We start from the raw sequence: 46,396 nt of genomic DNA on the forward strand, positions 1-46,396 counted from the left end.
GACGCGCTCACGGCCGCCGGCTTCGACGCGACGCTCGGGGAGTACCCCGGCGTCGGGCACACGGTGTCGGCGGAGATGCGGCGCGACGCGCTCGCGGTCATCGACGCGGCGATATCAAGGTAGCAGGAGACCGAGGAGGCTCGTCGCCGTCGCGCCGCCTACCGCCGCGCAGCCGCAGCCGCCATCGGTCCCCGAGCCGCCGTCGGCGTCCGAGTCCGAATCCGAGTCCGAGTCCGAATCCGAGTCCGAGTCGGTGTCGGAGTCCGCCCCGCCGTCCGCGCCGCCGTCCGCGTCCGCGTCGGTGTCCGCGTCGGTGTCCGCGGCGGCGAAGTCGAGGTCGAGCACGTACGCGCCGGAGTAGATCGTCGAGTCCGAGCCGACCCACGAGTCGACGGTCAGGTAGTACGTGCCCGCGGCGGCCACCGCGACCTCGAGATCGACGTGCGCGCGGCCGAGGCAGTCGTCGGCGTCGAGCGACCCGAGCAGCTGCAGATCGACGTCGGCGCCCGGCGCGTCGAGCACGGACGCGGTCACCGTGCCCGCGCAGGGGAGCTCCAGCTCGTAGACGTTCTCCGGCCCGCTCTCGTCGACGTCGGGCGCGGCGGAGTAGAAGTCGAACGCGTCGCTCGTCGCGTAGCGCGTGTTGCGCCAGTCGCGGAACGGCAGCGCGTCGACGACGATCGGATCGTCCGTCGTCCCGGCGGCGGTCCCGACCGTCGCGGTCTGGACGTAGTCGGTCCACGCGACGCGCGGCGTGTAGCTGCCGAAGGTGCTCCACGGGACGGCCCGGCCGCAGACGCCGTTGCAGGTCCCGCTCGACTCCGTGATCCAGGCGTCGCCGGACGGGTCCTTGCGGACCCACATGATGACGTGGCTGCCGGCGTCGTTGTAGACGTCCCCGGGCCACATGTCGCGGGCGTCGATCGCGTCGCTGATCTCGGGCAGCGTCGAGGTGCCGTACTTCCAGGGCGTCTCCCAGAGGACGCTCACGTAGCCCGAGCAGTCGACCCCGGTCGTGCACGCGAGCGATCCGTCCGCCGAGTGGGAGCCCGCGCCCAGGCCGTCGGCGATGTCGGCGTCGAACTCGTCGACCGTGGACCACCCGCCCCAGTCGTACGGCAGGCCGACGTAGGTGCCCGGGCACCAGTCGCTCTCGTAGCCCGACGGGCAGTCCGTGCCCCAGTGGTTCGTCTCCGTGCACGTCCACTCGTGATCCTCGTAGAGCGGCGCGTTCGCGAGCATCACGCTGCGCTCGACGGCGCCCGCGGGAGCGGCGATCGCGGCGGCGATCGCGACGGCGGCGACGGTCGACGTGCGCGCGCTCATGGCCGCACCTCGAGCCGCACGACGCGGACCGACTCGGCGCCGGCCGCGAGGAGGTAGAGCGCGCCGTCGGGCGTGAGGTAGAGCTCCGTCAACGGGGGCACGAGGGGCGGCGCCGGGAGCGCGGCCCGGGCCACGAGCGCGCCGCTCCGCTCGACGACGAGCAGCTCGCGATCGACCGCGGTCCGGCCGAGCTCGCAAAACCGCTCCATGACGACGAAGGCGCGGCCGAGGCGATCGACGCCCACGAGCCGCAACGACGCGAGCGGGCCGCCGGCCGAGAGGCCGACGCGCGTCTCGATCCCGCCGTCGACGAACACGATCTCGCCGCCCTCGCCGCTCGTCTTGACCGCGCGGGTGCCGGTCGGCACGCCGCCCGACCGCGCGACGGGCCGCGGCGGAAGGGTTCCCGCGACCGAGATCGCCGGGCGCCCGGAGGCGTCGACGCGGACGGCGAACAGCTTGTTTCGCACGGGATCGGACAGCAGGATCGTCCCGTCGCCCGACACCGCGATCGCGTTCGCCCCGAGCGCCGGGTGCTCGCTCCCCGCGGGGACGAACCCCAGCCCCTCCTCTCCCTCCGCGTAGGGGAGCTCGAGCTCGAGCGCCGTGACGAGCCGCGACGCCGCGGGCGCGCCCGGCGGCACGGCGACGTCGGCGGGTCGCGCCTCGGCAGCGGACAGCGCGTGCGGGACGAGGCACCCCGCCGCGAGGATCGACGCGATGGCCATGCTCCTCATCAGTGCGCGCCTCCGTTCGGAGCGGGCTTGCCCGCGCCGCCGTCGCCGCCGAAGTAGTCCAGCTTGCGCCGGTCCGTGGACGCGGCCCGGGCGCGCTTCCTGGCCCACTCGCGCAGCGCCTTGATCTCCGGCTCGAACGTGTCGTACAGCGTCACCATCTCGGCCGCCGCCGCCGCGAAGTCGCCGTCGGCCACGCCCTCGCCGCGGGCGAACGCGGCGTACATGCCGGCGATGACGACCTGCTCGAGCTCGCTGCCGGTGAACCTGTCCGTGCGGCGCACCAGGGCGTCGGCGTCGAACGCCGCCGGATCGAGCCCGCGGCGCGCCAGGTGCACGAGCAGGATCTCGTGGCGCTCGCGCGCGTTCGGCAAATCGACGAAGAAGATCTCGTCGAAGCGGCCCTTGCGCGGCAGCTCGGGCGGCAGATCGGCCACGCGGTTCGCGGTGGCGACGACGAAGACCTCCTTGGACTTCTCCTGCAGCCAGGTGACCATCCCGCCGAGGAGCCGCGCCGCCATCCCGCCGCCGTCGCGATCGAACCCCTTCTCGATCTCGTCGATCCAGAGCACGACCGGGGACATCGCCTCGGCGACCCGGATGGCGCCCCGGAGCGCCTCCTCCGGGCGCGGCTGGCCGAACACCGCCGAGAGGTCGAGCCGGACGAGCGGCAGCCGCCAGAAGCTCGCGACCGCCTTGGCCGTCAGCGACTTGCCGCAGCCCTGCACGCCCATCAGGAGGAGCCCGCGGGGCGCCGGCAGCCCGTACGCGCGAGCCCGCTCGGAGAACGCGTCGCGCCGCTCGGCGAGCCACGCCTTGAGCTGGTCGAGGCCGCCCACGTCGTCGAGGGAGTCCGGCGCCTCGATGTGCTCGAGGACGCGGCTCCTGTGCAGCGCCTTGCGCTTGTCCCGCTCGACGGACGCCCGCGCGCCGTCGGCGTCCTCGGGCCAGCCGATGAGCGCCTTCGCGAACGCCCGCCCGGCCTCTGCGAGCGCGAGCCCCTGCCCCACCCGGACGAGCGCGGCCGCGTCCTCCTCGGTGAGCAGCACGCCGTGCTCCTGGCAGACGCCGTCGAGCTCCTTCTCGAGCTCGGCGGGGCTCGGGAGCGGCAGCTCGACGACCGCGCTCGTGCGCTCGAGCTCCGGCGGCAGATCGACCCACGGCGCGATGACGACCGCCACGCCGCCGTCCCCGCCGCCCGCCGCCATGTCGGCGAGGCGCCGCAGGAGCGCCGGATCGTCGAGCCGCCTGTGGACGTCGTCGAACACCGTCACGACGGGGCGCCCGTCGTCCGGAGGGACGGCGTCGTCGCGGGCGTCCTTCCGCGGCGTCGAGACCCGCATCCCGACGCGCTCCGCCGCGACCCCGAGGAGCCGGAGCGCCCGCTCCTCCTCGTCGGTCACGATGAAGAGGTGCGGGTAGCGCGCCCTCAAGTGCAGCTCGACCTCCCGAACGAAGCTCTCTGCCGAATCGCCTTTCATGGCACCACCTTTCGGGGACATTCTACCAACTAGTCCCGCGGGGTTCACCCGCTACTTGTCGCGAATCCGCTTGACCTGCCGGGGCGTCTCGGCCAAGATTCCCGCCGCTCTCAGGGGCGCATCGCCCAGAGTCCAGGAGGACGGGATGGCTTCTCTCACCGGTAAATTGGAGCGGATTCGCAGGGCCAAGCGCACCAAGCAGGGCAAGAGCCGCAAGCAGGCGTCCGCCAAGGGCACGACGCCGCGGTTCCCGATCCACGTCGAGGACGCCAAGGACTGCGCCCTGCCGCAGCCCCCGCGCACGCAGAAGGACGCCTGATCCGCCGCGCCGGCCGCCTCATGCCTCGAACAACGCCCGCATCAACGCGTCGTGGAACCGCGGCCGGAACGCCTTGATCGCGTCGAGGCTCTCGCCCATGTGCACGCGGTTCGTGAGGAGCGCGATCGCGCACCCGGCGCCCGGATCGATCCAGAGCGAGCACCCGGTGAACCCGAGGTGGCCGAACGTGCCGCGCCCCATGCGCGCGCCGGCCGACGAGCCCTCCGCGAGCGCGAGGTCGAACCCGAGCCCCCTGCCCGACGGCCGCCGCCGCACCGCCGCCTCCGCCGTTTTGCGGGACAGCCACCCGCCCCGCCCCGCGAGGGCGTCCAGCCAGGCCGCGCCGAGCCGCGCCACGTCCGCCGCGGTGGAGAACAGCCCCGCGTGCCCGGCGGCGCCGCCCATGGCCCGCGCGTTGTCGTCGTGCACCTCACCGACGAGCTCCCGGCCCGGCCGCGGGCGGATCGCCGTGGCCGCGCAGCGCTCCGTCGGGTGGAACCGCGTGCGCAGCAGGCCGAGCGGCCCCGTCACCTCGGCCGCGACGACCTCCTCGAGCGGGGCCGCGGCCACGCGCTCGAGCCAGACGCCGAGGGCGATGAACCCGAGATCCGAGTAGCGCGCGACGCCGTCCGGGGCGGAGGCCGGCGGCGCGGCGGCGAGCGCGGCGAGCAGTCGCGCCTTGCCCGCCTTTGTGCCGCGGGAGCCGGGCTCGACCGATTCGTACAGCGGCGTCCACGGCACGAAGCCCGCCTCGTGCGCGAGCAGCTGCTCCAGCGTGGCGTGCGCCTGCGGCGTCCCCGAGAGCTCCTCCACCCGCCCGCCGAGCTCCGCGCCCATGGCGAGCACCCCGCGCTCGCAGAGGCGCAGCGCCGCGCCGGCCGTGAAGAGCTTCGTCAGCGACGCGACGTCGAACAGCGTGTCGTGCCCGATCTCGGCCCCCCCCGCCGCTCTCGTGGTTCCGGCGCACGCGAGCTCCCGTCGCCGCTCCGGCCCGACGCACCACGCCGCCTGCGCCCCGGAGAAGGCGCCCGACCGCACCCCCTCCCCGAGGATCCCCTCGATGATCCGCCTCGCGTCCCGCACGCCCCGAGCCTCCTCCGCCGCCGCTCCCCGCGCCGCGGCAGGATTCATGGTGGATCCCCCGCGCGCCGCGTGTCAAATGCGGAGGAGTCGGTTGACCCTTGCGCGAATCCCGGAACGCGTTACTAGAGTGGCGGAACCGGAGGGCCCGCGCGCGGCCCGCGAAAGGAACACAGATGAGCATCATCGAGACCTTCAAGAGTTTCACGTTGTTGGGGGCCGAGTGGGTGATGTGGGTGCTCGTCGCCCTGTCGGTCGTGTCGATCGCCATCATGATCGAGCGCGCCATGTACTTCCTCGGACAGCGCCCGAACGTCGCGGCGCTCATCACGGATCTGCGCGGGGCGCTCGCCGGCGGGGACCACGCGGCGGCGGCCAAGCGGCTCGAGGGCGCCAAGGGCGTGACGGTCGCCGTGGCCCGCGCCATGCTCGCGGACGCGGGGCTCGGCGCGGCGTCGGCCGGGGAGTCGGGCGCGAGCGCCGCGACGCGGGAGAAGCTCAAGCTCGAGAGGAACCTGACCTACCTCGGCACGGTCGGTAACAACGCGCCGTTCATCGGGCTGTTCGGCACCGTCATCGGCATCATCCAGGCGTTCCACGACCTCTCCCTGAACACCAAGGGCGGCGCCGCGACCGTCATGTCCGGCATCTCGGAGGCGCTCGTCGCGACCGCGATGGGCCTGCTCGTCGCCATCCCGGCCGTGATCGCGTTCAACATCTTCCAGCGCCGCATCCGCGCCATCATGGGCGACGCGGAGAGCCTGCAGCACTCCCTGCTCGCCGCGCTCTCCGGAACGGCGGACGACGCCTCGAAGAAGGGATAAAGACGATGGCGATCACCGGGAAGAACGACAACGACGGGGAGATCATCTCCGACATCAACGTCACGCCGTTCGTCGACGTGTCGCTCGTGCTGCTGATCATCTTCATGGTCACCGCGACCTACATCATCGCGCAGTCGATCCCCGTGGATCTGCCGGAGGCGGCCACCGGGGAGAACGTCGTGACGACGCTCGCCATCACGATGACGGAGAACGGGGACATCTACCTGGACGGCGTCAGGACCGACGCGGCGGCGCTCTCGCGCACGGTCGCGCAGGCGCACTCCCAGAACGAGGATCTCCGCGTCGTCATCGCCGCCGACAAGAAGGTCTCGCACGGCGCGGTCGTGTCGATCATCGACCTCGTGCGCAAGCTCGGCGTGAGCAAGTTCGCCATCAACATCGACTCCAAAGCGAAGGGCGACTGAGCCGGAGATGACGCTGCGCAGCGAAAGCCGCCACACCCTCGCGCTGATCCTGTCCGGCGGCGTGCACGCGCTCCTGGTCGCGCTCCTCCTGTTCCTCCCGACGCAGCTGGCCGAGGAGTGGGACATCGTCGACATGACGATCTCCGAGAAGGCGAAGCCCCCGCCGCCGCCCCCGCCGCCGCCGGAGGAGGAGCCGGTGCCGGAGACCGAGCCGGAGCAGGTCAAGGTGAAGCCGAAGGCCAAGCCCGAGGAGCCGCCGCCGCCCCCGCCGGAGGAGGAGCCGCCGAAGCCCGAGACCGCGCCGCCCGTGTTCGATCTCGGCGACAACACGTTCGCCGAGGACGGCTCCGGCGCGAGCTGGGCGCTCGGGCGGTCCGAGGGCAACACGAAGTTCGGCGCCCTGGCCAAGCCCGGGCAGAAGCCGGCGCGCGACACGAGCCCTTCACTTCCGAGCGGCGACGGCAAAGGGTTCAAGCCGGTGCCGGCGAAGGATCTCTCGCGCCGCCCCGAGCCGCGCGAGGGCGACATCCGGATCCCGCCCTACCCGACCGAGGCCAAGCGCGAGGGGATCGAGGGGCGCGTCATCCTGCAGGTCTTCATCGGCAAGGACGGGGCGGTGAAGAACGTCCGCGTGATCAAGGACCCGGGCGGCGGGCTCGGCGCGGTCGCGAAGGCCGCGATGCTCGACGAGCGCTGGAAGCCCGCGCTGGACAAGAAGGGCGACGCGGTCGACACCGTCATCACCTACGCGTACGTGTTCGTGCTGGACGGGTGAATCACTCCACCGTGAAGCAGGCGGTGCCGCTCCCCGCCTCACTCCAACGCGTCGAGCAGCATCTCGATCGGCGGATCGTCCCGCCGCGTGCGGGCCGCCTCCTCGACGATGCGCCGCGCCTCGGCGTCGCGCCCCGCGCCGTGCAGCACGAGCGCGCGCGCCACGGCGGCGTCGTAGGACGCGTCCAGCGCCGCGAGCGCGTCGATCGCGGCCAACCGCTGGCCGACGTCCGCGCCGAACGCGGCGGTGAAGTCGAGCTCCGCGCGCCGCTCGGCGGGCGCGAGCGTCCCCTCGACCGGGATCCCCACCGCGCCGCACCAGCGCTTGCGGAAGAGCACCTCGGGCAGGTGCCGGGCGCCCCGGAAGTCCCCGCGCGGATCGATCAGGCCGCGCTCCGCGGCGCGGAAGACGAACGTGCCGCCCGCCTCGACGACGCGCGCGAGCTCCGGCCCGTCTCCCGACAGCACGGCGGCCGTCCCGGCGCGCCGGGCCGCCTCGAGCATCGGCACGAGCGCCTTCCCGAAGTCCGCCGCGAGCTTCTCGCCGAGCAGGAGGTAGCGCCCCCTATCCGCCGCCGCCGCCGCGGCCGCCGCCTTGCGGAACCCGTCGTACAGCGCCCGGCTCCGCTCCTCGGGCTCCTCGTCGCGCAGGGCCGCCACCTCGGCCGCGTGCAACGCCTGCAGGTCGGAGACGAGCCGCACCTCGTCGCCGCGCGGGGCCACGCCCCCCGTCCGCTCGGCGAGCGCCGCGAGCGCCCCGTCGACCTCTGCGTCCCGGAACGCCGCCCGCGGCATCTCGGGCAGGGGCGCCTCGCCGCAGCGAACGGCGAGGAAGATTGCGCCCCCGATCCCGAGGAGGGCGACGGCGAAGATCACCCTGGATTTCCCAGAAACGGCGCGGCTCGCAGCCATTCTTTCCCCCGTCGGGCTTGCCTTTTCCCAATCGGGAGTCATGCTACACTATCCTCGCTCGAGTTCGAGCGATTTCGTGGCGGCGCGGACCCGATGGAACACAAGAGACAATACCAACGCGTGGATTTTCGTGCGGACGTGGAGATCGCCTTCGGCGAGAAGGCGCAGCCGGGCCGGACCGTGAACATCAGCCAGGGCGGCGTGTTCCTCGAGACGCGCCCCGTCCCGACGCTCGACGACAAGGTGGTGCTCCGGATCAGTCTTCCGGGCGTCGCCGCGAGGTCGGAGATCCCGTGCATCGTCCGCTGGAGCAAGGAGCCCGACGGCGTCGGCCTGCAGTTCGAGAACCTGCGCGCCATCGAGGTCTGGGCGCTCAACAAGCTGCTCAAGTCGATCCAGCCGAAATCGTAGTCAGGGGCGTATGGCCATACGCCCCTACGACGTGCCCGCCCTTCCTCACGCGAGCAGCCAGTCCAGGTTGGCCTTCTCCCACGCCAGCGCCTCGTCGTAGCGCTCGAAGCCGCGCTCGAGCGCCCGGAACCGCCGCGTGTGGAACCGGCGGCGGCCGTTCCCGTCCTCGCAGGGGAGCACGTGGTGCAGCATCTCGTGGTACACGATCCAGTCGAGGACGAAGTCCGGCACGCGCGCGGAGTCGAGCACCTTCGAGACGCGGATCGTCCGGTCCTCGAAGCTGTAGGTCGCGAGCGCCCGACTCCGCGAGCGCGTGCGCCTATGCCGCCGCGATCCGGAGCCCCGCGCCGCGCCCCAGCGGATCGTCACGTCGCCGATCCCGCCGAAGTACCGCTCCCGCACGCGCCCGAGCACGGGCTCGAGGTCGTGCACCTCCCCCGCCGCGCTCCCGTGCGCCCGCCGCGTCCTTGCCGCGCCGCCGATCTCCCCGCGGTGCCGCCGGATGAACCCGTCGAGGACGCGCGAGGCCGCGGGATCACGCGCGGCGACGAACCGCGCCAGCGCGTGCAGCTCGATCGACCCCGCGTGGCGGAACAGCCGGTGCAGCCGCACGACGAGCCGCCCCCGGGCGCTCTTGTAGGAGATCATGGTGTGCCGGTTCTCGTGGAACACGACGTCGACGGGCTGCGGCAGCGCCATGGAGAGGAACCCGCGGATGCGGTGCGCGTGGGAGTCGAGGAGATCCGGGAGATCCGCGGCGGGCGCCGGCACGGGCGCCGGCCCTTTGAGGTCGAGCTCGAGCTGCCGCGCGTCCCCCGCCGTCCTCATGAGCCGACCGTACGGGTGACCTGAACGCATGTCAAGACGCGCCGGCAAACTGGATCGCCCCGCCGGGTTCCGGCTAGAATGGCAGGTCGTGAGGGCAAGAACACTAGCTCTGCTCGCCGTCCTCGTCGCCGCGGCCCCCGACGCCTCCGCGGACATCTACTCGTTCACGGACAAGGACGGCACCGTGCACTTCACGAACCTGCGGCCGGGCGGCAGGGACAAGGGGAAGTACAAGATCTACATGCGGACGCCGGAGCAGCGCATGGCGCGCCCCGGTGTCGTCCCGGTCGGCGCCAGATCCAAGGACCCGGCGCGCTACTCGCGGTACGACACGTCGATCGTCGAGGCCGCGCGCACGCACTCGATCCCCGAGGCGTTCGTCCGCGCCGTCATCCGCGTCGAGTCCGATTACAACCCCGACGTCGTGTCGGTCGCCGGCGCGCAGGGGCTCATGCAGCTCATGCCCGGCACGGCCAAGCGCATGGGCTGCGCGAACAGCTTCGATCCGCACTCGAACATCATGGGCGGCACGCGCTACCTGCGCTACCTCGCCAACATGTTCGGCGGCGACATGGTGCTCACGATCGCGGGGTACCACGCCGGAGAGGGCGCGGTGCTCAAGTACGGCGGCGTGCCGCCCTACACGATGACGCACTCGTACATCAAGCGCGTCCTCGCCCGTTACTACGAGTACAAGAAAAAAATACAGTGATTTGCATGCTCTCGGACGTGAAAAAATTATTGCGTTTTGCCGCAAACGTTGTAGATTTCCTCAACCGTTGTTCGGCAGAGGGATCAGGTGCCGCGGATTAAGCGAAGAAGTGAATAACCCGCGCCCCTGAACGTCGGACGAACACAAGAAATGTTATTAGGGGATTCCCTAAGACAACTCACAGAAGGAGAGAGAGATGAAGAAGGTATTTGCTATCCTGCTCGTGTCCGTGTTCGCGTTCGCGATGGTTGCCTGCGGTGACGACGATGACGCCGGTGGCGGCCCCTGTGATGATTATGCCGACATGGTCCAGGACGACATCGATACCGTTTGCGGCGATTTCCCGGACTGCTCCATCTGTGAGCCGGTGGAAGAGGGCGAGGGCGAGGGCGAGGTCGACGAGGATGCTTGCCAGGAAGCGATCGACATCTACGACTCCGCCGCCATGATCGACACCTTCACCCTTCTCTGCGAGATGGAGGCGGGTGAGTAATTCTCCCTTCCTGGCCTCGGGCCAGTTTCCTCCCCTAGATCGCCCACACCGACGAAGAAGCAGCTCCGTTCGAACGGACGGGAAGACAGTGCCTCTGCGAGCTCCGTTGGCGCTCGTCACTGCGCTCTGGGCGGCAGCGTTCGGCTGCGGCGACCGGACGGACGTGCCTTCGATCGGCGACGGCAAGATCCCGTTCGACGAGGACGCGGATCCGCCGGTGTGCCAGGACGAGGAGATCACCCAGGTCGTCGACGTCCACGAGCACATCATGGGAGCCGAAGGCCTCGACGTGCTGTTGGCGGTGCTGGGCGAGGTCGGAATCGACAGGACCGTGGCGTTCGCGATGCTGGACACCCGGTACGAGGACAGCCTCCTCCTCATCGAGGAGGCGACGAGCAACGGGATGCTGATCCCGTTCACGACGGTCGACGTGCGCGATCCCGCCGCCCTGCTCTTTCTCGAGGAATCCCTGGACGCCGGCGCCGTGGGGCTGAAGCTGTTCAGCGGGCACGGCGAGTACCACGGGGACACGCCGCTCGACTCTCCATTGGCCGAGCCGATCTACGACTACCTCGAAGCCACTGGCACGCCCCTTTTAATGCACGTGAACGGCGGCCTCTACCTGGATGAGCTCGAGCGGGTCCTCGACGCCCACCCGGATCTCGTGATGATCTGCCCGCACCTCTGCCTGCTGTCGAAGGACCCCGGTCGGCTGGCCCAGCTGCTCGACACACACCCCAACCTGTCTGTGGATCTCAGCTTCGGCAATCCCATGGCGGAGCTCCAGGGCTTCACAACCCTCAGCGAAAACATCGATCTGTGGAGGCGCTTCGTCCGGGTCTACGTCGATCGCGTCAATCTGGGCTCCGATACCGTCTTCATGGGCGAGGCCGTGAACGCGAACAGCCTGAGCGACGTGCGGTCCTACCTGGATTTCGTGCGACACGAGAGGTTCTTTTACGAAGGCGAGGAGTACAACGGTCTCGGCGCCGACGCCTGCACGCAGAAGCACATCCTACAGCACAACCCGGAACGTTTCGTCGCCGGCCTGCCGCCGCAGCGCGCGCCGTGATCCCGCAAGGGATCGCGCGATGGGCAGGATCGATCATCCTTCCGGTTTCGGGCGGGGTCGGCGGCGTCGACCGGGTTGACTCGCGCCGCGGATTTCCGTACGGTTTTTCAGCGCAAAGTGCGCAGCCTTGGGAGGAAACCGTGTCCAGATTCCGGCTATTCGCGTCTCTGTTCGCCGCCTCCCTGCTCACCTTCGCCGTAGTCGCCTGCGAAGACGAGGGTGCGACCTGCACCAGCCAAGACCAGGACGACTGCACGGCCACGTACTACACCTGCTTGGAGGGGCTCGATCACTTGTCTTCGAGCTACCCTGACGAGTTGCAGGCATGCCTCGACGAGTTCTGCGTATGCTGGGAAGAGGCAGGCTGCGACACCGGCAACGTCGGCTGCAGCGGGTAGGCCGACCAGCTTTTCGCCAACGGAAAGGAAACCATGCGCAGCGGCAGCACCCTCCGCGTGATCACGGCGATCCTGCTCGTCGGGCTCGTCTCGGTCCCGTGCTGTGACACCAGCGACAACGCAGCCTGCAACGAGTCCGACGCCCGGGCCTGCGAGGACGAGCACACCACGTGTACCGACGAGTGCGAGACCGACGCGGGCGTCGACACGGAGTGCCTCGTGGACTGCAAGACCGCCTGGTGCGACTGCCTCGACTCCCGCGGCTGCGACGCGTACCTCGTGGATCTCGGCTGCTAGAAAGACAGCGGGGTCTTCGGCCGCTCCTACGAGGGCGCGACCTCCAGCATCCAGAAGGAGGACGACTGCGCCGCCGCCATCGTGCCCTTCGGATTGACGCCGTTGCCGATTCTTCGTATCGTGTTTTTTCGAAGACCCAACATATGGAGGACAACATGTTGAGAATCACGGTTCGCAACGTTCTCATGATGGTCGCGACCCTGCTCGCCGGCGTGCTCGCCGCCGGCTCGTGCGACAGCGGCGACGGCAGCCCGAGCGTGGCCAGCGTGTGCAGCGCGTCGTGCGAGCAGTTCGAGGACTGCGCAGAGGACTATTTCGACGAGGTGTACGATTCCATGGGCGACTGTGAGGACGATTGCGAGGACTACGTCGATGAGTATGTCGACGAATACGACGACTGCGAGAACGAGTATCTGAGCTACCTGGAGTGCACGACAGGGCTCTCCTGCAACGATTTCGAGGACGACGATTTCGACGACTGCGACGACCAAGCGGACGACCTCGAGGATTGCCTCGACGACAACTACGGTGACGACAACAATTTCGACAACGTCGGGGCCTGCCAGGACGCCGAGGATGCCATCAACGCCCTCCCGTGCCTCGATACCCCCGTGGATTATTCGTGCGACAACTACGATGGCATGGACTGCGACTACACCGACTACTTCGACTGCTTGTCCGACGTGTACTACTGCGACGGCGACACCCTCTCTTACGACGCCGATCAGTTGCAGGAGTGCACGGACATCGCGGACGAGATCTCCAGCAGCTGCTGATCCGCCTCGCGAACGTCCCGTGCACGTCGCGCTCCATTCGGCGCTGTCTCCCCTTGCCACGGCGATTGCCCGTGCATAGAAAGTAGGTTACGCAAACGGGGTGGACCCGAGACAAGGAGCGAGCGAACATGAAGAAGTACGAGTGCACGGCGTGCGGCTACATCTACGATCCCGAGAAGGGGCACGAGGCGTCGGGCGTGGCGAAAGGGACCGCGTGGGAGGACGTGCCCGAGGACTGGGTCTGCCCCCTGTGCGGCGTGGGCAAGGACGGCTTCGAGCCGGTCGGCTGAGCCGGGCGCACCGAGGAGGTCACGAATGATAAAGAAGAAGGTCGCGGACAAGATCAACGCGCAGATCAACGCCGAGCTCTACTCGGCCTACCTGTACTACTCGATGGCCGCCTACTTCGAGTCGCTGAGCCTCAAGGGGTTCTCGCACTGGATGTACGCCCAGGCGATCGAGGAGACGAACCACGCGAACATCTTCGCGAGCTACCTGAGCGAGCGGGGCGGCCGCGTGCTCCTCGGGGCGATCGGCGCGCCCGAGACCGAGTGGAAGTCCCCCCTCGCGTGCTTCGAGGCGGTGTACAAGCACGAGCAGCACGTCACGGATCTCATCAACAAGCTGATGGCGCTCTCGACCGCCGAGCAGGACTACGCGACGGCGCAGAAGCTCCAGTGGTTCATCTCGGAGCAGGTCGAGGAGGAGGCGAGCGCGGACGAGGTCGTGCAGAAGCTCAAGCTCGTCGACAAGACCGAGGGCGGGCTCTTCATGCTGGACCTCGAGCTGGCCAAGCGGCCGTTCATGCTGCCCGCGCAGCTCGCCGGCGCCGGCACGATCGGAGGTGTCGCCTGATGCCGAGCGGCTTCCGCGCGGTCGAGATCACCGACCGCGTCTTCTGGGTCGGCGCCGTCGACTTCGGCCTGCGGAACTTCCACGGCTACCTCACGTCGCGCGGGACCACGTACAACGCGTTCCTCGTGCTCGCCGACAAGCCGACGCTGATCGACACCGTGAAGGCGCCGTTCGGCGAGGAGATGATGGCGCGCATCGCGTCGGTCATCGAGCCGTCGAAGATCGAGCACATCGTCTCGAACCACTCGGAGATGGATCACTCGGGGTTCCTGCCCGAGGCGATCGCGCGGCTCAAGCCGTCGAAGCTCTTCGCCTCCGCGCAGGGCTGCGACGCGCTCGAGCGGCACTTCCACTTCGGCCGGCCGATCGAGGCCGTGAAGACCGGCGACTCGCTCGACATCGGCGGCGCGACGCTCAAGTTCGTCGAGTCGCGCATGCTCCACTGGCCGGACAGCATGCTCACGTACCTCGCCGAGGGCGGCGTGCTGTTCTCGAACGACGCGTTCGGCATGCACCTCGCGAGCAGCGAAAGGTTCGCGGACGAGCTCCCGCGCGACCTCCTGCGCGCCGAGGCGGCGAAGTACTACGCGAACATCCTGCTCCCGCTGTCGCCCATCCTCACGGCGTTCCTCGGCAAGCTCCCGGGCTTCGGGCTCGACATCCGGACGATCGCGCCGGATCACGGCCCGATCTGGCGCGAGGACGCCGGCTGGATCGTCGAGCGCTACGCGGAGTGGGCCGCGCAGAAGCCCACGCGGAAGGCGGTCGTCGTCTACGACACCATGTGGGGATCCACCGCGAAGATGGCGCGCGCGATAGGCGACGGGCTCGCGGCCGGGGGCGCGACCGCGATCCTCATGCCGCTCGACGCGGCGCACCGATCGGACGTGGCGACCGAGCTGCTCGGCGCCGGCGCGCTGCTCGTCGGCTCGCCCACGATGAACAACCAGATCTTCCCGACCGTCGCGGACACCATGACCTACCTCGAGGGGCTGAGGCCCAAGAACCTCGTCGGCGCGTCGTTCGGCTCGTTCGGGTGGAGCGGCGAGGCGACGGCCCACCTCGACGAGCGGCTCGCGCGGATGAAGATCGAGCTCGTCGCCGAGGGGCTCAAGGTGAAGTACGTCCCGGACGGCGAGCAGCTCGAGGCGTGCCGGAACCTCGGCCTCGCCGTGGCGGAGAAGCTGCCGCACGCGGAGTAGCCGCAACCCCTGGGAAAGCCCTCCGCCGGAATTCGGGGACGAGACTGTCCCGGTCCGCTCGCCGGCCGTCATGTCTCTTCCACCTCCTGGTTTCATCGCTCCTTCCTGTACGCCAGTCTCGCCCGCGTCATCCGCTCTCGCAGACCGCCGTCCTCTACGAAGTCCGCTTGAAGCCGCTGGATCTGCCTCCAAAGCAGAGCATGCGTGATTTTCACGAGGCCGATGATCGCGTTGACGGAGATCGCCGGATCCGGATGCTCGACGGCGCGCCGGAGGGTCTCGTAACCGGCTCCTGGTGAACGCACGAGCTGCGCCAGCCGTAGAGCATACGGGTGATCCCTGGTCCATTCTGGGATCCCGCGGACGCGAAGGATGTCGCGATAGTCCTCCAGCAGCTCCGCGAGGCTCGCCCGCGCGACGTTGGTGAGCTTGATCTCCATCTCTTTCGATGTGCCGGACGCGGCGCTGGCCTCGGCGATGTTCTGTTTCCCCGAGCGCGCAGCCTGCACCATCTGATCGACCGTCCGGTCGCGCTGCCTGTAGTAACGCGCGCAGAATCGGATCGTCGCGTCGTAGACGATTTCGGCCCTCCGATAGGAGAGCAATCCGCGGTACCCACCGTGCGGAGGAATGAAGCCACGCCCGCGAGCATCCGCGAACGTTTCTCTCCTCTTCCTGTCGTCCCTTCTGGCCCTTTCGTCCCTTTCACTCATGCCTCCTCTATCGGTCGTTTTTCGGAAATGTTGCCGATTTTCTGCGAAAAGCGACGAAAGCGACCCAAGGGACGGCAGGGAGGACGCGCCAGGCTTCGGACGAGTGAGGGGGCCTACGGCTCCACGTGGAGATCGCAGGTGATGGCGTAGTGGTCGATCCGCTCGTCCGCGCCGAGGTCGTCGAGCCCCGAGTACCAATAGTCGAGGCGCTCGGTCGTCGGCTCGCCGCCGTCGTCGTGCACGAGGCACTCGCCGTCGATGCCGTCCGAGACGACGACGTGATCGATGGCGATCGGCAGCCCGACGTCGTCGAGCCACGTCCACGCCACCGAGGTCGTCGAGTAACGGTCGCCGACGCCGTCCCGCGGATCGACGTCCGCGAAGCCGCACCCGTCGCAGCCGACGAACTCGTAGAAGACGTCGTCCGCGTCCGCCGAGCTGAACATCGTGCGCGCCCAGTAGACCTCGAGCCCGAGGTTCCAGTCGCCGGCGGCGATCGCGCGGTCGGCGCCCGAGACGAGCGGATCCTCCCAGCCGACGACGTACCCCTCGAAGACCTGGAGCAGCTGCTCGGTCCGGCACGCGTCGCCGGAGATCGCGGCCGAGACCTGCGCCATCGGGTGCAGGTGCACGACGCGCAGCGGGCCGGCGTCCGTGTGCACCGTGACCGCGGAGACCGTGGACTCGGCGTCGCACAGGTCGTCCGTGCACTCGTCCTCCGCCCAGACGCACGGCGGCAGCGGGAGCTCCGGGGTCTCGGCGCCCGACTCGGCGTACTCGCCCGGCGCGAGCCCGTCGATCGTCCCGAAGTCGGTGCGGACGCCGACGCACTCGACGTGATCGCGCGCGTCGCAGACGATGCTGTAGTCCGGCCCGAGCAGGCGCTCCGCGGGCCGCGGGCGGGTGTCCCACTCGTAGCAGGTCTTCGAGGGATCCGTCTCCACGAACGCCTCGCAGGTCTTCGCGGACAGCACCTCCTGCAGGAAGACGATGTCCGGCGCGAGCCACTGGATCTCGCCCGCCATGTAGTCCTCGTAGTCCTGGGACTGCATGCGCAGCGGGTAGTACGGATCCGCGGAGTCCGGGTTGCCGACGTTGTAGGTCATCGCCGTGAAGTCCACCGCGACGAACCCGGTGTCGGTTTCGGACTCGGACTCGGACTCGGTCTCTGTGTCGGTGTCGGAGTCCGTGTCCGCGTCGGAGTCGGTGTCCGTGTCGGAATCGACGTCCGTGTCGGAGTCGGAGTCCGCGTCCGCATCGCCGTCCCCGGCGTCCGGCGAACCGCCCCCGCCCTCGTCCGTGCAGGCTGTGGCCAGGAACAGGGACAGCGGGATCATGAAGATCGGTTTCACGAAGCAGTAGTTTACGCGAAACCCCGCGCCTCGCAAAGGAATCGGCCGCTACCCGACACGGACTACGTCAGAATAGCTGAACCGGCCCGACGTCCGCGGGTGTCTCGTCGTCGCCGATGTCGCCCGTTTCACCGTAGCCCAGATAGTCGCCCGCGCTGCCCCAGCAAATCACGTCGCCGCTCTCCAGAAGGGCGCAGATGTGAGAGTAGCCGTTGTCCACGAGAACGGCGGGGCCGCCCAGTTCGATGTTCCCCACGTCCGCGGGGACGTTGGTCATGCCGACGCTGTCGGTGTTGCCGTAGCCGAGGGGCACGCCGCCGCCTGAGCCCCAACATTTCACGCCGCCGCCTTCCAGGAGGGCACATGTATTGAATTGGCCCGCCGAAAGTTGAGTCACCGAAGCGCCGACATCCACGGTGCCGACCGAAGCCGGCGTCTCGTCGTCGCCTATCTTTTCGGTGTTGCCGTAGCCGAGTTGGCCAACGTCGTTGCCCCCCCAGCACGCGATGTCGCCGGTGTCGAGCAGCGCGCACGTGTGGTAGTAGCCGCACGCGACTCGGGTCGCCGAACCGTCGATGTCCACAGGACCCTTCGTCAGTGGGTCCCAGACGTCATCAGTGTCGCCGTAACCGAGCGCGCCCGAGGCGGCGCCGGTGCCCCAACAGTACACGTCCCCACTCTCGAGCACCGCGCAGGTGTGGGCCGCCCCTGTGCACAGTTGCGCCGCAGGTCCGCCGAGGTCAACGATGTGATCGTCAGTCTCCCCGGCTGCGCAGTAGCCGAAGCACCGCACACCGCCGTCCACAAGGATGGCGCAGGTGAAGTTGCCCTCTGCGGCACTAATCTGTTTCACCGCCCCGCCGCCGAAATCGATGGGGGCGTGGTCTGCGGGGACGTCGATCTCGCCGATGGTAATGCAGCTTTCGGAATCCACTCCGAGCTGTCCGTAGATGTTGTACCCCCAGCATTTCGCGCCGCCGTTCACGAACCGCGCGCATGTGTGATAGCCGCCCGCCTCGAGATCACCCACCTCTTCGCCGACGCGCACGAACGGCAAAGTCGAAGGCAACGACGTGTCCGCACCGGGGTCGTCGTCGAGGTCGAAACCGTAACCGAGATCGCCGAACTGATCGTAACCCCAGCACTTGACGTAACCGCCTTCGATCACCGCACACGTATGGTGACCTCCGGCAGAGATCCAAATCGCCTCGTCCCCAGGTGGTCCGGAGTCGAACTCCGTGTCGGTGTCGGTGCCAGCATCTGGGTCCGCATCCGAGTCCGTGTCTGTGTCAGCGTCTGTGTCCGTGCCGGAATCCGGACCTGCATCGAGATCAGGTCCCGTGTCGTCACCGGCGCAGCCCAAAGCCGCGCCCCCCACCGCCAACGAAACGACCAGCGTCGTCGCGTAGTACTTGTTGATCACCACGGGATCACTTCTTTCCCGGTGTACACTCCGTACGGCGTCTGTTCGGTTCCGTTCCACACCGAGATCGTGTGCCACAGCACGACGCCGCCGTCAGGGCCGTTGCCTGGGTAAGTGTCGTCGCTGAACGCGTCGATGATGTACGGGCCGTACCCGAATGTCAGAGTGGGATCTGGATCGAGCGCGGCGAAGTCGCCACCCCAAGGCGCGGAGAGCGGTGCCTTCCACGCGAATACGTTGCCTTCGTTGTTGTTGAGCAGAACGACCTGCGGAGCAACGGTGGGGTCATCGGATCGGATCAGTCTCGCTGACAACTCCCCGAACACCTTCTTGACATCCCAGTCCGTGGTTGTCAGGTTGCTGTCGATCGGCCAGCATCCATGGGTTTTCGAGATCGGAGTATGGTCGGGTCGCCGCCATGTGTCGCAAGGGGGTTCACCGGTCAGCGAGGCGGCATCCTCCTCTTCGAGCGACCATCCGTCGCCGGTCCAGTAGTTCACTATCGGCTTGTCAGTATCTGGATTGACATGGCCGAAATCCCCAGCCGCGATGAACGCTAGGAAGAGCCCGCTTTTCCGGTACGGCCTGCCTGAACCGTACAGCAGCAGTCCGCCACCGGAATCGTAGAACTCGCACATCTCTGAGGCGTAGAAACCATCCGGGCAAATCGACTCGAAGTCGGATGCGGTCACGTTCACCGCAGTAACCTGAATGAACCGCGCGGGAAAGCCGGTGGCGGGATACGCGGGATATGGGTATGGGAAATAGAGAGGACTCGACGGGTCACCGACCGCAGGCGCATTGTCCGGAGGAGAACTGTCGGTGGAAAACGGCACCACCTCACCGGAGATAGTCGTGTAGCAGGAGTAGAACGTTGTTCCATCGAACGAGCACCCGACCCAAGAGGTCGGACGCCTCTGCGGATCGGTGCTGTCGATGTCTACGGAGGGGAACTGCTGACCAGGATGAATCGCCGTACCGTACCAAACCACCGCCATGGGCACCGGTAGATAGATCTCTATTCCCCAACCAACTACTTTCTTCTTCCAGCCCATCGCCGTCGCCGCGCCGGTCGGCACGGTGAAGGCCGGCTCCCAGTCCTGCCCGCCCCAGTACCCCAGGAGTTGGGAGGAGTAATACTTGTGGACTCCGGGAATGGTGATCGGCTTCCACCGTTGCGCGCTGTCTACGAATACCGGCGACGCGCTGACGCCGTTCTGGGGAACGGCGTCCGTGGAAACGACGATCATGTCGTCACATCGCGCGAGATCTCCCGTGTCCCCACATTCTGAATCAGACCACATCCGAATTGTGTTGTTCGGATCACTGTCTCGTTTCGAGTATGCGTCCCATGTGTCACCCAGGTAGTAGTAGTCGCGTCCGTTCAGCTTCACGTTAATGCCGAGCCCGAGGTCGGTACCATCGCAAGAGTCAGGCCACTGGAATGGGTGCAGAACAATTTCATAAGGGAAAGTGCTTTCCCAGTACTGCCCCATGAACCAATACTCGTGTTCCTCGTCGTAGGGGGGATCGTCCGGCAGATGTCCAGGATGCAGGCTCACGTCCCCATGAGGCCGCTGAGGGGGTACGTAAAGAGTATGGAAAGACGGGAGCTGCGCTGATATCCCGAAGGGATTCCCGATCTCCATCGTCATGTAATCCCAGAACTCACCCAGGCGCCACTGGGTTGTGATCAGCCAAGCTTCCTTTTCCGCCTCCTCGAAGGTCCATGAACCCGGCTGCTGCCGGAGGTCCTCTTGTACTTCTTCTACGAACGTGTACAGCCCCGAGTAAATGAACGCATCCGTCACCTCGTCCAGAGTCGCGTATGGCCGCGGCGCCGGCACGATCTGCTGCACCAGGATGTCGAACATCTTCCAGGCGTCGACCGTGTAGCTCGCCGTGTCGGAGATGCCGGTCACGCCGATCTTGTGTTCATAGTCCACGAACAGCGACACCCCGGACATGCAGCCCGTGCTCTGGTACAACGGCACGACGTTCGACTTCGCGTGCGCCGGATTGACGCCGAATACCAATGAAGCTGTCTGATGCACGAGCGCCTCGGTACCGACCCGGCTCGTGAACGCCGTGTGCCCGTCCACCAGCGATGTGACCGTGTCCCCGTCCGAGAGGCGGGCGAGCGGCGACGTCGTGAGCCCGAGCCGATACGCGTACAGGAACGTCCACGACTCCACCACCAGCACCGGCTTGCCCGATGCCTTGATCGCGTTGAGCCCCGCCGCCGAGACGAGCGGTGCGGACTCGGTGAGCACGATCAGGTCGTAGGCGGCGAAGCTCGTCGTGCTCTTGACCTTGTAGTCCTTGATCCGCGTCACGTTGTACCCGAGGTCGAGGAAGTGGTTCTCGATGTCATCCTCTTGAGAGCACCACCCGTTCGCCACGAATAGTACGTTCAGCGGCGTGGGCGGATCGGCCGCCGCCGCGAGCGGAGTGACGAGCGCCCCGAGAAGGACGAACACGGCGATGGCGCGGACGCAACGGGCCTTCGGCACGACCTCGTACGACACGGCGGGCTCCTTTCGTGGCAGGCTACTTATTGTGTGCCGATGGTACCACTTTCGGACGGTGCCGAGGTGCGCTCTCTTCGCAACGGCATGTTGGCTCGACGCGAAACCTGGCCGAGAGGTTGACGTTCACAGCCCGACGAGCGAGATCCCATACGCGCCGCACAGCTCGACGACGCGGGGGCGCGAGAGGACGAGCGAGCGGCCGGCCTCGATCCCGATCGCGGCGAGGCGGACCGCCGCGGCGATCCGGATCGTCGACGGGCCGATGGCCGGGAGATCGAACCGCTCGTCCTGTCCCGGGACCGCGACCTTCGCGAGCACGGCGCCAGGTCCCGGCGCAGCCGCGAGCAGCGCGTCCGTGCCGCGGCGGTCCTCGGTCCCGCTCACGCGGCCGCGGAAGGCGACGACGGCCTGCCCCCGGCCCCTCGCCCCGACGCGCCGCGCGTGGTCCCGGGCGACGAGCAGATCGGCTCGCGCGCTCCCTGCGAGCGGCGGCCCGGCGAGGTGCCCGGCTTCCGGGATCGCGTCGCCGAGGACCGGCCGCGGGTCGCCGATGCGGACGCCGCGAGCCTCGAAGCGGCTCGCGACGGCCCGCAACAGCCGATCGTCGCGGCCGAAGAGCGCGGCGGGGAGGAGCGCGAGCGCCCCGAGATCCGGCCGCGCGAAGAGGAGCGCGCCCCTCCGCTCGACGCCGCCCGCCATGTACGCGACGCCCGCGCCGCACGAAAGGAAGTACCGGGCGATGGACGAGAGCGCCCCGAGCGGGAACGTCCGGACGGACGCCGCCCCCTCGAACCGGCCCGGATCCGCCTGCCCGGCGAGGCACGCGATCGCCGTCCCCTCGCCCCGGGCGCAAAGCGCGTCGTGCAGCGCGATCGGGTAGTCACCCCGACCGGCGACGATCCCGATCATCGGAGGACGCCGCGGTGCGCGCCGCGCAGGAACCCCGCGAGGCGCCGCGCCTCCTCCGTGATCTCCGGATCGGCCTCGAGCGCCTCGGCGATCTCCTCGAGCGGCGTGCCCCTCCGCTTGAGCATCCTGAAGGCGCGCTTGATCTGCTCCTTGGCCTCGGCGGAGATCCCGCGCCGCCGCATGCCGACCCTGTTGATCCCGCGGAGGATCGCGCGATCGCCCGCCGCGATGCAGAACGGCGGGACGTCGCGCTCGATCATCGCGCCGGCCGCGAGCATCGCGGACTCCCCGATCCGGACGAACGGGCCCACGCCCACGAAGCCGCCGAACACCGCGTGATCGCCGACCGTCGCGTGCCCGGCGAGCGTCGCCTGGTTCGCCATCACGACGCGGTCGCCGAGGCGGCAGTCGTGGGCCACGTGGCTGCCGGCCATGAGGAGGCAGTCGTCCCCGATCTCCGTCACGCCGCCGCCGTGCGCCGTCCCGCGGCTCACGGTCACGTGCTCGCGGAAGACGTTCCGGTTCCCTATCTCGAGCCGCGTCGGCTCGCCGCGGTGCCGCAGATCCTGCGGCGCGCCGCCGAGCACCGCGAACGAGAACAGCTCGTTGCCGTCGCCCAGCGTCGCCGGCCCGAGGACGACGGCGTGCGCGTGGACGACGTTCCCGGCGCCCATCACGACGTCCCTGCCGATCACCGCGAACGGACCTATCGAACAGCCGGGGCCGAGGCGCGCGCCCGGGTCGATCGCCGCGCGCGGATCGATGCGGCCGACGACGGCTTCCGCCGCGCCGCGGGACGCCCCGTTCTCCGCGCAGCCGCCCATCTCGGTCTAGAGGATGTCGTCGCGGGCGTGCGTCGACAGGACGAGGCCGGTCTCGGCGACGATGAAGTCGTCGACGAACGCCTTCACATCGAAGCGCCACACGTTGCTGCGGCGCTGGCTCAGCACGGCCTCGATCTCGAGGACGTCGCCGGGCACGACCACGCGCCGGAACTTGGTCTTGTTGAGGCCGACGAGCAGCACGACGTCCGTCGCGGGATCGAACTTGTCCGTCGCGTACACGGGCACCGTGCACGCCTGCGCCATCGCCTCGATGATGTCCCCCGCCGGGAACACCGGGAGGCCGGGGTAGTGCCCGAGGATCGACGGATCGGTCTGCGTGACGCACTTGCGCGCGAGCACCCGCTGCCCGGGGCTCACCTCCAGCACGCGGTCGATGAGCACGGCCGGCGGCTTGTGCGGGAGTATCCGGATGATGTTGTGGCTGTCGAGCACGAACGGGCGTTCAGTCATGTCTCCTCCGTTGCCTCGCCGCTCGGGCGATCGCGCGCAACCATCGCACACGCGGCATCGCGGGCGTCCCGGCGACGGTCCCGCCGTCTTCGATATCGCCCGTCACGCCGCTCTGCCCGGCGACGCGCGCGCCGGCGCCGACGCTCCTGTGATCCGCGACGCCGACCTGTCCGCCGAGCATAGCCCCATCGCCGACCCGTGTCGACCCGGCGAGGCCGCACTGGGCCGCGAGGAGCGCCCCGCGGCCGACCTCGGCGTTGTGGCCTACCTGCACGAGGTTGTCGATCTTGGCGCCCTCCCGGACGAGCGTGCAGCCGAGCGTGCCGCGGTCCACGCAGGCGCACGCGCCGATGTCGACGAAGTCCTCGATCACGACCTTCCCGACGTGCCGGATCCGGATCGGCACGGGCGACGCCGGCGCGAAGCCGAACCCCTCGTGGCCTATCACCGCGTTCGGGCCGATCCGCACGAAGCGGCCGATGGCGGCGCAGCCGCAGACGACCGCCCCCGGCCCGATCCAGGTGCCCTCCCCCACCTCGGCGCCGGCCTCGATCACGGCGTTGGCGCCGACGCGCACGGTCGGGTGGAGCCTCGCCAGCGGATCGACGGCCGCCGACGGGTGGATCGCACCCGCGCCCTTTTCCTCGGGGTGGAAGAGATCGATGAGCCGCGCGAGGCCGACGAGCGGGTCGGCGTGCGCGATCGCGGACGGGACGCCCCGCTCCAGCGCGAGCGCCGCGAGATCTGGGGTCGCGAGCACCGCGCCGGGGACCGGATCCGCGAGGAGGCCGGCCATGCTCTTGCGGAGCAAGGGCGAGATGGCGTTCGCCGCCCGCGCCTCGAGCGCCGCGAGCCCTTCGATGACGCGCCCGGCCTCGCCTTGGGCGGTCCCGCCGACCGATTCGGCGAGGCGTGCGACGGTGTACGACGGCATGGGCGGGAGAGTAGCGGAAATCGCGCGATGGCGGAAGGCGGACTCCAATGCGATCAAGCAGGGTTCTCGCTCAACCAGCGCCGGAGCGCCTCGCGATTCGACATGTCGAGGCCCGCGGGCAACCCGCCGTCGACCGTCACCCACCGGATACCCCGCCTCGGCGGCGGTACGCTGTCGGCCGTCTCGCCGAGCCGTTCGCGCAGGCTCTCCTCGATCAGCGCCCCCAACGTCGTGTTCCGCGCCGCCGCCAGCCGCTTCGCTTTGCGGGCCAGCACGTCCGGAATATCGATCGTGGTCCTCATGATGAAAGAGTTGCCGACTCTCGGACGCACGTCAAGGGGGCATCCGAAAATCTACGCCGTTCGATGAGATCGCGTTTCCTGAGAGTCGAAGATCACTACTCGCACTCGGTGTGCCAGATCGAACCGTCGGAGAACGCGGCCCAGAGATCGTCGGTCGACGTGCCCGACCTCTCCTTGGGCGGTCCCGCCGATCAGCTCGGCGAGGCGCGCGACGGTGTACGACGGCATGGGCGGGAGAGTAACGGAAATCGGGGGTCCGCGGAATTCGAAATACTCTCGCCCCGCCGGTCGTCAATCACTCCGTGGCCCCCCCCGTAAAACGCATCTTGCCGCTCGCCGTGCTCGCCGCAACGGTTTCGTCGATCGCCCTGGCCGAGCCGACCGCCGTTCGCGACACGGGCATCTGGCCCGAGCTCGACGACCGCGTCGTCATCGATCTCCCGCAATGGGCGAAGGCCGCCTTTGCCGTGTCGCCGGGCCGCGATCGGGATCGGGACGGCATCCCGGACGCGCTCGACGTGCTCCGCGGCGCCAAGAAGACGCTGCTCAACGCCGCGCGCTACGACACCGCCTACTACGCCATCCCCTACCCGAACGGCGACGTGCCGCGCGACGTCGAAGCTTGCTCGGACGTCGTGATCCGGGCGCTGCGCAACGCCGGGATCGACCTGCAGAAGGAGATCGCGGAGGACATCCGGCGGCGCCCCAAGGCCTACCCCAACGTGACGGCGCAGAAGATCAGCATCGACCACAGGCGCGTGCGCAACCAGGTCGTCTGGTTCGCGCGCTTCCTCACGCGGCTCGGCACGGACGCCGACTCCGCGCACCCCGAGGCGTGGCTGCCGGGCGACATCGCGCTCTTCGACACGCTCTCGAAGCCCGGCCCGGATCACATCGGCGTCGTCTCCGACGCCATCGGCCCGTCCGGCCTGCCGCTCGTGATCAACAACTGGACGTTCGGATCGACGACCGCCGAGATGGATCTCCTCGCGTTCGTGCCGGTGACGCACCACTTCCGGATGCCGTGAATCGAGGAAGCGATCGATCGGAAGTCGTTTGCCTGGTGAGCCGAGCCTCGGTCCGCAACACTCGCCAAGAAAATTTCTATCGCTGCCTACTGACCGGGGGGGTCGAGCCCCGCGGCAACGATGCGCCGTCCGCTGACGCGTCTCGGCGCACGGCCTTCGGCCAAGACAAGAGAGGTTCGGCTTTGCCCGAAGGGCGTCCTCCTGAGGAGGATCGTTGCCGCGTGGGCGCGGCTGACAGCGAGGCCGACGTTCATTTGATCTGGCCCAAAATTGGGCCTTGGAGATACCAGTTTGTCAACCGCGCGACGAAGAGCGCCTTCTGGTGCAGACCGCCCTGCCGACTGTCCTGAGCGCTTTTTCGTGGGGCGCGGGCGCGGGGCTCAGCCCTTGTGCTTCTTGTTGTACTCGGCGATGAGCTTGTCGGTGAGGTCGAGGTGCGCCGGCGCCCAGACCACCGCTCCGCCCGAGGCGTCGTAGATCATCGTGTAGCCGCCGGCCTGCCCCATCGCCTTGAGGATCGTCTGCATCTTGACGAGGATGCCCTGCGTCGCCTCGGCCTCCTTCTGGCCCAGATCCTGTTGGAACTCGTAGTACATCTTCTGGAGCTCGGTGACCGCCGCGTAGTACTCCTCGGCCTTCTTCTGCAGCGCGTCCTTGCTCAGGATGTTCTGCTGCTTCTCGATCGTCTCCTTCATCTTCATGATCTCTTTTTCCTTGGAGTCGATCTGCTTCTGCATCTTGTCCTTCTGGCCTTGCAGCTTCTTCATCGCCTTCTTGCCCTCGTTCGTCTCGTTGAGGGCGCGGCGGACGTCGACGAAGGCGATCTTCACGTCTTCGGCCTTCGCCTCCGCGGTGATCGCGGACGCGGCGACGAGCAGCATCAGGGCCCACCCCATCTTGGTCGTTCTCATCTCGATGTACTCCGTTCACCGGGCTTGCATACCGGTGTGGCGTTCGTTCTCACCCGCTTGGACATGTCATTCATCCCGAATATTTACGCCGTTCTCCGGGTGTCCCAACCCAAACGCGCGGCGCCCCGATGTATTCCGAAACCCCGCGTAAGCCCTCATATCAGAAGAAGTTCCCGAAAGTGAATTCAAACATGAAGTTGTCCTCCCCCGGGTAGGTCGTCGTCGGCCAGCCCCACTCGAAGCGCAGCGGGCCCATCGGCGAGAACCAGCGGAAGCCGAACCCGGTCGAGGTGCGCAGGTACAAGGGGTTCCGGTTGCAGGGATCGTTGAACTTGTTGATCCCCCGGCCGCCGCCGGCCTGGCACCACGAGTCCTCGAAGTTGAACGAGTTGCCCGCGTCGAAGAAGACGACGCCCTTGATGCCGACGACCTCGACGATCGGGAACTCGATCTCGGTGTTGAACGTCATCCGCATGTTGCCGCCGATGTTGATGCCGGTCGAGACCGGCTCGGCGTTGGGGTTGAAGCTCGACGGCATCGAGAGCCGCGGCCCGAGCGAGTACGGGTAGAACCCGCGGACGTCCATGATGCCGCCGGAGCGGTACCGCTGGGCGATCGCGAGCCCCTCCTCGTTGTTCGAGTGGATGAAGCCCCAGGTGCCGTTGATCCGGAAGACGAGCTTCCAGAACAGCGGGAAGTACCACCGGCTCGACACGGTGTAGCGGGTGAAGTCGAACGCGGAGCCTATGTACTTCGAGGCCCACTCCACGGTCGCGGAGTTGTAGGAGCCGTCGGTCGGGAACAGGCGGTTGTTGCGCCTGTCGTACGCCAGCGTGAGCCGCACGCTCGAGCTCAACCCTTCCTGGAACAGGTACGCGAGCGGCAGCTCGTTGAAGTCCGAGGAGAGCCGCTGGCCGCCGATGAGGAGCCCGGTGTCGGTGCCGGTGTTGATCTTGTCGTACTCGAGCGCGTACGCGAGGTACAGCTTGAGGTCGCGCAGCACGAGCGAGTGCCCGAACGTGACGTCGCCGCCCGTGGACTCCTTGCTGTAGTCGATCATCGCGGTCACCATGTTGAACACGGTGAAGGCGAAGGTCCACTCGCTGTCGAGGAAGTACGGCTCCCAGAAGCTGAACATGAACACCTGGCGCATGCTCGACATCTGGGCCTGGAGGGAGACGGTCTGGCCCTGCCCGAGGAAGTTCTGCTCGGTGACCTGCGCCTGGGCGATGAAGTTCTCGACCGTGGAGAAGCCCATGCCGACCTGGAACTGGCCGGTGTGCTTCTCGGCCACCTGGACCGTCACGATCACCTTGTCCTTGGCGCTGCCCCGGCCGTGCGTGACCTCGACCGACTCGAAGTATCCGAGCTGGGTGATCCGCGCCTTCGAGATGTCGATGCCGGTCTGGCTGAACTTGTCGCCCTCGTGGATCGGCATCTCGCGCCGGATCACGCGATCGCGCGTCTTCGGGTTGCCGCGGATCTCGATCCGCTCGAAGTACACCATCGGGCCGCGGCTGACCTCGAGGACGAGATCGACGATCTGCGTGTCCTTCTGGCCGAGCGTCTTCAGATCGACGTTCGCGTACGCGTAGCCGTGATCCTGGTAGTGGCGCGTGATCCGGTTCACGTCGTCCATCACGGCGGTGCGGGAGAACCAGTCGCCGCGGCGCGTCCGCACCATCGATCGCACCTTGCGGCGCCCGTCGAGCAGCTCCACCTCGTTGCCCGCCGGATCGCGCTCCACCACCCGGATGCGCCCGACCTTGTACTTCGGGCCCTCGACGACCGGGATCGACACGAAGATGTAGCGCCGGTCCGCGGAGAGCTCGACGCGCGGCGTCCCGACCTGCACGTCGATGTAGCCGTTGTCCCAGTACAGCGCCTGGACCATCGTGACGTCGGCGTCGAAGAGCTCGCGCTTGAACTTGCCCGAGTCGGTGAGGATGGAGAACGGACCGGCCGTCCGCGTCCGCATGTACCTCTGGATCTCGGCGTCCGTCAGCGCGTGGTTGCCGACGATCGTGATCTTCCGGACCTCGACCGCCGAGTGCTCGTCGATCACGAACGTGACGTCGTAGTTGTTCTCGCCCGGGGCCTCGTCGAGCCGGTACGTGACCTCGGCGAGGAAGAAGCCCTTCTCGGAGTACAGGTCCCGGATCTTCTGGACGTTCGCGTGGAGCGTCGGGACGTCGAGCGGCCCGTTGGTCTCGATGTCCACGACCTCCTTGATGTCGTCCTCGTCGATCTCGTCGTTGCCCTCGAACTTGACCTCGGCGACCGCCGCCTTCTCCGCGACGTGGTACGTGACGACGACGCCGCCCGCCTCCGCGGCGACGGTCACGTTGACGTCGCTGAACAGCCCGAGCTGGTGGAGCGACTTGATATCGCGCCCCACGCGCGCGACCTCGAACCGCATGCCCTGCCGCGTCCCGATGTTCGCGCGGATGTCGTCGGCGCCGGACCGCTTGTTGCCGGTGACGTCGACGCGGACGACGATCGCCCCGATCAGCTCCTCGGGCACCCCGAGCGACGGCGCCCCGTCTCCCTCTGCCTCCCCCTCGGCCTCCTCCTCGGCGAAGGCGCTCTCGCCGCCGCCCAGGATCGAAGGCGGCCGGAGCCCGCCGCCCGCTTGGGCGCCCGCCACGCACGGCGCGGCGGCAACCCACGCGAACGCGACGATCCATGTTATCCGACGAAGCATCTCGTGACGATTCTCGACTCTCTCGTCGACCCGGAAACGTATCGCGGGACTCCCGAAAACGTTGCGGTTATGTACGTCGAGATACGATCTCAAGTCAACTCGAGGCGTTCAAGAAGCGCCCGCCGCGCGGGCCAACCCCTCGCGCAGGAAGTCCACGCCCGCCTGGACCCCCACGGCCAGCACCGCGACGGCCGCGATCTGGACGCAGATCGCCCTGAAGACGGGCGCGTCGGCCTCGATCGCCGAGCTCGGCGCGAGCCGGACGGCGACGGCGGCGGCGGCGTCCGCGGCGAGCCCGGCGGCGAAGGCGGGAGCCGCGATCATCACGGCCCCCGCGAACGCCCCGGAGAAGAGCGCGACCATGCCGTCGAACCCGGCGCCGTCCCAGGCGCCGAGCGCGCAGGTCCCGAACGAGGCGTCCAGGGCGAGGATCAGGGCGCGGTGACCGCCCGAAAGGAGGAACGCGCCGACGCCGCCCATGGAGAACAGCGGGCCGAACGGGGAGCCAGACGACGGCCGCCCCCCCGCCGTGTCCGCCGCGACCCCCACGAGCCTCCCGGCGGAGTCGAAGACGGAGAAGACGACGCGCGCGGTCAGCCCGAGCACCGCGCCGGCGGCCGCCTCGCGGAGCGCGAGCGCGGCGAAGACGAGCGGCTCCGCCCCCGCGCGCTGCGGCGCCCCCGTCCAGAGCGCGAACGACAGCGCCGCGGCCAGCGGGAGCGCCACCCAGAAGGGCAGCGGACGGCCCGCGAGGATCGGCACCAGGAGCAGGACCGCGGCGACGCGAAACCAGGTGAGGAACAGGCCCGTCCCCGCCGCGTCGAGCGCCGCGTCCACGCTCACCTCGCCAGCTCGTGGATCAGCGCGAACGTCTGCGCCGCAAACTGCTTCACCTCGCCGGCGATCCACGGGCCGGCCGCGACGGCGCAGGCCAGCACGGCGAGGATCCTGGAAACCTGCGTGATCGCGGGCTCAGACAGGCGTGTCAGGCTCTGGAGCGCGCCGGACAGGATCGACGCGAGCAGCGCGGCGCCGAGGAGCGGCAGCGACACCGCGACCGCGAGCACGAGGCCCTGGCGCGCGACGTCATACAGATCGGCCGGGATCATGGGGCTCACTTCGCCGTGAACAGGAACGGGAACTCGGCGACGGACTCGCCGGAGCTCGCGGGGAAGATCCACTTCCTCGCCGACCTCTCGATGCAGCTCTTGAGGCCGGGGTACGCCGCGCCCGGGCCGCCGACCACGGCGCTCTTCACCATGCCGGAGCCGCCCACCGTGAGCTTCACGAGCACCTTGATGTCGCGATCGTCGGGCGTCTCCCCCTTCTTCATCGACTGCTCGTAGCAGGTCTGCAGGCTGCCCTTGTTCTTTCCCACGGCGCTCGAGAAGTCCTTGTCCGACAGCGCCTTGCCGCCGCCGGAGCCGGTGTCGCCGGCCGACGAACCGCCGCCGACGAGGGTCGGGTCCGCGCCGGTGCCACCCATGCCGAGCTGCTCGAGGAGGCGCCGCTTCTTCTCCTCCGGGGTCTCGCCGGCGCCGGTCTTGTCCGGACCCTTCGACTTGGCGGTCTTCCCGCCCTTCTTGTCCCCGTCGCCCGCCTCGACGTCGGAGGAGCCAAGCGCGATCGGGTCGTTGTCGCGATCCCGGTAGACGATCTTCTCCTTCTCGACCTCGACGACGCGTTCGACGACGCGCTCGACCACCTGGCGCTCGGCCGAGCCGTCGCTGAAGAACATGATGAATACGAGCACCGCGACGGCCACGCCGAAGAAGCCGATCGCCGCGACCTTCACCCATCGATCGCCTCCGGTCGGACGCGGCGGCGTGATCGACTGGATCGACGAGAGGGCGCTCTCCATGCCGCCGAAGAAATCGTCCTCGATGTTCTCCTTCGGCTTCGGGGGGGCCGGGAGCTGCGCGATCCCGCCGCCGACCGGCGCCGGCGCGGGCGCGGGAGCCGGCATGGAGGCCTTCCGTTCCGGTTCCGGTTCGGGTGCGCGATCCGTCGGCACGCCGAGGCTGCGGCCGCGCAGGGGTGACTCGACGGGCGCCTTCGCGGCCGGCCCCTGGTCGGCGAACAGCCCGAGCTTTGGCGCGGGCTTCTCGGCCGCGGCCGCCTCCGCAGGTCCGCCGAGGGAGGCCTCGATGTCGAGCCGCGCGAGCAGGCCGATGAGATCCTTGCACTGGCGCAGGCGGATCCAGTCCGCCATCCCCTCCTTCCACACGAGGGAGTCGTCGTTGACCTTCCGCGCCTTCTGGTGCTTGTGCACGGCGCGCGCGGAGACGGGCCCGACCGGCGTGTTGTCGATGGCGACGAACCAGATCGGGAGCGCGGACTCGTCGACGTCCATCTTCGCGGCGGACTTCTTCACCGCCTGGAAGAGACCGGGGGTTCCCGCCGCCTTCGGCCCGCCGCCGGGCTTCCCGCCCGCGCCCTTGAACGACGCGGCGAACCTGTCCTCGAGCCCGGTGCGCGGCTTCGGGCTCGGGGGCGGCGCCGGGGGGCGGGGCCTGGGCGCGCCGGCCGGCGCAGGGCTCTTCGGCTGGACGCCCGCCTCGCGCACCTCGATGATGTTCTTGCACTTGACGCAGCGGATCTTCAGGACCTTGCCGCGCACCTTCTCGTCCGCGATCGTGTACTTCGACTGGCATTGCTCGCAGACGAATTTCATGCAGCACTCAAGGGGTCACAGCATTTCCACGAGATGCCGTTTGATGCCGTCGCGCGTCTCGTCGTCCTCGCAGTGGTGGAGGGCGCGCTCCCAGGTCTCGATCGCCTTGAACTTGAACCCCGCCTTCTGGTAGAGCAGCGCCAGGTTCTTCAGCGCCGGGAAGTACTCCGGCGCGAGCTCCAGCGTGCTCTCCAGCTCGCGGATCGCCTGGTAGACGAGCGACTTCTTCCCGAGGAGCAGGCCGAGGTTGTAGTGCAGCTTGTAGGCGAGCGGATCGATCATGATGCCGCCGCGGAGGAGCTCGATGGCGCGATCGATGTTCCCGCTCTTGTAGACGTCGACGCTCTGCTGGAGCACCCGCTCCGCCTGCTGCGACAGATCCTCCTTCGGGCCCTCGACCGCGTTCTCCCGCGCCCTGAAATGGCCTTCGACCTTCTCGATGAACTCGCCCAGCTTGAACGGCTTCTCGATGAAGTCGTCGACCCCGTACGAGTCCTTGAGATCCTGCGCGTAGCGCCAACCGCGGTAGATCGCCGAGATCATGATGACCGGGATGTGGCCGTACTTCTTGCTGCCCTTGATCTTCTTGCAGATGTCGAAGCCGTGCACCTCCGGGAGCATGGCGTCCAGGATGATCATGTCCGGGAGCTCGGTCTGGACCTTGTGGATCGCCTCCAGCCCGCGTCCCGCGGTGACGACCGCGTAGCCCTTCTCCACGAGGACGCGTGAGATGAGGAGGCGGATGTCGTCCTCGTCGTCGACCACGAGGATCTTCTTCTTCGTCGACGGCGCCGCGGCGGGCTCGCGCGGCGTCATCGCCTCCGCGACCGCTGCCGGCGGGGGAGCCTGCGCGGCGGGCGGGTCCGCGGGCTGCCCGAAGCTGCTGTCGAACTCGACATCGATCTCCATCCCCAGGGCGGCCTCGCCGTCTCCGTCTTCCGCGGCGATCACGCCGCTCGTCTCGGTGTTCGCGAGCCCCCTCGGCGGCACGCCCTGCACCGCGTCCAGGGGGCCCGACGGCGCGGCAGCGGCACCGACCCGCCTGCCGCGGTAGATGGTCTCGCCCGAGGCCTTCGCGTCGTAGCAGGCCTCGATCACCGCGACGAGCTGCGCGTGGAGCGCGACGTGCGGGAACACCCGCTTCCCGGTCACGAACTCGACCTCGTCGACAACGCGCTGCTCGTCCGGGTTCGCCATGGCGAGGTTGATGCTCTCGCCGCCGACGAACACCGGCAGGATGGCGTGCTGCTGCGCGATCTCGCGCGGGACGAAATCGAGGTTGCTCAACGAGAACTCGACCTCGTCGAGGTTGATCGCCGGCACCCCCATCTGCTCGCTCAGGGCGCGCAGCAGCCGCACCTCGTCGCTCAGGCCGCGCTTGAGCACCCTCGACGCGAGCCGCTCGGTGTCTGACGGGTTGTCCTGCTGCTCGTGCAGCAGGCTGTCGAGATCGGTCGAGCTGACCACCTTGCGTTTGAGCAGGATCTTGCCGAGCTGAGTCTTGTTGCCGCCGTCGTTCATTGTCCGACAATCATCCGCGGGGCTTGGGCCCGTCACGGCCATCCCGAATAGTAAACGAGACAAAATATCATCTGGACCCCCTGGTCAGCAATACTTTGTCTGACCTGTGGCGCGGTGATTTTTCAAACTCACTGGATGACCGCGGCAGGGCGTGCAGACGGCGCGGAGGGGCTAACGCGACCGCGCCTCGGAGTTCAGGAGGAGAGCCAGCGCATCGACGTACGCCGCGAATCGCCGCCTCCTGGCCGCCGACTGGAAGTCGAACTGGACGCCCATCCCCGGCTCCCCGCCGTCGCACCGGCTCCACGCGACCCGGCCGGACAGGCGCTCCGGCGGATCGTCCGGGCGCACGAACAGGTCCAGATCGATGAACGCGCCCTGCGCCAGCGGCGCGGGGGTGCACACGAACACGCCGCCGTGGCTGATGTCCCGCACCAACGCCTCGAGGCGGGCGTCGCCGAAAAGGACGTCCGCCCGCAGCTGCGTCGGGATGCGGCGGCCCGGCTTGCGCAGATCGGAGAGATACCCTCGGCAGAAGTCGAGCAGGAACTCGACGCGGCTCCGCTGCTCGGTACCGAAGGCCACGCCGACCCCCGGCAGCATCACGGAGCGCCACGGCACCGGCGTGCGCCGCCACGCGACGTACCCGCCGAGGCTCAGCCCGCCGGGGATCTCGGGAAACTGAAAGCAGAGCGAGACGCGCTGGTCGATCTCGAGGAGCTCCGCGGTGGGGACGAACGCGCCGCCGCCCGGCAGGTCGCCGAGGTAGCGCTCAAGGAACTCCTCGCGGCGCGCATGGTAGACGGTGAGTGAGCGGCTTTCCCGATCCACAGAGAGGATGTATCCGCGGTCCTACATGCCCGTCAAGATGAGAAAACCGTCGGAGACGCGCTCGAGCTCGAGCCGGTTGTCCGCCGTGCGGTTCGACCACTTCGTCTTTTCCCCGACCTGATACTGGAAAGCCATGTTGAACGTGTATTCGACGTAGACGACGCCGACCATCTCGTAAACGTCGCGATACTTGATCTCGTACCGCATCGTCTGGACGTCCTTGAACTTCTCCGTGAGCACCTGCTCCAGCCCCGCGCGATCAACGTCGTCGTCGGCCGAGGGCGTCCCGCTGTTGTCGAAGTAGCGCTGGGAGGCGAGCGACAGGAGGAGCCCCACGTTGCGATCCTCGACGGCGTGCCGGTAGCGCTCGCAGAACGCGATGATGGCCCGGTTCTCGTCGTTGTCGGGAATCTCGGTGTTCGGGATGACCTTGTCGTGGCAGCCAGCCGCGAAAGCGGCCCAGCACACGAACCAGACGATGAGCTTCTTCTCCAAGGGGGCACCTCTCACTGCACGATCCGCGGCGGATCCGCCCGCCCTGCGCGCAGAACGGCTCGAACGGCGCATATTATTCCCCGCCTCTGAGCGCCTTCAAGAAAAAATCTCCCGCGCCGTCACTTGGCGGTCGCGCGCACGAACACCGTCTCCGAGCTCGCGACGTCCGCATCGCGCCGCGCGATGAACACGATCTCGTTCGCGCCCTCGGCGAGCGGCAGGTCCAGAGAGAAATCGAGCCGCGCCTCGGGGCGGCCGCCGCGCGCCGGGACATAGGCCGCCTTCTTGTCGCCGTTCTTGCCGCTGATGAAGACGATGAGATCGCGCACGCCCTCCGCGCACTGCGCCGATCCCTCGAACCTCGCGCTCAATCCCCGCACCGTGCGGACGCTCCCTCCCTTGATCTCTATCACGGGGGGACGCACGACGGCGCGCTCGAAGGCCGCCGCCCCGTCGCCACCCGGCCGCGTGTCGGACTCCGCGATCCACGCGTGCTGATCCTTCGCGAGGACGACGCGGAAGTAGCTCCCGAACCGCGCGTCGACCGGGAACGTCGCGCCGGGCTGCGCCTGCCCCACGCGCCCGCCGTCGGCGGAGGCGACCTGGAGGAGCGCCGCCGGCTGCGGGCCCTTGACCGTGATCGTGCCGGCCGCCTTCGAGGGGCTCGGGCTCGCCGCGGCGACGGGGATGACGATCGTGCGCTCGAGGACGGAGCGCGTCCTCTGGAACCGGCCGGAGATCCACTCCTCGACGACGAGCCGGAGCTCCGCGCGCCCCGGGGGATAGTCGGACCCGATCCGCAGGCGCATCTCCCCCGAGGTCGTCTTGCCTGGGGCGAGCCTTCCAACGGGCACGTGCCCCTTGACGACGTCCACGCCGGGTCCACCCGACAGCTGCGCGTCGGCCTCGAAAGTCGACGCGTCGCCGGAGTTCGTGAGCCAGAACCTTATGGCGAGCTCCTCGCCCGGCTCGGCGAACCCGTTGCCGTTGCCGAGGTCCTCGACGTGCCAAGCGTAGTCGAGGCGCGCGCGCGGCGTGGCGGGGAGGGCCGCGTCGAAGGCAGCCTCGGAGGGCAGCGGGCCGGCCGCGGCCTCGAAGCGCACCGTGACCGGATCGATCCGCCCGGAGAGGACCGGCGGGAGCTCGACGACGGCGTCCCGCTTGCGCGTCGCGCCGGGGGCGACCTTGCCGAAAACGATCTCCACGTCATCGAAAATCGGGTCGTCGCTCGCCGTCACCGCGCGCAGCCGGTAGATGGGCGCGGCGCCGTCGTTCTTGACCGAGGCGGAGATCCGGATCTTCCCTCCCGGGACGATCTTCCCGACGAGCCGCGCGCTCGAGACGACGTCGTTCGACTTCGCGGCCGGGCTCGCGTCCGAGGGCGGCGCCGACCAGTCGATCCCGTTCTTGCGCAGCGCCTGCTCGACCGCGGCGACCTCCGCGGCCTCGTCCTCTCCGAGCAGCCGGCGCGCGCTCATGATGAGCTCCCCCGTGGTGGGGCCGCTCGTGGCCAGGATGATGCGCCGCGCGATCTCCGTCTCGCGGCGGGCCTTGTAGGGCAACCGGTCCGGATCCGCGTCGTAGCAGCGATCGAACACGGCGAGATCCGCGCGTCGCTCCGCGGGCGGGATGAGGAGCGGCGCCGTGACCAACCCGGGCCGATCGCTGCGATCGAGATCCGTCGGCCGCGCGAGGTGCGCGTCGAGATCCCGCTCGGAGATCGACGGCCCCTTCATGTCGAGGTTCATCTCCTCGCGATCGATGGTGACCGGGGCGTATCGGACGTCTGGCGCCACGCCGACGCCCTGGATGGAGATGTCGCCCGGCGTGAGGTACTGCGCGACGGTGATCCGCAGCGCGCCCTCGCCCGGGAGCGGCGCGATGGTCTGCACCGAGCCCTTGCCGAAGGTGGTCTCGCCTATCAACAGCGCGCGCCCGTGGTTGCGGAGCGCGCCGGCGATCACCTCCGCGGCGGACGCGGCGAACGAGTTGACGAGGATGACGAGCGGGTACGGCGGCTCGGTGCCCTTGGCGGTCGCGTCGCGCACCTCGCGATCGTCGTAGTGCCGGCCCGCCGTCGTCACGATCGTGCCGCTCGTGAGGAAGAGATCGGCGATCTCCCCCGCCGCGTCGAGGCTGCCACCCGGGTTGTCGCGGACGTCGAGCACGAGCCCCTTCATCATTCCGCCGTCGCGCAGCGCCTGGACGGCGGCGGCCACCTCCGCGGCGCTGTCCTGCTGGAACTCGGTCAAGGAGACGTACCCGACGCCGCCTTCGAGCATCTTCCACTTCACGCTCTCTATCGCGATGGTGCCGCGCGCCACCTCCATGGACACGAGCTGGCCGTCGGGCCGCTTCACCTGGATCTTGACCTTCGTGCCGTGCGCGCCGCGCAGCCTGTCTGCGGCCTCGTCCGTCGTGATGTTGACCGTCGAGTCGCCCCCGATGCGGACGATCTTGTCGCCGGCGCGGAGCCCCGCCTTCTTCGCGGGCGTGTCGTCGAACACCTCGACCACCGTGAGATCGCCGTCGCACGGGGGCCGCCTGTCGGTCGTGATGCGGATGCCGATCCCCTCGAACTCGCCCTCGAGACGCATCCGGAGCTCCTGCCACTCCTTCGGCATCATCGCGCCGGAGTGCGGATCGAGCACCGAGAGCATCCCGTTCACTGCCGCGTACTCGATCTCGCGGAGGTCGCGCCGCTCGTCCCTCGGCAGCTTCTCGGCGAGGAAACCGAACGCCCCGTGCATGGCGCGCGACAAACCCCAAGGGGCGGCTATCGACGCGAGGTCGATCTCGTGCCTCGCGGCGAGCACGGAGACGACCGCCTTCTTGCCGCCGCCGTCGTAATCGACCTTCACCTCCGCGACCGAGCGCTCGAGCGCGTCGAGGGCGCCGCGGAGCATGGTCACGGGCTCGGCGCGATCCGGATCGTAATACTGCTCCATAATTGAAAGAACGACGCGATCGAACACCACGCCGCGCGCGAGATCGTGCGCGGCGTCGCCGCCATCGGCCGGCGGTTCGGCGCCTCCGACGGGCGCCGCGGCCAACGCGATTGCGGCGAGCGCGCAGATGCGAAGCGGGCTCATCTTCATCCCGTAACAGCTCCCTCTCGTGGCGGCCGCCGGGGGGCCCGGCCGGCGGAGGTCGAGCATGGGCCGAAGGCGGCTTGACGTCAACTCACGGACGCGGCTAGCCTTCTCAAGGCCCGCGAGGATGGCGGAACTGGTAGACGCGCTGGATTTAGGTTCCAGTACCTTTCGGTGTGGGGGTTCGAGTCCCCCTCCTCGCACGAAGCACGAGATGCGGAACAGGCTCCTTCCCACACGACAAGATCCCCTTCACTTGCCATCCGTCGGTTCTTTCAATAGATTGGGGCCAAAAGAGGAATGATATTTCGAAAAGGGGAGGTGTGGCATGAAGTTCAGACTCGTGGTCCTGGCCGTCGTCGCGGCGCTCTCGGCCGTCGCCTTCGCGTGCGGCGGTCCAGAAAAGAGCCGTACGGAACGCGCGATAGAGAGCATGCCCGACGACGTGGATCCGGTGTCGGCCGCGGTCGGCGACGTGAACCCCGTCCCGGTGGAGGACGAGACCGCCGAGAAGCCCTCCGAGGCGCCCGTCGCGCCGGAGCCCGAGAGCGCGGGCGACGTCATCGAGGGGACCCAGGGCGCCTTCATCGCCACGATCAAGGTGCTCGGCAAGGAGGAGCCGGGGACCTACCGCGTGCTCACGGCGACCTCGGATCCGGTGGTCGTGAAGGAGGAGCTCAAGACCGGTGAGGAGGTTCGGCTCGATCCCGGCACGTACGATTTCGAGTTCACGACCCCGGCCGTGGTCGGCGGCAAGAAGTTCACGCTGACCGGCGTCGAGATCCCGATGGGCCGCCTCGTCAAGCGCGAGGTGAAGGTCCAGGCCGGGCGCCTGACGCTCGTCACGGGCGGCAAGTGCGTCAAGTCGGCGATCCGCATCAAGGAGAAGGGCAGCGAGAACTGGCTGCCGGGCAAGTTCTTCACCTGCCAGGAGCTCGTCCTCCCGGCGGGCTACTACGACGCCGAGCGCGGCTCCACCCCGATCAGCGGCATCCAGGTCTACGACGGCGGCATCCAGCAGGTCCTCATCCGCCCCAAATGAGGTGACCCCTCGCTCAGCCGGCGAGCTCGACGTTCTGCCGCGGGATCCTCGCGACGTCGCCGCCGTCGAGCAGGATCTCGAAGACGAGCACCGATGAGCCGGTCTCGATCCGCTCCGGCGCCGGCGGGAGCGCGGTGATGGCGCCGGTCGCGCCGAAAAGTCGGCCGCGCACGATCCGGGCGCGCGATCCGATCGAGGCCTCGGCGGCCGTCCCTTCGGCTTCGAGCGCGGCCCCTTCGACAGGCGGCCCGACGAGCTCCGGGCGGATCACCCCCGCTCGGACCTGCGTCGCGCCGCGCACGGACACCCGCTCCCCGGCGAGCAGCGGCAGGAGCCCCATCGCTTGCGCCGACATCGCGCGATCGCCGAGCCCCTCCGAGAGCACGATCGCGAGCCCGATCTCCTCGTCCCCGGTCGCCGCGAGGTTGAGCTCCCCGCCCGCCATCGCGACCAGATCCACGCCGCGCGCGCTGCCGCCTATCAGCGCGGCGACGCCCAGCTCCCGGGCGCGGCACATCGCCTCGAGCGAGATCCGCCCGAACGCCGCGACCACCGCGCCGCGGTGCCCCTCCCCGAGATCGCCCGCGGCCAGGGGGCCGTCGCCCGTCCCCGCGATCGCGAGCACGCCCATCGCCTCTCCGCCCAGCCCGAGCGCGCCCTGGAGCAGCGCGACCTCGGCCTCGATCTCGACCCCCTCTCCCCGGCTCGCCGCGACGACCTCCCCGCCGACGTACGCGGTGAGCTCGATCGCCGTCGGATCCGTGCGCACCACGACCTGTCCGGTGACGGGCGAGACGATCTCGACGGTGCCGGCCACGGGCGAGGCGACGCGCGTGGTCCACATGCCGAACAGCGCGCGGTGAGAGGCGATCACCGCTCCGGCGGCGATCCTGTCGCCGACGCCGACGGCGAGCGCCTCGCGGATCCGTCCGGGCGGCAGGCCGAGCCGCGCCGCGACGTTGATCGCGTGCACGTCGCCGGGCCGCTCGATCGCCGCGACGACGTCGTCCGCGCGGACCGTGTCGCCGACGCGCACGAAGATCTCCCCGGCGCCTGGCACGGATCGCCGCCTGCGCACCTTGACCCGGTGCGACACCGCGAAGCCGAACGGCGCTCGGGGCGGCACCCCGCTCACCCCCCTCCCTCGAACGCGCCGAGCGCGCCGAGCCACCTGCGCTGCGCCGCGATCCGCTCGTGGTCGTCGCGCGCAAAAACGAACGGACGGCCGCGGCAGTCCAGGATCAGGCCGACCTCCCCTCCCCGCACGCGCCCCCTCCACGACTTGGACGCACCTGCGCCGACGTCGAGGCCGCGCCGCGGCGAGACCACGAGCTCCGCCTCCTCGCCGGCCGCGAGCGGAACCGCGACGATCTCCCCGCCCGAGAGCGCGCCGCGCTCGCTCGTTCCATCGGCCCGCTCGAGCGAGAACTCGAGGCACGGCTTGCCGGGCCGAACCGCTCCAGCGGGCGCGACACAGGTCCCGAGCACGACGATGCAGTCGTTCTCCAGCACCTCCCGGGCGGCTCGCGGATCGAGCTGCGAGAGGACACCGAGGTGGGGCAGCATGAAGATGGAGTCCTTGGCGATCCGGGTCACCCCCGCGGGCCCGAAGGAGTCGACGAGCATCGCCGCGGTCTGGGCCGCGCGCGGCGCGTGCGCGAGGACGCCGCCCGATCCGACGAGCAGATCGATCGCCATCGTACGAAGCCCGCCTTCCTCGGCCCTCCCGCTCGAGAGGTTCTCGTCGAAGCTCCGATCCACCCGCTTCCCCGCCAGCCCCGTGGCGAACTCGGCGTGCTGCGCGAACGACAACCGGAGCGCCTCGCGGGCGAGCGCCTGCTCGAGCATCAGGTCTTCGACATCCGCGGGGATGGTCGTAGGGCGGATCGTCTTGTTCATCACCGCGTCGCGCAGGTCCTCGCCGGACATGCGGTACGGCAGCCAGCGCCGCACGTTCTCGACACCCGCCTCGGCGAGCACGAACGCCGCGGAGTAGCTGACGCCCAGGTTCGCGCTCACCGTGCGGTTGAACGCCCCGGAGACGACCGAGAACACGTCGGTCGTAGCTCCGCCGATGTCCACCGCGAGCACGTCGAGCTTCTCCCGCTCGGAAGCGAGCCGCAGGATCGCGCCCACCGCGGATGGGGTCGGCATCACGGGCGCGTCGGTCCAGGCGAGCAGCTTCGAGAAGCCCGGGGCCTGCTGCATGACGTGATCGAGGAACAGATCGTGGATCCGCTCGCGCGCCGGCTCGAGCCGCTCCTGTTCGATGGACGGCCGCACGTTCGCCACCGCATAGAGCTCGGCCTTGCCCTTTAGTACGCGCGCCACCTCTGCCGCGACGCGCGCGTTCCCGGCGAACACGACGGGGAGCGTGAACTGCCCGCCGAAACGCGGCTTCGGATCGGCGGCCGCGATCAGCTGCGCCATCTCGACCACGCCGATCTCGGCGCCGCCGTCGGTCCCGCCCGCGAGCAGCACGATGTCCGGACGCAGCCGCTTCAGCCGCGCGATGCGCTCGTACGGCGTGCGGTCGTCGTCGCACGCCACGACGTCGGCGACGATCGCCCCGGCGCCGAGCGCGGCCCGCTGCGCGGATCTGGCGCTGAGCTTCGCGACCACGCCCGCGACCACCATCTGCAGCCCGCCGCCGGCGGACGAGGTGGAGAGGTAGAGATCGACGCCGTCCCCCCCGGACGCGGGGCGCACGATCGCCCCCGCGTCGTCGACGATGCGCCGCCCGGCCCGGGCGGAGAGATCCCTAAGCGCCGCGACGACGCCGACCGTCACGTCCTCGACGGGCGCCTCCACGGTGGTCGGCGCCTCGCCCCGGAACGTCTGCCGGAACACGCCGCCCTTCCGCTCGACGAGGATCGCCTTGGTCGTGGTGGAGCCGCAGTCGGTGATCGCGATGACCGAGGGGGGGCCGATGCTCATCGCCGGCCCTCGAGCGCCGCCGCCGCCGCCAGCTCCTCGATGCGGTCCGCGAGGCGCCCTGCGGTCCTGCGGTCCTCGAACGCGGCCGCGATCTCCTCGAGGTCGTCCCCGAAGCCGAGCATTTTCACGAGCGGCGCGACCGCCGCCATCGCCTGGCTCCCGAGGAACGCGACCGGCACGGCCGTCTCCAGGATCACGATGGCGGGGATCTCGAGGCGCCGCTCGACCGCGGCCCGCGCGATCCGCTCGAGCGCGGGCGGGAACGGCGGCTCCCCGGCGCGCCGCATGGAGAAGGCGTGCTTCAGCGTCTCGACGAACGTCGACATCGACGGCGATCGTCGGGCATCCTCGGTGTTCGGGTCAACTTCTCGGCGGAGCCGCACCCTGGCGTTCAGGTATGGGAACAGCACGAGAAACATAGTAGACAACACAGATGAAGAAAGTGGGCTCAACCATGATGAACAAGACGATCTGGTTCGTTGGCGCGGCGCTGCTCTCCGTTTCCTGCGGAGGGGATCTCGATTGCCGCCACAAGGGCGCCGAGTGCGCAGAGGGGTTCTCGTGCGAGCCCGAGAGCGACGGCGCCTGGCGGTGCGCGAAGCAGGCGGCGCAGCCGGCCGCCGAGGGCGCCCCCAAGGATGCCCGACCCGTCACCGATCCTGATCCTGTTTCGGCTCCCGCTCCCGCTCCGGCGGAGACTCCCTGCCCCGACCACCCCATGTGCGCCGGGATCTCGGCCCAGTGCGCCTGCGGTCCGGACGGGGTTCTGCTCACGAGGACCCTGGATCGCGACGGGGACGGCAAGCCGGACGAGAAGGCGGTCTACACGAACGATCGCGAGGGTCGCCCGACGCAGGTGATCGTCGACGAGGGCATGGACGGTTCGGCCGACTCCCAGCACTCTTACGAGTACAACGCCCACGGGGATCCCGTGGCGTGGCGGATCGACCGGTTGTCGAAGGCGAGCGCGGAGGCGCGGAACCAGACAATCGTTTACGTGTACGACGATCAGGGAAACCTGGTGCGGGAGGAGACCGATCTCGACATAGACGAAAAGATTGACTCGACCTGCACGTACTCGCCGCCCTGCCCGCCGCCGATACCCAACTCGCGCTGCAAGCCGATCTGCAAGTGAACCGGACAGGGGGGAGCTCTCGGCGGGCAGTCGCGATCGCGGGCGAGGCGAGCATCGCCCCTATTCGGCCGGAGGGGCCTCCTCGATCTTCCGATCGACCGCGTCGAACAGCGCGACGAGGGCCGTCTCGTACTCCCTGCGGAGATTTTCTTCCTCGGCGAGCATCCCGTCTTCGGTTCGCTTGTAGGCGCCGACGGCCTGATCGAGCGAGGCGCGAGACGTCATGAGATCCGCGACGCGCTGCTCGCACGCCTTCTTCTCGTCCTTCTCCAGCGACGTATCCTTGCAGCGCGCACTCTCTGCCTCGATCTCCGCGTCGAGCGTCTCGGCGACGTCCTCCGCCTCGGCGCGCATCCGCGCGACCAGGACACGCTGCTGGGCGTACGCGACGAACACGCGGTGGCTCAAGCGGCTGATCGCGTCGATCTGCTCGGCGAGCTTGTCGGCGTCCTTCTTCCCCACGGCCTTGCCCTGCCGCTCCACCCAGAGCTGCGCCTCGTTCGCGCCCTCGAGCCGCTTCTCGAGACCCTTCGACACGCCGTCCTTGAGCGAGAACGCGATCGAGCCGCCGACGTCGACCTCGACCCCGCTCACCTCCTTGGCGACCGCGGCGTTCACCGAGCTCGTGACGCGGCGGCCGATGTCGTCGCGCTCCTCGTCGAAGAACCGGCGGACCGCCCGATCCTCTGCGACCCCGTCGGCGTAGGCGCGGCTGCGCCCCGCCGCGTCGGCGCGCTCGTACGCCCCGCGGACGACGGTCCAGTCCGACGACGAGATCTGCCCGGTGAACCCCGAGAAGGCGGCCATTCCGTCCCGCGCCTCGACCGCGATCGCGTCGAGATCCTCGTCCGCCGACGAGAACCGCGTCGGGTAGGCCGCCGCGTAGCCGGGCTCTCCCGACGAGGACGCGATCTGGACCTCGGGCTTGGGCGCGCCGCAGGCGCAGGCGAGAACGGCTATCACCGCGAGAACGACCAACAGGGTTCTTCTTGTGGTTTTCATGGCGGCGATCGAAGCGCAACGGTGCGCCCGCGTCAAGTGCGTCGATCAAATCGGCAACGACAGCCGGAACCGCATGCCGCCGCCCTCGCGCGGCTCGGCCGAGACGGTGCCGCCGTGCGCGACGGCGATGCGCCGCACGAGCGTGAGCCCGAGCCCGCTGCCGACCGCAACAAGTCCCGACGCCGGGCCGCGGAGCCGGAGGCGGCGTAGCTCTTCTCCGACCGACATCGACATCCCGTGACGAGGGGCGGTCTTCGGATCGCCCCTTCTTTTTGTCACCCCTCCCGTCGAGCGGCTGCGCGGAGCCGATCGATCGGCAAGCCGAAGCCTTCGGTTTGCTGAGCGAAGCCACTGCTGTTGTCTCGTGAGACAAACCCAAAAGCTTCGCCGAGCCTTCGAAAGGCAAGCCGGAGCCTTTCGAAGGCTTCCCGGGCATTTTGTTTGGCAAGCCGAAGCCGATCGGTTGGCTGGGCGCTATAAAAAAAGTGACGCACGCAAACCACAGTGTGGTGTCTTTGATACACCCGGAAGGAGACCGGAGCGCCGCCGACGGCACCGGGGAGCCGGGCGGGGGCTTCGGGGAGGAGTGGAAAGGAGAAGGCCGAGAAGGGGTGTCGAGTAGCCCCGGCCGGTTTCCCGACCGGGGCCCTCACCAGATCCGGACAAGGAGATTTCCACCATCCGGCTCTTCTGTCGATGCGTCTCATGGAGCGGCCCACAGATTTCTGTAGACCTTGACCTTGGGCAGCGGCATCTCGCGGAGCATCCGGTTGAAGCGTTCCCAGGTCATCCGCGACCGCTGGCTGCGGCGGCGTAGCCAATGAATCCAGGCGCGCTCCACCTTGTACAGAATCAGCGACAGCGACTTCGCGTTGCCGTTGACCCCGAAGTAGTTGAAGTGCCCCTGGATGCGGCGCGTGAGCGCTGCATGCTGCTCGGGGATCGACAGGTGGCGGTTGTCTCTGCACCAGGATTGCAGCGCGGTGATCGCCTTGTGCAGGCTCTTCTTCCGCGTCTTCCACGCCGGGTGCCACACTCCTTTGCGGCTTCGCTTCCAATAGTGCGTGAAGCCGAGGAAGTCGAAGGTGCGCGGCCCTTTGCCACCCTGCTGGTCGTCCGGCGGTCGCCGGAAATCCAGCAGGCGCGTCTTGTCCGCCGCGAGCCGAAGCCCGTAGCGGGCCAGACGTTTGCCCAGCACCTCCATCACCCGCTCGGCGTCGTCCCTGCGCTCGAATCCGAAGACCAGGTCGTCGGCGTACCTCACGAGGCACGACCGCCCCCGCATCCGCGGCTTCACCTCGCGCTCGTACCAGACGTCGACCGCGTGGTGCAGGTAGATGTTGCCAAGCAGCGGCGACAGGATCGACCCCTGCGCCGTCCCCTCCTCGGGCGTGTGAAACTCCGCCCCGTCCAGAACTCCCACGTGCAAGCACTTGCCGACGAGCCGCATCAGCGACTTGTCGTCGATCCGCTCCTGGAGCACTTCTCGCAGCTTGGGGCGATCCACGCTGTCGAAGAAGGACTCGATGTCTGCTTCCAGGATGAAGTTCCCCTCGCCTCGCCCTATCGACCTGTTCAGCGCCGCGATCGCGTCGTGTGCGCTCCGGCCGGGACGAAAGCCGTACGAGCAATCCAGGAAGTCCTGCTCGTAGATCGCTTCCAGTAGCTCGCGCAGCGCTCCCTGCACGATCTTGTCCTCGGTCGTCGACACCCCGATGGGCCGGGTCTTGCCGTTCGCTTTCGGAATGTGGACGCGACGGATCGGCTGATGGCGATACTTCATCGCCCTCATCCGTCCGTGCAGATCCGCGAGCCTGCGCTCGAGGTCCTGTCCGTATTCCTCCACGGTCACCCCGTCCACGCCTACCGCCGCGTCCTTGCGGATGCGGTGAAACGCGCGCCGCAGCGCCTCCTCGTCGATGTGGTGGCTCAGCGAGAGCATCTTGCCGTGCGGATCCCGGTGCGCTCTCTCCATTACCCTTGCCAGTCCCGTTGACATGTTCTCCGAAGTCTTCGCCTCGTCCATGTCTCCCTCTCAAGGCTCGTACCGACGCGGGCCGCCTTCGCTCCTCCGGGTCCTTGTGCCTCTCGTTCCCCGGACTCTTCGCTACTTCGCAGCCCTCCGACTTCCCCACTCCCGTCGTCCTCGGCTTCTTTCCTTTCGCCTCGGTCTACCTCGACGGCGCCCGCTTCTTCTTCGCGGGGAATCGCCTGCAAGCGCTGACGCGCTCCCCTCGGAGGCTTGCACCACGGCCCTCCGCTTCGCCGGTTCCTTCCATCGAGGAGATGTGGGGATCTCCCGAGTTACCGGGTCGTCCTTCGCTCGCGCGCCGTGGTCGAACACCCCGCCGGATGCGCCGTGCCCTCGCCCACTGACGGACGCCGCGCTGCTGCCTTCAGGTGTTCTGGAACCCTGGGCATCCGGAACTATGATATTTCGTGGCCGCATTCCCACGGCTCGCGCGCCCGCGCACCTACGCTTCGCCGACCTCGTTGCCGCTGTCGTCGCAAGGCTCGCTTCCGGCCCGCCGGGCTCGGCTTTGACCGGACGGGTTTCGCACCCGCTGGACGACTCATCCGAATTTCAGGAAGTTATCGCCTCCTTCCATCCCAACGGACCGACAGTGCTCGGTCGCACCAAGACCC

The 46,396-nt window shown here is 68.8% G+C and carries 46 protein-coding genes, 1 tRNA gene and 1 pseudogene; 18 read left to right on the forward strand and 30 right to left on the reverse strand.

The window, feature by feature from the left end; genetic code table 11:
* Window positions 1–114 precede the first annotated feature (114 nt).
* Genes M0R80_15065 through M0R80_15075 form a run of 3 tightly spaced genes read right to left on the reverse strand, consistent with a single transcriptional unit; the run spans window position 115 to window position 3,541 of the window.
* A complete protein-coding gene (locus M0R80_15065; protein MCK9460954.1) occupies window positions 115–1,326 on the reverse strand; it encodes a hypothetical protein in 1,212 nt (403 codons plus the stop codon).
* Window positions 1,323–2,063, reverse strand: a complete 741-nt coding sequence (locus tag M0R80_15070; protein ID MCK9460955.1) for a hypothetical protein — start codon at window positions 2,061–2,063, stop codon at window positions 1,323–1,325. Before M0R80_15070 ends, M0R80_15065 begins: the two co-directional genes overlap by 4 nt.
* Window positions 2,063–3,541, reverse strand: coding sequence for an AAA family ATPase (locus tag M0R80_15075; protein ID MCK9460956.1), 1,479 nt, complete (start codon window positions 3,539–3,541; stop codon window positions 2,063–2,065). Before M0R80_15075 ends, M0R80_15070 begins: the two co-directional genes overlap by 1 nt.
* A 145-nt stretch (window positions 3,542–3,686) precedes the next feature.
* Here M0R80_15075 and M0R80_15080 point away from each other — a divergent pair, with 145 nt between their 5' ends.
* Complete coding sequence (locus tag M0R80_15080; GenBank protein MCK9460957.1) at window positions 3,687–3,860, forward strand: hypothetical protein; 174 nt, start codon at window positions 3,687–3,689, stop codon at window positions 3,858–3,860.
* Window positions 3,861–3,878: 18 nt separating this feature from the next.
* Here the strand turns inward: M0R80_15080 and M0R80_15085 are convergent, their stop codons facing one another.
* Window positions 3,879–4,991, reverse strand: coding sequence for a beta-lactamase family protein (locus tag M0R80_15085; GenBank protein ID MCK9460958.1), 1,113 nt, complete (start codon window positions 4,989–4,991; stop codon window positions 3,879–3,881).
* A 125-nt stretch (window positions 4,992–5,116) separates the two neighbouring features.
* Here M0R80_15085 and M0R80_15090 point away from each other — a divergent pair, with 125 nt between their 5' ends.
* The 3 genes from M0R80_15090 to M0R80_15100 are packed head-to-tail and all read left to right on the forward strand — an operon-like array spanning window position 5,117 to window position 6,964.
* Complete coding sequence (locus tag M0R80_15090; protein ID MCK9460959.1) at window positions 5,117–5,764, forward strand: MotA/TolQ/ExbB proton channel family protein; 648 nt, start codon at window positions 5,117–5,119, stop codon at window positions 5,762–5,764.
* A gap of 5 nt (window positions 5,765–5,769) precedes the next feature.
* Window positions 5,770–6,189 (forward strand): biopolymer transporter ExbD, encoded by a 420-nt coding sequence (locus M0R80_15095; protein ID MCK9460960.1) that lies wholly within the window; start codon window positions 5,770–5,772, stop codon window positions 6,187–6,189.
* 7 nt (window positions 6,190–6,196) lie between these two features.
* The gene (locus M0R80_15100) at window positions 6,197–6,964 is read left to right on the forward strand and encodes an energy transducer TonB (GenBank protein MCK9460961.1); all 768 of its coding nucleotides are present in this window, start codon (window positions 6,197–6,199) and stop codon (window positions 6,962–6,964) included.
* 38 nt (window positions 6,965–7,002) lie between these two features.
* On the opposite strand, the gene M0R80_15105 is transcribed toward M0R80_15100, so the two are convergent.
* A complete protein-coding gene (locus M0R80_15105) occupies window positions 7,003–7,875 on the reverse strand; it encodes a hypothetical protein (GenBank protein ID MCK9460962.1) in 873 nt (290 codons plus the stop codon).
* A 120-nt stretch (window positions 7,876–7,995) separates the two neighbouring features.
* On the opposite strand from M0R80_15105, the gene M0R80_15110 reads away from it, so the two are divergent.
* Window positions 7,996–8,286: a PilZ domain-containing protein gene (locus tag M0R80_15110; protein MCK9460963.1), complete on the forward strand. Its 291-nt coding sequence runs from the start codon at window positions 7,996–7,998 to the stop codon at window positions 8,284–8,286.
* A 45-nt stretch (window positions 8,287–8,331) separates the two neighbouring features.
* On the opposite strand, the gene M0R80_15115 is transcribed toward M0R80_15110, so the two are convergent.
* Entirely contained in the window at window positions 8,332–9,114 is a 783-nt protein-coding gene (locus M0R80_15115; protein ID MCK9460964.1) for a hypothetical protein, read from the reverse strand.
* Window positions 9,115–9,202: 88 nt separating this feature from the next.
* Here M0R80_15115 and M0R80_15120 point away from each other — a divergent pair, with 88 nt between their 5' ends.
* From M0R80_15120 to M0R80_15160, 9 genes are all read left to right on the forward strand, one after another.
* Window positions 9,203–9,826: a lytic transglycosylase domain-containing protein gene (locus M0R80_15120; GenBank protein MCK9460965.1), complete on the forward strand. Its 624-nt coding sequence runs from the start codon at window positions 9,203–9,205 to the stop codon at window positions 9,824–9,826.
* A gap of 196 nt (window positions 9,827–10,022) precedes the next feature.
* The gene (locus tag M0R80_15125) at window positions 10,023–10,319 is read left to right on the forward strand and encodes a hypothetical protein (GenBank protein MCK9460966.1); all 297 of its coding nucleotides are present in this window, start codon (window positions 10,023–10,025) and stop codon (window positions 10,317–10,319) included.
* A gap of 106 nt (window positions 10,320–10,425) precedes the next feature.
* Complete coding sequence (locus M0R80_15130; GenBank protein ID MCK9460967.1) at window positions 10,426–11,391, forward strand: amidohydrolase; 966 nt, start codon at window positions 10,426–10,428, stop codon at window positions 11,389–11,391.
* 140 nt (window positions 11,392–11,531) lie between these two features.
* Window positions 11,532–11,789 (forward strand): hypothetical protein, encoded by a 258-nt coding sequence (locus M0R80_15135; GenBank protein MCK9460968.1) that lies wholly within the window; start codon window positions 11,532–11,534, stop codon window positions 11,787–11,789.
* A gap of 33 nt (window positions 11,790–11,822) precedes the next feature.
* Window positions 11,823–12,086 (forward strand): hypothetical protein, encoded by a 264-nt coding sequence (locus tag M0R80_15140; GenBank protein ID MCK9460969.1) that lies wholly within the window; start codon window positions 11,823–11,825, stop codon window positions 12,084–12,086.
* A gap of 155 nt (window positions 12,087–12,241) precedes the next feature.
* Window positions 12,242–12,862 (forward strand): hypothetical protein, encoded by a 621-nt coding sequence (locus M0R80_15145; protein MCK9460970.1) that lies wholly within the window; start codon window positions 12,242–12,244, stop codon window positions 12,860–12,862.
* A 128-nt stretch (window positions 12,863–12,990) separates the two neighbouring features.
* A complete protein-coding gene (locus M0R80_15150) occupies window positions 12,991–13,152 on the forward strand; it encodes a rubredoxin (protein ID MCK9460971.1) in 162 nt (53 codons plus the stop codon).
* Between the two features lie 25 nt (window positions 13,153–13,177).
* A complete protein-coding gene (locus tag M0R80_15155) occupies window positions 13,178–13,717 on the forward strand; it encodes a ferritin (protein ID MCK9460972.1) in 540 nt (179 codons plus the stop codon).
* Window positions 13,717–14,919, forward strand: a complete 1,203-nt coding sequence (locus tag M0R80_15160) for a flavodoxin domain-containing protein (GenBank protein MCK9460973.1) — start codon at window positions 13,717–13,719, stop codon at window positions 14,917–14,919. Before M0R80_15155 ends, M0R80_15160 begins: the two co-directional genes overlap by 1 nt.
* A gap of 92 nt (window positions 14,920–15,011) precedes the next feature.
* Here M0R80_15160 and M0R80_15165 read toward each other — a convergent pair whose 3' ends face one another.
* The 9 genes from M0R80_15165 to M0R80_15205 form a co-directional block, all read right to left on the reverse strand.
* Window positions 15,012–15,632: a four helix bundle suffix domain-containing protein gene (locus M0R80_15165; GenBank protein ID MCK9460974.1), complete on the reverse strand. Its 621-nt coding sequence runs from the start codon at window positions 15,630–15,632 to the stop codon at window positions 15,012–15,014.
* A gap of 113 nt (window positions 15,633–15,745) precedes the next feature.
* Window positions 15,746–16,984 (reverse strand): hypothetical protein, encoded by a 1,239-nt coding sequence (locus tag M0R80_15170; GenBank protein ID MCK9460975.1) that lies wholly within the window; start codon window positions 16,982–16,984, stop codon window positions 15,746–15,748.
* Window positions 16,985–17,051: 67 nt separating this feature from the next.
* Window positions 17,052–18,410, reverse strand: coding sequence for a hypothetical protein (locus tag M0R80_15175; GenBank protein MCK9460976.1), 1,359 nt, complete (start codon window positions 18,408–18,410; stop codon window positions 17,052–17,054).
* Window positions 18,404–20,935, reverse strand: coding sequence for a hypothetical protein (locus tag M0R80_15180; protein ID MCK9460977.1), 2,532 nt, complete (start codon window positions 20,933–20,935; stop codon window positions 18,404–18,406). Before M0R80_15180 ends, M0R80_15175 begins: the two co-directional genes overlap by 7 nt.
* A 126-nt stretch (window positions 20,936–21,061) precedes the next feature.
* Complete coding sequence (gene lpxI, locus M0R80_15185) at window positions 21,062–21,847, reverse strand: UDP-2,3-diacylglucosamine diphosphatase LpxI (protein MCK9460978.1); 786 nt, start codon at window positions 21,845–21,847, stop codon at window positions 21,062–21,064.
* Window positions 21,844–22,671: an acyl-ACP--UDP-N-acetylglucosamine O-acyltransferase gene (gene lpxA, locus M0R80_15190; GenBank protein ID MCK9460979.1), complete on the reverse strand. Its 828-nt coding sequence runs from the start codon at window positions 22,669–22,671 to the stop codon at window positions 21,844–21,846. Before lpxA ends, lpxI begins: the two co-directional genes overlap by 4 nt.
* Before the next feature lie 6 nt (window positions 22,672–22,677).
* Window positions 22,678–23,142 carry a 3-hydroxyacyl-ACP dehydratase FabZ gene (gene fabZ / locus M0R80_15195; protein ID MCK9460980.1) on the reverse strand — a complete coding sequence of 155 codons (465 nt, stop codon included), beginning with the start codon at window positions 23,140–23,142 and terminating at the stop codon, window positions 22,678–22,680.
* A complete protein-coding gene (locus M0R80_15200; protein MCK9460981.1) occupies window positions 23,135–24,076 on the reverse strand; it encodes a UDP-3-O-(3-hydroxymyristoyl)glucosamine N-acyltransferase in 942 nt (313 codons plus the stop codon). The genes fabZ and M0R80_15200 overlap by 8 nt, the downstream gene beginning before the upstream one ends.
* Before the next feature lie 53 nt (window positions 24,077–24,129).
* The gene (locus tag M0R80_15205; protein ID MCK9460982.1) at window positions 24,130–24,378 is read right to left on the reverse strand and encodes a DUF2191 domain-containing protein; all 249 of its coding nucleotides are present in this window, start codon (window positions 24,376–24,378) and stop codon (window positions 24,130–24,132) included.
* A 326-nt stretch (window positions 24,379–24,704) separates the two neighbouring features.
* On the opposite strand from M0R80_15205, the gene M0R80_15210 reads away from it, so the two are divergent.
* Window positions 24,705–25,406 carry a DUF1287 domain-containing protein gene (locus M0R80_15210; GenBank protein MCK9460983.1) on the forward strand — a complete coding sequence of 234 codons (702 nt, stop codon included), beginning with the start codon at window positions 24,705–24,707 and terminating at the stop codon, window positions 25,404–25,406.
* 380 nt (window positions 25,407–25,786) lie between these two features.
* Here the strand turns inward: M0R80_15210 and M0R80_15215 are convergent, their stop codons facing one another.
* The 9 genes from M0R80_15215 to M0R80_15255 form a co-directional block, all read right to left on the reverse strand.
* Window positions 25,787–26,317, reverse strand: a complete 531-nt coding sequence (locus tag M0R80_15215) for an OmpH family outer membrane protein (GenBank protein MCK9460984.1) — start codon at window positions 26,315–26,317, stop codon at window positions 25,787–25,789.
* A 160-nt stretch (window positions 26,318–26,477) separates the two neighbouring features.
* Window positions 26,478–29,021, reverse strand: a complete 2,544-nt coding sequence (gene bamA, locus M0R80_15220) for an outer membrane protein assembly factor BamA (GenBank protein ID MCK9460985.1) — start codon at window positions 29,019–29,021, stop codon at window positions 26,478–26,480.
* Between the two features lie 108 nt (window positions 29,022–29,129).
* Window positions 29,130–29,864 carry a flagellar biosynthetic protein FliR gene (locus M0R80_15225; protein ID MCK9460986.1) on the reverse strand — a complete coding sequence of 245 codons (735 nt, stop codon included), beginning with the start codon at window positions 29,862–29,864 and terminating at the stop codon, window positions 29,130–29,132.
* Window positions 29,861–30,130 (reverse strand): flagellar biosynthetic protein FliQ, encoded by a 270-nt coding sequence (locus M0R80_15230; GenBank protein MCK9460987.1) that lies wholly within the window; start codon window positions 30,128–30,130, stop codon window positions 29,861–29,863. Before M0R80_15230 ends, M0R80_15225 begins: the two co-directional genes overlap by 4 nt.
* A gap of 5 nt (window positions 30,131–30,135) precedes the next feature.
* Window positions 30,136–31,695: a zinc-ribbon domain-containing protein gene (locus tag M0R80_15235; protein ID MCK9460988.1), complete on the reverse strand. Its 1,560-nt coding sequence runs from the start codon at window positions 31,693–31,695 to the stop codon at window positions 30,136–30,138.
* A gap of 15 nt (window positions 31,696–31,710) precedes the next feature.
* On the reverse strand, window positions 31,711–33,216 hold the full coding sequence (locus M0R80_15240) for a response regulator (protein MCK9460989.1): 1,506 nt from the start codon (window positions 33,214–33,216) through the stop codon (window positions 31,711–31,713).
* Window positions 33,217–33,387: 171 nt separating this feature from the next.
* Window positions 33,388–34,047: a PilZ domain-containing protein gene (locus M0R80_15245; GenBank protein ID MCK9460990.1), complete on the reverse strand. Its 660-nt coding sequence runs from the start codon at window positions 34,045–34,047 to the stop codon at window positions 33,388–33,390.
* Window positions 34,048–34,068: 21 nt separating this feature from the next.
* The gene (locus M0R80_15250) at window positions 34,069–34,542 is read right to left on the reverse strand and encodes a hypothetical protein (protein MCK9460991.1); all 474 of its coding nucleotides are present in this window, start codon (window positions 34,540–34,542) and stop codon (window positions 34,069–34,071) included.
* Window positions 34,543–34,661: 119 nt separating this feature from the next.
* Window positions 34,662–37,640 carry a S41 family peptidase gene (locus M0R80_15255; protein MCK9460992.1) on the reverse strand — a complete coding sequence of 993 codons (2,979 nt, stop codon included), beginning with the start codon at window positions 37,638–37,640 and terminating at the stop codon, window positions 34,662–34,664.
* 115 nt (window positions 37,641–37,755) lie between these two features.
* On the opposite strand from M0R80_15255, the gene M0R80_15260 reads away from it, so the two are divergent.
* Window positions 37,756–37,837: transfer RNA gene (locus tag M0R80_15260), tRNA-Leu, on the forward strand.
* 125 nt (window positions 37,838–37,962) lie between these two features.
* On the forward strand, window positions 37,963–38,676 hold the full coding sequence (locus tag M0R80_15265; protein MCK9460993.1) for a hypothetical protein: 714 nt from the start codon (window positions 37,963–37,965) through the stop codon (window positions 38,674–38,676).
* Window positions 38,677–38,689: 13 nt separating this feature from the next.
* Here the strand turns inward: M0R80_15265 and M0R80_15270 are convergent, their stop codons facing one another.
* From M0R80_15270 to M0R80_15280, 3 genes are read right to left on the reverse strand one after another with little or no spacing between them, the layout of a single operon-like run.
* Window positions 38,690–39,811: a hypothetical protein gene (locus M0R80_15270; protein ID MCK9460994.1), complete on the reverse strand. Its 1,122-nt coding sequence runs from the start codon at window positions 39,809–39,811 to the stop codon at window positions 38,690–38,692.
* The gene (locus tag M0R80_15275; protein ID MCK9460995.1) at window positions 39,808–41,613 is read right to left on the reverse strand and encodes a glutamate mutase L; all 1,806 of its coding nucleotides are present in this window, start codon (window positions 41,611–41,613) and stop codon (window positions 39,808–39,810) included. Before M0R80_15275 ends, M0R80_15270 begins: the two co-directional genes overlap by 4 nt.
* Entirely contained in the window at window positions 41,610–42,023 is a 414-nt protein-coding gene (locus tag M0R80_15280) for a hypothetical protein (GenBank protein MCK9460996.1), read from the reverse strand. Before M0R80_15280 ends, M0R80_15275 begins: the two co-directional genes overlap by 4 nt.
* 23 nt (window positions 42,024–42,046) lie before the next feature.
* Between M0R80_15280 and M0R80_15285 the strand changes: the two genes are divergently transcribed.
* Window positions 42,047–42,748 carry a hypothetical protein gene (locus M0R80_15285; GenBank protein ID MCK9460997.1) on the forward strand — a complete coding sequence of 234 codons (702 nt, stop codon included), beginning with the start codon at window positions 42,047–42,049 and terminating at the stop codon, window positions 42,746–42,748.
* A 60-nt stretch (window positions 42,749–42,808) separates the two neighbouring features.
* Here M0R80_15285 and M0R80_15290 read toward each other — a convergent pair whose 3' ends face one another.
* From M0R80_15290 to ltrA, 3 genes and pseudogenes are all read right to left on the reverse strand, one after another.
* Entirely contained in the window at window positions 42,809–43,750 is a 942-nt protein-coding gene (locus tag M0R80_15290; GenBank protein MCK9460998.1) for a hypothetical protein, read from the reverse strand.
* A 45-nt stretch (window positions 43,751–43,795) separates the two neighbouring features.
* A pseudogene (locus M0R80_15295) lies at window positions 43,796–43,912 on the reverse strand (ATP-binding protein).
* A 541-nt stretch (window positions 43,913–44,453) separates the two neighbouring features.
* Window positions 44,454–45,725, reverse strand: a complete 1,272-nt coding sequence (gene ltrA, locus M0R80_15300; GenBank protein ID MCK9460999.1) for a group II intron reverse transcriptase/maturase — start codon at window positions 45,723–45,725, stop codon at window positions 44,454–44,456.
* Window positions 45,726–46,396 lie beyond the last annotated feature (671 nt).

The sequence above is a fragment of the Pseudomonadota bacterium genome (assembly GCA_023229365.1).
Classification (GTDB): Bacteria; Myxococcota_A; Polyangia; order JAAYKL01; family JAAYKL01; genus JALNZK01.

Excerpts from the sequence above, each read along its gene's own strand:
- M0R80_15235 (MCK9460988.1), bottom strand. The coding sequence starts at position 31,695 with ATGAAATTCGTCTGCGAGCAATGCCAGTCGAAGTACACGATCGCGGAC.
- M0R80_15140 (MCK9460969.1), top strand. The coding sequence starts at position 11,823 with ATGCGCAGCGGCAGCACCCTCCGCGTGATCACGGCGATCCTGCTCGTC.
- M0R80_15240 (MCK9460989.1), bottom strand. The coding sequence starts at position 33,216 with ATGAACGACGGCGGCAACAAGACTCAGCTCGGCAAGATCCTGCTCAAA.
- lpxI (MCK9460978.1), bottom strand. The coding sequence starts at position 21,847 with ATGATCGGGATCGTCGCCGGTCGGGGTGACTACCCGATCGCGCTGCAC.
- lpxA (MCK9460979.1), bottom strand. The coding sequence starts at position 22,671 with ATGGGCGGCTGCGCGGAGAACGGGGCGTCCCGCGGCGCGGCGGAAGCC.
- M0R80_15075 (MCK9460956.1), bottom strand. The coding sequence starts at position 3,541 with ATGAAAGGCGATTCGGCAGAGAGCTTCGTTCGGGAGGTCGAGCTGCAC.
- M0R80_15275 (MCK9460995.1), bottom strand. The coding sequence starts at position 41,613 with ATGAGCATCGGCCCCCCCTCGGTCATCGCGATCACCGACTGCGGCTCC.
- M0R80_15265 (MCK9460993.1), top strand. The coding sequence starts at position 37,963 with ATGAAGTTCAGACTCGTGGTCCTGGCCGTCGTCGCGGCGCTCTCGGCC.
- M0R80_15070 (MCK9460955.1), bottom strand. The coding sequence starts at position 2,063 with ATGAGGAGCATGGCCATCGCGTCGATCCTCGCGGCGGGGTGCCTCGTC.
- M0R80_15105 (MCK9460962.1), bottom strand. The coding sequence starts at position 7,875 with ATGGCTGCGAGCCGCGCCGTTTCTGGGAAATCCAGGGTGATCTTCGCC.
- M0R80_15085 (MCK9460958.1), bottom strand. The coding sequence starts at position 4,991 with ATGAATCCTGCCGCGGCGCGGGGAGCGGCGGCGGAGGAGGCTCGGGGC.
- M0R80_15160 (MCK9460973.1), top strand. The coding sequence starts at position 13,717 with ATGCCGAGCGGCTTCCGCGCGGTCGAGATCACCGACCGCGTCTTCTGG.
- M0R80_15100 (MCK9460961.1), top strand. The coding sequence starts at position 6,197 with ATGACGCTGCGCAGCGAAAGCCGCCACACCCTCGCGCTGATCCTGTCC.
- M0R80_15205 (MCK9460982.1), bottom strand. The coding sequence starts at position 24,378 with ATGAGGACCACGATCGATATTCCGGACGTGCTGGCCCGCAAAGCGAAG.
- M0R80_15285 (MCK9460997.1), top strand. The coding sequence starts at position 42,047 with ATGAAGAAAGTGGGCTCAACCATGATGAACAAGACGATCTGGTTCGTT.
- M0R80_15255 (MCK9460992.1), bottom strand. The coding sequence starts at position 37,640 with ATGAAGATGAGCCCGCTTCGCATCTGCGCGCTCGCCGCAATCGCGTTG.
- M0R80_15230 (MCK9460987.1), bottom strand. The coding sequence starts at position 30,130 with ATGATCCCGGCCGATCTGTATGACGTCGCGCGCCAGGGCCTCGTGCTC.
- M0R80_15165 (MCK9460974.1), bottom strand. The coding sequence starts at position 15,632 with ATGAGTGAAAGGGACGAAAGGGCCAGAAGGGACGACAGGAAGAGGAGA.
- M0R80_15215 (MCK9460984.1), bottom strand. The coding sequence starts at position 26,317 with ATGAGAACGACCAAGATGGGGTGGGCCCTGATGCTGCTCGTCGCCGCG.
- M0R80_15200 (MCK9460981.1), bottom strand. The coding sequence starts at position 24,076 with ATGCCGTCGTACACCGTCGCACGCCTCGCCGAATCGGTCGGCGGGACC.
- M0R80_15095 (MCK9460960.1), top strand. The coding sequence starts at position 5,770 with ATGGCGATCACCGGGAAGAACGACAACGACGGGGAGATCATCTCCGAC.
- M0R80_15090 (MCK9460959.1), top strand. The coding sequence starts at position 5,117 with ATGAGCATCATCGAGACCTTCAAGAGTTTCACGTTGTTGGGGGCCGAG.
- M0R80_15290 (MCK9460998.1), bottom strand. The coding sequence starts at position 43,750 with ATGAAAACCACAAGAAGAACCCTGTTGGTCGTTCTCGCGGTGATAGCC.
- bamA (MCK9460985.1), bottom strand. The coding sequence starts at position 29,021 with ATGCTTCGTCGGATAACATGGATCGTCGCGTTCGCGTGGGTTGCCGCC.
- M0R80_15150 (MCK9460971.1), top strand. The coding sequence starts at position 12,991 with ATGAAGAAGTACGAGTGCACGGCGTGCGGCTACATCTACGATCCCGAG.
- M0R80_15145 (MCK9460970.1), top strand. The coding sequence starts at position 12,242 with ATGTTGAGAATCACGGTTCGCAACGTTCTCATGATGGTCGCGACCCTG.
- M0R80_15065 (MCK9460954.1), bottom strand. The coding sequence starts at position 1,326 with ATGAGCGCGCGCACGTCGACCGTCGCCGCCGTCGCGATCGCCGCCGCG.
- M0R80_15115 (MCK9460964.1), bottom strand. The coding sequence starts at position 9,114 with ATGAGGACGGCGGGGGACGCGCGGCAGCTCGAGCTCGACCTCAAAGGG.
- fabZ (MCK9460980.1), bottom strand. The coding sequence starts at position 23,142 with ATGACTGAACGCCCGTTCGTGCTCGACAGCCACAACATCATCCGGATA.
- M0R80_15155 (MCK9460972.1), top strand. The coding sequence starts at position 13,178 with ATGATAAAGAAGAAGGTCGCGGACAAGATCAACGCGCAGATCAACGCC.
- M0R80_15125 (MCK9460966.1), top strand. The coding sequence starts at position 10,023 with ATGAAGAAGGTATTTGCTATCCTGCTCGTGTCCGTGTTCGCGTTCGCG.
- M0R80_15080 (MCK9460957.1), top strand. The coding sequence starts at position 3,687 with ATGGCTTCTCTCACCGGTAAATTGGAGCGGATTCGCAGGGCCAAGCGC.
- ltrA (MCK9460999.1), bottom strand. The coding sequence starts at position 45,725 with ATGGAGAGAGCGCACCGGGATCCGCACGGCAAGATGCTCTCGCTGAGC.